50 protein-coding genes and 2 pseudogenes (2 of these 52 cut by a window edge) are annotated in these 57198 nt (G+C 58.8%); 25 read left to right on the forward strand and 27 right to left on the reverse strand.

Annotated features, from left to right (window positions below; all coding sequences use genetic code 11):
- A protein-coding gene (locus ACMYSN_RS02655) for an ABC-F family ATP-binding cassette domain-containing protein (RefSeq protein ID WP_462496909.1) crosses the window boundary here: on the forward strand, positions 1–219 show its 3' portion. It extends 1497 nt beyond the left edge of the window; only the last 219 of its 1716 coding nucleotides appear in the window; its start codon lies off the left edge, out of view; its stop codon occupies positions 217–219.
- Positions 220–242: 23 nt separating this feature from the next.
- Here ACMYSN_RS02655 and ACMYSN_RS02660 read toward each other — a convergent pair whose 3' ends face one another.
- Positions 243–1223 carry a bifunctional helix-turn-helix transcriptional regulator/GNAT family N-acetyltransferase gene (locus ACMYSN_RS02660; protein ID WP_462496910.1) on the reverse strand — a complete coding sequence of 327 codons (981 nt, stop codon included), beginning with the start codon at positions 1221–1223 and terminating at the stop codon, positions 243–245.
- Between the two features lie 201 nt (positions 1224–1424).
- Positions 1425–2024: an inorganic diphosphatase gene (locus ACMYSN_RS02665; protein WP_462496911.1), complete on the reverse strand. Its 600-nt coding sequence runs from the start codon at positions 2022–2024 to the stop codon at positions 1425–1427.
- Positions 2025–2280: 256 nt separating this feature from the next.
- On the opposite strand from ACMYSN_RS02665, the gene adhP reads away from it, so the two are divergent.
- From adhP to ACMYSN_RS02700, 7 genes are all read left to right on the forward strand, one after another.
- Positions 2281–3291 (forward strand): alcohol dehydrogenase, encoded by a 1011-nt coding sequence (gene adhP / locus ACMYSN_RS02670; protein ID WP_462496912.1) that lies wholly within the window; start codon positions 2281–2283, stop codon positions 3289–3291.
- A gap of 182 nt (positions 3292–3473) precedes the next feature.
- Positions 3474–5096, forward strand: a complete 1623-nt coding sequence (locus ACMYSN_RS02675; protein WP_462496913.1) for a TIGR04028 family ABC transporter substrate-binding protein — start codon at positions 3474–3476, stop codon at positions 5094–5096.
- Positions 5097–5106: 10 nt separating this feature from the next.
- Positions 5107–6051, forward strand: coding sequence for an ABC transporter permease (locus ACMYSN_RS02680; protein WP_462496914.1), 945 nt, complete (start codon positions 5107–5109; stop codon positions 6049–6051).
- Positions 6048–6899, forward strand: a complete 852-nt coding sequence (locus ACMYSN_RS02685; protein ID WP_462496915.1) for an ABC transporter permease — start codon at positions 6048–6050, stop codon at positions 6897–6899. The genes ACMYSN_RS02680 and ACMYSN_RS02685 overlap by 4 nt, the downstream gene beginning before the upstream one ends.
- Positions 6896–8500 (forward strand): ABC transporter ATP-binding protein, encoded by a 1605-nt coding sequence (locus tag ACMYSN_RS02690; RefSeq protein WP_462496916.1) that lies wholly within the window; start codon positions 6896–6898, stop codon positions 8498–8500. Before ACMYSN_RS02685 ends, ACMYSN_RS02690 begins: the two co-directional genes overlap by 4 nt.
- Positions 8497–9486: an LLM class flavin-dependent oxidoreductase gene (locus ACMYSN_RS02695; RefSeq protein ID WP_462496917.1), complete on the forward strand. Its 990-nt coding sequence runs from the start codon at positions 8497–8499 to the stop codon at positions 9484–9486. The genes ACMYSN_RS02690 and ACMYSN_RS02695 overlap by 4 nt, the downstream gene beginning before the upstream one ends.
- An 8-nt stretch (positions 9487–9494) precedes the next feature.
- Complete coding sequence (locus tag ACMYSN_RS02700) at positions 9495–10589, forward strand: alkylhydroperoxidase domain protein (RefSeq protein WP_462496918.1); 1095 nt, start codon at positions 9495–9497, stop codon at positions 10587–10589.
- Here ACMYSN_RS02700 and araJ read toward each other — a convergent pair.
- Positions 10586–11755, reverse strand: coding sequence for an MFS transporter AraJ (gene araJ, locus ACMYSN_RS02705; protein ID WP_462496919.1), 1170 nt, complete (start codon positions 11753–11755; stop codon positions 10586–10588). The two genes, ACMYSN_RS02700 and araJ, sit on opposite strands and share 4 nt — an antisense overlap.
- Positions 11756–12057: 302 nt before the next feature.
- On the opposite strand from araJ, the gene ppk2 reads away from it, so the two are divergent.
- Complete coding sequence (ppk2, locus tag ACMYSN_RS02710; RefSeq protein ID WP_462496920.1) at positions 12058–12876, forward strand: polyphosphate kinase 2 family protein; 819 nt, start codon at positions 12058–12060, stop codon at positions 12874–12876.
- A 76-nt stretch (positions 12877–12952) separates the two neighbouring features.
- Here the strand turns inward: ppk2 and fdnI are convergent, their stop codons facing one another.
- The 3 genes from fdnI to fdnG are packed head-to-tail and all read right to left on the reverse strand — an operon-like array spanning position 12953 to position 17557.
- On the reverse strand, positions 12953–13621 hold the full coding sequence (gene fdnI / locus ACMYSN_RS02715; protein WP_123754254.1) for a formate dehydrogenase-N subunit gamma: 669 nt from the start codon (positions 13619–13621) through the stop codon (positions 12953–12955).
- Positions 13614–14498, reverse strand: a complete 885-nt coding sequence (gene fdxH / locus ACMYSN_RS02720; protein WP_462496921.1) for a formate dehydrogenase subunit beta — start codon at positions 14496–14498, stop codon at positions 13614–13616. The genes fdnI and fdxH overlap by 8 nt, the downstream gene beginning before the upstream one ends.
- A gap of 11 nt (positions 14499–14509) precedes the next feature.
- Positions 14510–17557 carry a molybdopterin-binding domain-containing protein gene (gene fdnG, locus ACMYSN_RS02725; protein WP_462496922.1) on the reverse strand — a complete coding sequence of 1016 codons (3048 nt, stop codon included), beginning with the start codon at positions 17555–17557 and terminating at the stop codon, positions 14510–14512.
- Between the two features lie 223 nt (positions 17558–17780).
- Here fdnG and yddG point away from each other — a divergent pair, with 223 nt between their 5' ends.
- Positions 17781–18659, forward strand: a complete 879-nt coding sequence (gene yddG / locus ACMYSN_RS02730) for a drug/metabolite transporter permease (protein ID WP_462496923.1) — start codon at positions 17781–17783, stop codon at positions 18657–18659.
- Here yddG and ACMYSN_RS02735 read toward each other — a convergent pair.
- From ACMYSN_RS02735 to ACMYSN_RS02765, 7 genes are all read right to left on the reverse strand, one after another.
- A complete protein-coding gene (locus ACMYSN_RS02735) occupies positions 18656–19429 on the reverse strand; it encodes a 1,6-dihydroxycyclohexa-2,4-diene-1-carboxylate dehydrogenase (protein ID WP_462496924.1) in 774 nt (257 codons plus the stop codon). The two genes, yddG and ACMYSN_RS02735, sit on opposite strands and share 4 nt — an antisense overlap.
- A 9-nt stretch (positions 19430–19438) precedes the next feature.
- On the reverse strand, positions 19439–20452 hold the full coding sequence (gene benC / locus ACMYSN_RS02740; RefSeq protein ID WP_462496925.1) for a benzoate 1,2-dioxygenase electron transfer component BenC: 1014 nt from the start codon (positions 20450–20452) through the stop codon (positions 19439–19441).
- Positions 20453–20461: 9 nt separating this feature from the next.
- Positions 20462–20947, reverse strand: coding sequence for a benzoate 1,2-dioxygenase small subunit (benB, locus tag ACMYSN_RS02745; protein ID WP_434586982.1), 486 nt, complete (start codon positions 20945–20947; stop codon positions 20462–20464).
- Complete coding sequence (locus ACMYSN_RS02750; protein WP_462496926.1) at positions 20947–22329, reverse strand: Rieske 2Fe-2S domain-containing protein; 1383 nt, start codon at positions 22327–22329, stop codon at positions 20947–20949. Before ACMYSN_RS02750 ends, benB begins: the two co-directional genes overlap by 1 nt.
- A 143-nt stretch (positions 22330–22472) precedes the next feature.
- Positions 22473–23399 (reverse strand): peptidase associated/transthyretin-like domain-containing protein, encoded by a 927-nt coding sequence (catA, locus tag ACMYSN_RS02755; RefSeq protein WP_462496927.1) that lies wholly within the window; start codon positions 23397–23399, stop codon positions 22473–22475.
- A 78-nt stretch (positions 23400–23477) separates the two neighbouring features.
- Entirely contained in the window at positions 23478–23768 is a 291-nt protein-coding gene (gene catC / locus ACMYSN_RS02760; RefSeq protein WP_123754244.1) for a muconolactone Delta-isomerase, read from the reverse strand.
- Positions 23769–23788: 20 nt separating this feature from the next.
- On the reverse strand, positions 23789–24955 hold the full coding sequence (locus ACMYSN_RS02765; protein WP_462496928.1) for a muconate cycloisomerase family protein: 1167 nt from the start codon (positions 24953–24955) through the stop codon (positions 23789–23791).
- A gap of 121 nt (positions 24956–25076) precedes the next feature.
- On the opposite strand from ACMYSN_RS02765, the pseudogene ACMYSN_RS02770 reads away from it, so the two are divergent.
- Positions 25077–25965 (forward strand): annotated as a pseudogene (locus tag ACMYSN_RS02770) (IclR family transcriptional regulator domain-containing protein).
- 2 nt (positions 25966–25967) lie between these two features.
- On the opposite strand, the gene ACMYSN_RS02775 reads toward ACMYSN_RS02770, so the two are convergent.
- Entirely contained in the window at positions 25968–27458 is a 1491-nt protein-coding gene (locus ACMYSN_RS02775) for an MFS transporter (RefSeq protein WP_462496929.1), read from the reverse strand.
- 120 nt (positions 27459–27578) lie between these two features.
- On the opposite strand from ACMYSN_RS02775, the gene ACMYSN_RS02780 reads away from it, so the two are divergent.
- The 7 genes from ACMYSN_RS02780 (at position 27579) to ACMYSN_RS02810 (ending at position 39633) form a co-directional block, all read left to right on the forward strand.
- Positions 27579–28160 (forward strand): TetR/AcrR family transcriptional regulator, encoded by a 582-nt coding sequence (locus ACMYSN_RS02780; protein WP_462496930.1) that lies wholly within the window; start codon positions 27579–27581, stop codon positions 28158–28160.
- A gap of 285 nt (positions 28161–28445) precedes the next feature.
- The gene (locus ACMYSN_RS02785; RefSeq protein WP_462496931.1) at positions 28446–29834 is read left to right on the forward strand and encodes a NarK family nitrate/nitrite MFS transporter; all 1389 of its coding nucleotides are present in this window, start codon (positions 28446–28448) and stop codon (positions 29832–29834) included.
- 60 nt (positions 29835–29894) lie between these two features.
- Entirely contained in the window at positions 29895–33635 is a 3741-nt protein-coding gene (locus ACMYSN_RS02790) for a nitrate reductase subunit alpha (RefSeq protein ID WP_462496932.1), read from the forward strand.
- Positions 33632–35158 carry a nitrate reductase subunit beta gene (gene narH, locus ACMYSN_RS02795; RefSeq protein WP_462496933.1) on the forward strand — a complete coding sequence of 509 codons (1527 nt, stop codon included), beginning with the start codon at positions 33632–33634 and terminating at the stop codon, positions 35156–35158. Before ACMYSN_RS02790 ends, narH begins: the two co-directional genes overlap by 4 nt.
- Positions 35158–35853, forward strand: coding sequence for a nitrate reductase molybdenum cofactor assembly chaperone (narW, locus tag ACMYSN_RS02800; RefSeq protein ID WP_462496934.1), 696 nt, complete (start codon positions 35158–35160; stop codon positions 35851–35853). The genes narH and narW overlap by 1 nt, the downstream gene beginning before the upstream one ends.
- Positions 35850–36530, forward strand: a complete 681-nt coding sequence (narI, locus tag ACMYSN_RS02805; RefSeq protein ID WP_174508739.1) for a respiratory nitrate reductase subunit gamma — start codon at positions 35850–35852, stop codon at positions 36528–36530. Before narW ends, narI begins: the two co-directional genes overlap by 4 nt.
- 352 nt (positions 36531–36882) lie before the next feature.
- Positions 36883–39633, forward strand: coding sequence for a UvrD-helicase domain-containing protein (locus ACMYSN_RS02810; protein WP_462496935.1), 2751 nt, complete (start codon positions 36883–36885; stop codon positions 39631–39633).
- Here the strand turns inward: ACMYSN_RS02810 and ACMYSN_RS02815 are convergent.
- A complete protein-coding gene (locus tag ACMYSN_RS02815; protein WP_462496936.1) occupies positions 39593–40486 on the reverse strand; it encodes a LysR family transcription regulator in 894 nt (297 codons plus the stop codon). The genes ACMYSN_RS02810 and ACMYSN_RS02815 overlap by 41 nt on opposite strands.
- Before the next feature lie 116 nt (positions 40487–40602).
- Here ACMYSN_RS02815 and ACMYSN_RS02820 point away from each other — a divergent pair, with 116 nt between their 5' ends.
- Together ACMYSN_RS02820 and ACMYSN_RS02825 are read left to right on the forward strand one after the other, a co-directional pair.
- On the forward strand, positions 40603–40917 hold the full coding sequence (locus ACMYSN_RS02820) for a carboxymuconolactone decarboxylase family protein (RefSeq protein ID WP_462496937.1): 315 nt from the start codon (positions 40603–40605) through the stop codon (positions 40915–40917).
- A 10-nt stretch (positions 40918–40927) separates the two neighbouring features.
- Positions 40928–41338, forward strand: coding sequence for a tautomerase family protein (locus ACMYSN_RS02825; RefSeq protein ID WP_462496938.1), 411 nt, complete (start codon positions 40928–40930; stop codon positions 41336–41338).
- Between the two features lie 45 nt (positions 41339–41383).
- Here the strand turns inward: ACMYSN_RS02825 and nhoA are convergent, their stop codons facing one another.
- The 4 genes from nhoA to ACMYSN_RS02845 form a co-directional block, all read right to left on the reverse strand.
- The gene (gene nhoA, locus ACMYSN_RS02830) at positions 41384–42229 is read right to left on the reverse strand and encodes an arylamine N-acetyltransferase family protein (protein WP_462496939.1); all 846 of its coding nucleotides are present in this window, start codon (positions 42227–42229) and stop codon (positions 41384–41386) included.
- 76 nt (positions 42230–42305) lie between these two features.
- The gene (locus ACMYSN_RS02835; protein WP_462496940.1) at positions 42306–43961 is read right to left on the reverse strand and encodes an ABC transporter permease; all 1656 of its coding nucleotides are present in this window, start codon (positions 43959–43961) and stop codon (positions 42306–42308) included.
- A 127-nt stretch (positions 43962–44088) separates the two neighbouring features.
- Positions 44089–45057: an ABC transporter substrate-binding protein gene (locus tag ACMYSN_RS02840; protein WP_462496941.1), complete on the reverse strand. Its 969-nt coding sequence runs from the start codon at positions 45055–45057 to the stop codon at positions 44089–44091.
- Positions 45054–45755 carry an ABC transporter ATP-binding protein gene (locus tag ACMYSN_RS02845; protein ID WP_462496942.1) on the reverse strand — a complete coding sequence of 234 codons (702 nt, stop codon included), beginning with the start codon at positions 45753–45755 and terminating at the stop codon, positions 45054–45056. Before ACMYSN_RS02845 ends, ACMYSN_RS02840 begins: the two co-directional genes overlap by 4 nt.
- 214 nt (positions 45756–45969) lie before the next feature.
- On the opposite strand from ACMYSN_RS02845, the gene ACMYSN_RS02850 reads away from it, so the two are divergent.
- The 3 genes from ACMYSN_RS02850 (at position 45970) to ACMYSN_RS02860 (ending at position 47545) form a co-directional block, all read left to right on the forward strand.
- On the forward strand, positions 45970–46551 hold the full coding sequence (locus ACMYSN_RS02850) for a flavin reductase family protein (RefSeq protein WP_123754226.1): 582 nt from the start codon (positions 45970–45972) through the stop codon (positions 46549–46551).
- A gap of 123 nt (positions 46552–46674) precedes the next feature.
- On the forward strand, positions 46675–47184 hold the full coding sequence (locus ACMYSN_RS02855) for a MarR family winged helix-turn-helix transcriptional regulator (RefSeq protein ID WP_154143773.1): 510 nt from the start codon (positions 46675–46677) through the stop codon (positions 47182–47184).
- Positions 47185–47209: 25 nt separating this feature from the next.
- Entirely contained in the window at positions 47210–47545 is a 336-nt protein-coding gene (locus ACMYSN_RS02860; RefSeq protein WP_154143772.1) for a DUF6616 family protein, read from the forward strand.
- 189 nt (positions 47546–47734) lie between these two features.
- On the opposite strand, the gene pptA is transcribed toward ACMYSN_RS02860, so the two are convergent.
- From pptA to ACMYSN_RS02875, 3 genes are all read right to left on the reverse strand, one after another.
- Positions 47735–47962: a tautomerase PptA gene (gene pptA / locus ACMYSN_RS02865; protein ID WP_462496943.1), complete on the reverse strand. Its 228-nt coding sequence runs from the start codon at positions 47960–47962 to the stop codon at positions 47735–47737.
- A gap of 67 nt (positions 47963–48029) precedes the next feature.
- Entirely contained in the window at positions 48030–48647 is a 618-nt protein-coding gene (locus ACMYSN_RS02870) for a glutathione S-transferase family protein (RefSeq protein WP_462496944.1), read from the reverse strand.
- Positions 48648–48730: 83 nt separating this feature from the next.
- Positions 48731–49735 carry a LacI family DNA-binding transcriptional regulator gene (locus ACMYSN_RS02875; RefSeq protein WP_462496945.1) on the reverse strand — a complete coding sequence of 335 codons (1005 nt, stop codon included), beginning with the start codon at positions 49733–49735 and terminating at the stop codon, positions 48731–48733.
- 305 nt (positions 49736–50040) lie between these two features.
- Between ACMYSN_RS02875 and ACMYSN_RS02880 the strand changes: the two genes are divergently transcribed.
- A complete protein-coding gene (locus ACMYSN_RS02880) occupies positions 50041–51237 on the forward strand; it encodes a mandelate racemase/muconate lactonizing enzyme family protein (RefSeq protein ID WP_462496946.1) in 1197 nt (398 codons plus the stop codon).
- A gap of 96 nt (positions 51238–51333) precedes the next feature.
- Positions 51334–52644 (forward strand): MFS transporter, encoded by a 1311-nt coding sequence (locus ACMYSN_RS02885; protein ID WP_462496947.1) that lies wholly within the window; start codon positions 51334–51336, stop codon positions 52642–52644.
- Positions 52645–52710: 66 nt separating this feature from the next.
- On the opposite strand, the gene ACMYSN_RS02890 is transcribed toward ACMYSN_RS02885, so the two are convergent.
- The 5 genes and pseudogenes from ACMYSN_RS02890 to ACMYSN_RS02910 form a co-directional block, all read right to left on the reverse strand.
- Entirely contained in the window at positions 52711–53568 is an 858-nt protein-coding gene (locus ACMYSN_RS02890; RefSeq protein WP_462498187.1) for a type 2 periplasmic-binding domain-containing protein, read from the reverse strand.
- Positions 53569–53612: 44 nt separating this feature from the next.
- On the reverse strand, positions 53613–54389 hold the full coding sequence (locus tag ACMYSN_RS02895) for an amino acid ABC transporter ATP-binding protein (protein WP_123754216.1): 777 nt from the start codon (positions 54387–54389) through the stop codon (positions 53613–53615).
- Positions 54373–55305, reverse strand: coding sequence for an amino acid ABC transporter permease (locus ACMYSN_RS02900; protein WP_123754215.1), 933 nt, complete (start codon positions 55303–55305; stop codon positions 54373–54375). Before ACMYSN_RS02900 ends, ACMYSN_RS02895 begins: the two co-directional genes overlap by 17 nt.
- A 9-nt stretch (positions 55306–55314) precedes the next feature.
- Positions 55315–55824, reverse strand: coding sequence for a GNAT family N-acetyltransferase (locus tag ACMYSN_RS02905; protein ID WP_174508759.1), 510 nt, complete (start codon positions 55822–55824; stop codon positions 55315–55317).
- 11 nt (positions 55825–55835) lie between these two features.
- Positions 55836–57198: pseudogene (locus ACMYSN_RS02910) on the reverse strand (NtaA/DmoA family FMN-dependent monooxygenase) (it continues 901 nt past the right edge of the window).

Genomic DNA, 57198 nt, shown 5'->3' on the forward strand with positions numbered 1-57198 from the left:
GCGCGGCTACGCGAGACGACGCGCCCGCCCGCCATGCACGTTGATAGCGCGGCAGCACCCGCAGCGCCTGCTGAAGATGAGGACGTTCTGCTGGAACAGCTGATTGTGCTGGAGCAACGGCTGGCGGAAGATCTGTCCCGCAAGCCGAAGCACCAGAAACCTCAGCTTCAGGCGCAATGGCGAGAGGCTATCGCTGCGCTTCATGCCAGACTGCAATAATCCTGCACGACCGCCGGTTAAGGTCACCCCTTAACCGGCTTTTCATCACCAACGGCTGAGGGGATTATTCTGCTGAACTGCTGTTCGGTCATCATCATCCCCCACTGATCGCCCTGCCACTCTTTAGACAGCGTAAATCCGAAGGATTCATACAGCTTGCGCGCGGCGTTCAGACCGCTGAAGGTCCACAGTTGCACCCCCGCAAAGGCGTGGCGATCGCAGAAGGCCATTGCCTCCGCCAACAGGCGCCGTCCGATGCCGCTGCCCCGGCAGCTATCATCAAGGATAAACCAGCGCAGATGGGCCTGGTTATCGCCAAGGTCTTCACCATCGATGGCCACCGAGCCGACAATAGTGCCGTTGTGTATCGCCAGCCAGATTTGATTGCGCCCGGCGCTAAGCCGTGGGGAAAACTCCGCCACGCCGCTGGCGACTTTGCCCTCAAAAAAATGACCAAAATTATAGTTCCGGGCATAGTATTCGCCGTGCATCTGCGCGATACGGCCAATCATCCCAGGATGATAGCCGGTGACGATCTCAATGCGCTTTCCGGTCTCTTGCAGCGGCTGGTCGCGGCATTGTGCCAGCGCCTGCGCGTAGGCGTTAAGCCCCTGCGCCACGCTGATCTGCTGTTCGGCGTCGAGATGCGCCAACGCGTCAACCACCCGCATCGCGCCGTATTCGTTGATCCTTACCACCGTTGCCCGGCCCTTGTCCGTCAGCTCAAGCTGCTTAAAGCGGGCGTCGTTCTCGGCGGTTTTCTCCTCGATTTCCCCCGCCGCCAGCAGCCGCGACAGCATGCGGCTGACGCTCGATTTCTCAAGACCCAGAATCTGTACCAGCTGCGCGGCGGTTATCGCCCCGTGTCCGGCGATCTCCAGCAGTGTATGGACGGCGGAGGGTGAATACTCGGTTGCCGCAAGGGTGGAATTCATAAAGCCGAGTTCGCGAACCATCAGGCGGGAGGCGCGGCGGATATCATTGATCAGCGGTGTATTAGTCATTGGCGTAGTGGCAAGGTTATTTATAGTTGTACAATACAACCATTATTCATATTGCCCTGTCAACCGGCGTGGCTGGCGGCACCCGGCCCAGTACTGGTGGGATATTCTGGCTTATCGCCAACGAGTCAGAAGAAAAAATGGCAGGCGGTAGCCTTTGCAGATTGAGTGGTTAACAGGCGCCGTCAGACGCCTGTTTTTATCTTATTGCGGTTTTTTGGCTTTCCAGGCATCCCAGGCCTGTTTGATTTCCTGCTTCGCCGCGTCGGCATCATTAAAACCGTTCAGCTCCACTTTTTTGCGGCCATCCGGTAACTGCTTATAGACGCGGAAAAAGGCCTGCAGGCGTTCCTGCTCAATTTTCGGCAGGTCGCTGATGTTTTTGATGTCGTCATAGGTCGGGTCGATTTTGCTGGCCGGGACCGCAACTATCTTATCGTCCTTCTCCCCACCATCGATCATTTTCAGCACGCCGATGGCCCGCAGTTTGATCAGCGTCCCCGGTGCCATCGGTGCGCGGGTGTAGAACACCACGTCCAGCGGATCGCCATCCCCCGCCAGCGACTGGGTCAGTGAACCATAGTTGGCCGGATAGGCCACCGGCATTGACTGGAAACGGTCGGCAATAATAAAGCCGGTTTTGGCGTCGGTCTCATACTTGATAATCCCACCGGTCGGGATCTCGGTGACCGCGTAGAACTCTTCCGGATTGTTCTCCGGCTGTGGAAAATCAAGGATGTTGTCAGCCTGAACGGCAGCAGACAGGAAAAGTGCAGCGCTGAAGATGGTTTTTACCAGATGCATTGTTGTATCACTCTGTCGTTATAAGAAATTTGTCGCTGACAGCGTGCCGATAAGCCATGAAAGAATAATGACATTTGTGTTTCATCATTATTAACAGTCATGCGAGCGGGAGATAACCATCTTTTTCACTATCCGTGCTGACAAAACCCACACATTTGACTACTGCGCTTGCATTCCCTGCCATATGGGGTAATCCTTAATGAGTATTATTCCTAAGTAATACCACTATTTTTTCCTCAAATTTCAAGGAGTAGATATGAAGGCAGCCGTTGTCACCCAGGATCATCAGGTCAATGTAACGGAAAAAACACTGCGCCCTCTGCAACACGGAGAGGCTTTGCTGAAAATGGAGTGCTGTGGCGTGTGCCACACCGACCTGCACGTGAAAAACGGCGATTTTGGCGACACCACCGGGATCATTCTCGGCCATGAAGGTGTCGGTGTGGTTCAGCAGGTAGGCCCAGGCGTCACATCTCTGAAACCAGGCGACCGTGCCAGCGTGGCATGGTTCTTTGAAGGCTGTGGCCACTGCGATTATTGTAACAGCGGCAACGAAACGCTGTGTCGCTCGGTCAAAAATGCCGGTTATAGCGTTGATGGCGGGATGGCTGAAGAGTGCATCGTCACCGCCAACTACGCGGTAAAAGTACCGGACGGGCTGGACTCCGCTGCTGCCAGCAGCATCACCTGTGCCGGGGTTACCACCTATAAAGCGGTGAAAGTGTCGCATGTCAAACCGGGTCAATGGATTGCAATCTACGGCCTCGGCGGCCTCGGCAACCTGGCGCTGCAGTATGCGAAAAACGTCTTTAATGCCAAAGTCATCGCCATCGACGTCAACGATGCGCAACTGGCGCTGGCAAGCGAAATGGGCGCTGACCTGACCATTAACTCCCGCACCGAAGACGCGGCGAAAGTGATTCAGGAAAAAACCGGTGGCGCACAGGCAGCGGTGGTTACCGCCGTCGCCAAAGCGGCGTTTAACTCTGCCGTTGACGCGGTACGTGCCGGTGGCCGCGTGGTGGCCGTCGGCCTGCCGCCGGAAGCCATGAGCCTGAATATTCCGCGCCTGGTGCTGGATGGTATTGAAGTGGTTGGTTCGCTGGTCGGCACCCGTCAGGATCTGACCGAAGCCTTCCAGTTCGCCGCCGAAGGCAAAGTGGTACCGAAAGTGACCCTGCGCCCGCTGGGCGATATCAACGCTATCTTTAAAGAGATGGAACAGGGACAGATTCGCGGCCGTATGGTTATCGACTTCCGCCGCTAATCCTCGCGCCTCTCCCGCCCGGGAGAGGCCGTTTTACCCCACTGCGTTGTTCGCTGCCCGCAGCAGATATTCCCCCAACGCGGCAAATGCCTTTTCCGCAAATGCTTAGCGCAATTCCTTGGTTCCTTTGTTTTTAGCCGCACCCGATGATGGCAAGACAATAGATAACAAAGGAATTCACCATGCAAAGCCGTGTTCGCCTGCCCGCGTTGGCAGCCCTCATTTTTTCCGCTGCTTGTTCCGCCTGGGGCGCTGCCACGCCGGTCAAAGGGGGCACATTAGTCTATCTGGAGCAACAACCGCATACCAATCTCTATCCGCCAGCCGGGGGCTTCTACCCCAACGGCGGGATCCTTAACCAGATCACCGATAAGCTGACCTGGCAAAACCCGAAGACCCTGGATGTCGAACCGTGGATTGCACAAAGCTGGGTCACCAACGCCGACAAAACCGAATACACCTTTACCCTGCGTCCCGGCGTGACCTTCTCCGACGGCACGCCGCTGGATGCTAACGCGGTCGCCAAAAATTTCGATACCTACGGCCTCGGCAATAAGGCCCAGCGTCTGCCGGTCTCGGAAGTCATCAATAATTACGACCACAGCGAAGTTATCGATCCGCTGACGGTCAGGTTCTACTTTAAAAAACCATCTCCAGGCTTCCTGCAGGGCACCGCCACCATCGGCTCCGGGCTGGTTTCCCTCAGCACCCTGCAGCGTAATTTCGACGAGCTTGGCGATGCGCGCCATATTATCGGATCCGGGCCCTTCGTGGTCAAAGATGAAAAGCCGGGTCGCGAACTGACCCTGGTCGCCCGCAAGGATTACCAGTGGGGGCCGAAAAACCTGGCGCAACAGGGGCCGGCCAATCTCGACGGGATCACCATTATCGTCACGCCGGAAGATAGCGTCCGTATCGGCGCATTGCTGGCGGGTCAGGCCGGATTTATCCGTCAGGTTCAGGCCTATGATGAGAAACAGACCACCGATCAGGGCCTGCGGGTATATGCCGCGCCGACCCGTGGGGTCAACGACAGCCTGAGCTTCCGCCCCGATAACCCGCTGGTTGCTGACCTGCGCGTGCGTCAGGCGTTACTGCACGCCACCAACGCCAGACAGGTGGTCGAAACCCTGTTCTCCGCTAACTATCCGCAGGCCACGTCGGTGCTCGCCAGCACGGCGGCGGGCTACGTTAATCTCAGCGACAAGCTGACCTTCGATCAGACCAAATCCCGTCAGCTGCTCGATGAGGCCGGCTGGAAACCGGCCGCCGACGGCATCCGGGAGAAAGCCGGCCAGCGCCTGGCGCTGACGGTCTATGAATCTCTGCCGCAGCCGCAAAACAAAGAGGTGCTGCAGCTGATTGCCCAGCAGTGGCGCCAGGTCGGCGTCGCGCTGAGCGTGAAAGCCGGCGACGCCGGCAGTCGGGTTATCGATAATCTTGACCCGCTGAAGACCCCGCTGACGGTGTCGGAAGTCGGCCGTGCGGACCCGGACGTGGTGAAAAGCATGTTCTTCCCGGCCAACCGCGACGCCCTGCTGCAACGGGGTGGCTCCAGTGACAAGGTGCAGCAGTTCCGTGACGACAAGCTCAACGATCTGCTGACCGCCATTTCCGCCGAAGTCGATACGCCAAAGCGGCTGCAGCTGACCAGAGAGGCCCAACGCTATCTGCTGGATAACGCCTACGTGATCCCGATCTTTGAAGAGCCGCAGGTCTTTGCCGGCGCACCCTGGGTGCAAGGCGTCAGTTTCGAAGCCGTAGGCCGCCCGTCGTTCTACGGCGCGTGGCTGGAAAAGCACTAAGGAGCCTCGAATGAGCCACCACCTTCTGCGACGTCTCGGCTCCGGTTTACTGGTGCTGTGGGCGGCCTTCACCCTCTCCTTCGTGCTGCTGCAGGTGCTGCCGGGAGATGCGGTGTTGATCAAATTCCAGAATCCGGATCTCGGCCTCAGTCCGGCACAAATCGCCGAAATGCGCCTTGCCTACGGGGCCGATAGCCCGCTCTGGCGCCAGTATTTTCACACCTTAGCGGCGATGTTGCAGGGGGATTTCGGCTATTCGTTACAGGCGGGGATCGCGGTCAGCACCCTGCTTGCCAGCAACCTGCCGGATACGCTGAGCCTGGCGGTCCCGGCGTTTATCCTCGCCATCGCGCTGGCGTTCAGCCTGGCCTTTGCCGCCCGCCTGCCGGGCCTGCGCTGGCTGAGCAATGCCCTGCAATCCTTACCGGTGCTGTTTATTTCGTTGCCGACCTTCTGGTTAGGCATCGCGTTGATTCAGCTCTTCTCCTTCCAGCTACGCTGGATCCCGGTGATCAACCCGGGGCCGTTACAGGGGTTGATTCTGCCGGTTATTGCCGTCGCGGTGCCCATTTCCGCTCCGCTGGCGCAGATTCTGATGCGCAGTATGGACCAGGTAGCCGCCCAGCCGTTTGTCGCCGTCGCCCGCGCCAAAGGAATGAGCGAAACCGCCGTCCTGTGGCGACACGTCACCGGTAATGCCCTGCTGCCGGTGTTAAATATTGCCGGATTGCTGCTGGGAGAGCTGATTGCCGGCGCCTTAATCACCGAAACCGTGTTTGGCCGCGGCGGCCTGGGTCAACTGACCCAGCAGGCGGTCAACAATCAGGATATCGCGGTGTTACAGGCGGTGGTGATGATCTCCGCCCTCGCCTTTGTGTTGATTAACCTGTTGGTGGATCTGCTGATGCCGTTGCTCGATCCTCGGCTGAACACCGTCGCCGGAGGAGTAGTATGAGCCTTGTTGATTACGCCACTGCCGTCCGTCGACGGGCGCCGCTGCGCCAGCCGCTACGCTGGCGTCCGGGATTATGGCTGGCCTGGAGCGTGATGATCCTCGCGCTGTTGATGGCGCTGGCGCCACAGTGGTTCAGCGCCGGAGATCCGCTGGAGGGCATCGCTGGCGCCCAGCGTCTGCCACCGCAGGCGGCGCACTGGCTGGGCACTGACCAGCTCGGGCGCGACCTGTGGACACGGATCGTCTATGGCGCGGTACATTCCCTTTCCGCGGCGATGGCGGCGGTCGCCATTGGGCTGCTGGTCGGCACTACCCTCGGCACCCTGGCCGGTGCTGCTGCCGGACGCGTCGAATCGCTGGTGATGCGGCTGGTTGATGTACTACTGGCAATTCCGTCGCTGCTGCTGTCATTAACGGTGATCATTCTGCTCGGTTTCGGCACCGTCAACGCGGCGGTTGCCGTCGGGGCCGCCTCCGTGGCCAGTTTTGCCCGTCTGGCGCGTGCGGAAGTGGTCCGCGTGCGCCACAGCGACTACGTCGAGGCGGCCTTCGGCAGCGGCGGCACCTTCTTCGCCGTGTTCTGGCGGCATATTTTGCCCAACTCTCTGACCGCCGTGCTGGCCTTCGCCACGTTGCAGTTTGGTCAGGCGATCCTCGCCCTCTCCACCCTGAGCTTTCTCGGCTACGGCACCCCGCCGCCGGTGCCGGAATGGGGGCTGCTGATTGCCGAAGGACGGAACTATCTGTCGACCGCATGGTGGCTGACCACCTTCCCCGGCGTAGCGGTGATCGCCGTGGTGCTGGCGGCAAACCGCATCAGCCGTCAATTTACCGGAGAGCGCTCATGAACGTATTACGCGTGGAGAATCTGCGCATCAGCTACCGCTCGCATCAGCGCTGGCAGGAAGTGGTGCATAACGTCAGCTTCACCCTCAACCCCGGCGAAATGCTGGCCCTGGTCGGCGAATCCGGTTCCGGAAAAACCACCACCGCCCAGGCCATTATCGGCCTGCTGGCAGATAACGCCCGGCGCGACAGCGGATGCATTGAAATCAACGGCGAGGATATCAGCCGCTGGTCAGGTAAGCGGCTCGATAGCCTGCGCGGCTCGCGCATTAGCCTGATCCCGCAGGACCCCGGTAATGCCCTGAACCCGGTGCAAACCATCGGGACTCAGGTCGCAGAAATTCTCAGCCTGCATCAGAAAACCAGTGCCTCCGAGCGCAAACAGCAGGTGCTGACGCTGTTAACCAAAGTCGGTCTCAGCCACCCCGAACAGCGCTTCAATCAGTATCCGCACCAGCTCTCCGGCGGCATGAAACAGCGGGTATTAATCGCCATCGCCGTGGCCCTTAAACCGGATTTGATTATTGCCGACGAACCGACCAGCGCCCTGGATGTCACCGTGCAAAAGCGCATTCTCGACCTGCTTGATGCCCTACGCCAGGAGTCTGGAACGGCGGTGCTGTTTGTCACCCACGATCTGGCGCTGGCGGCCCAGCGTGCCGACCGACTGCTGGTCTTTCGCCACGGAGAAATTCAGGAACAGGGTCTGACGGCGGACGTAGTGCGCACCCCGCAGCACGCCTATACCCGCCAGCTGCTGAGCGATCTGCAAGGCGAGCGGCTGAACGCCGGCGTGAAGGGCCGGCATACGCTGAGCACCCCGGCGATCCGCGCCGTCGATATCAGTAAGCGTTTTGCCCTCGGGAACGGGCAGCTGCAGGCCCTGGACGCGGTCAGCTTTGAAGTCAGACGCGGCACGACTCACGCCCTGGTGGGCGAATCCGGTTCGGGCAAAACCACGCTGGCGCGGATCCTGTTGGGTTTTGAGCGCGCCGACGGCGGGCACATCGCCATTGACGGAATCGACGCTGGTCATTTAAGCCGCGAGGCACAGCGCCAGCTCCGGCGCAAAATTCAGTTCGTCTATCAGAATCCGTTCGCCTCCCTCGACCCGCGCCAGACGCTGTTTGCGATTATCGAAGAGCCGCTGAAGAATTTTGAGCCGCTGCCTCCGGCCCTTCGCCGCGCCCGGGTTGAGGCGGTTGCCGCCCGGGTCGCGCTGGCTCCAGAACTGCTGACGCGAACCGCCCGCGAGCTCTCCGGCGGCCAGCGTCAGCGGGTGGCTATTGCCCGGGCGCTGGTGCTCGAACCGACGATTCTGGTCCTCGATGAAGCCACCTCGGCGCTGGACGTTACGGTGCAGGCGCAGATCCTCGCTCTGCTTCAGCAGCTGCAACAGCAGTTGGGGCTGAGCTATCTGTTTATTACCCACGACCTGGCGACGGTACGCCGCATCGCCCAGAGCGTCACGGTGCTGCGCGCCGGTCAGGTGGTGGAGTCCGGCGAGGTCAGCCGCCTGTTCAGCCAGCCCCAGCACGACTATACCCGCGAGCTCATCGCCGCCATCCCTCACGTATCCACCCTCAGCAAGGAGATCGCATGACGCGTAAACGCCTGGGCTTTTTCACCCGCCTGCTGGACCATGCCACCCCGCAAGCGCGCTACCGGCTGGCAACCGAGCAGATTCGTCACGCCGAGCGCCTCGGCTTCGACAGCGCATGGGTGGCGCAACACCACTTCCACGAACAGGAAGGCGGCCTGCCTTCACCGCTGGTTTTTCTTGCCCATGTTGCAGCGCAGACCGAGCGGATCCGTCTCGGTACCGCCATTATTACGCTGCCGATGGAAAATGCGCTGCGGGTCGCCGAGGACGCAGCGGTGCTGGATTTATTAGCCGACGGGCGGCTTGAGATTGGTTTTGGTTCCGGCGGTACGCCAACCTCATTTCTGCCGTTTGGTTTAACCAGCGAGCAGCGCGGGGCGGCCTTCGCCGACAATCTGCATCTGATCCGCAGCGCCTGGCGCGGCGATTCCCTCGCCCATCCAGACAATCATCTTTATCCTCCCGCGCCGCAGCTGGCACAACGGATCTGGATCGCGACCTTTTCCATAGACGGCGCCGTTCGCGCCGGCCAGGCCGGTCACGGTTTAATGCTCTCCCGGACCCAGCCGCGCCCGCCCGGACAGCCGGACTTAACGCTGGATGCGATCCAGAATCCGCTGATCGATGCCTATCTCGCGGCGCTGCCCACCGGTATCGCCCCGCGGATCCTTGCCTCGCGCACCGCCTTTGTGGCCGACAGTCAGGCCTACGCCCTGCAGGTCGCCGAACCGGGGTTACGCCAACAGGCGGCGGCCCATCACGCTGCCGGCCATCAGGTGATCGGTGACACTGTCACAGAGCATCTGTCACAGTTCGACGCCCACGTCGGTGATATCGACCATGTCCAGGCATCGCTGGCGCAGGACAGCGTCCTCGCCCGCGTCACCGATATTTCGTTCCAGGTGCACTCCGTTGAGCCATTGCACCGCGACACCCTGCGTTCCATTGAGCTGATCGCTCAGCATATCGCCCCGCAACTAAGGTAGGAGTCACCATGACATTGAGTCAGGATATTTTGGCCGAACTGGCAGAGATCGCCCCGCATTCACCATTGGCCGAGGCGCGTGCCGTGCGCGAGGCAGCAACCCGCCATGCCCAGGGCAGCTATGAAGTGTTATTCAGCCAGCAGGACGAGGACTTTGCGCCGGATGAGCGTTTCGCCATTGCCGCCAAAGTGGCGAAGCTGCATCAGGCCGACGCGCTGGCCGCCCACTATGCCGGATTTGGCCTCGCCGATCCCACCTCGGCGCGGCTGACGCCGGCGCTGGCGTTTGCCCGCCTGCTCACCTTCACGCCGGTGGAAGCCACGCCTGCGGCGATACAGGCGTTGAGCCGCGCCGGCTGGACCTCGCGGGGCATCGTCACCCTCGCCCAGCTAATTGCGTTCGTCAGTTTCCAGAGCCGGCTGCTTAACGGCCTGCGCTTGCTAAACGGCAAAACCAGCGCCAGCGCCGCAACCCCGGTGGCCGCCGGTTTCTGGCACACCACGCCGCACACGCTCAGCGGCAAGCCAGCCCCGGTGCATTTCACCCGCGAGGAGCTGAACTGGGAACCCTGGCTGGATGCCAAACCGTTGGCGGAGTTCAGCGATACCGAACAGCAGACGCTGGCGAAATTTGGCCACACGGACTCCCCATATTTTCGTCTGCTGGCGCGCAATCAGCCGGTGCTGGAGCAGCGCACCCTGACCGACAAAGGCATCTTCTATACACCCGGCGGCCTGCCGCGCGCGGAGCGAGAGCTGGCCGCCACGGTCGCCAGTAAGGTGAACGGCTGTATTTATTGCGCGTCGGTGCATGCCCGTAAGGCGGCGCAGCTGGCAAAAGAGGAGACCGCTGTTGATACCCTGCTGGCAGTAACGCCGGGGGAACGGTTGAGCGACGGTCAGTCGCCGCGCTGGCAGCCGCAAATCGAGTTCGCCGCCGCCCTGTCCGTGACGCCGCCAGCCCTGAACGCCGCGCATCTTGCGGGGCTTGAGCAGCAGGGTCTGGATACCCTGGCTCAGTTGGATTTACTGCAATCGGCGGCGTTCTTCGCCTGGGCCAACCGGTTGATGCTGACCCTAGGCGAACCGTGGAAAATTGCTTAACTGACCACGCCCGCCGCGAGGCGTACCCGCTGGTAGCGGGCGTATATCAGCAACGAGGTCATCGCCAGGAAGGAGAGCAAGGCCGCCGGGAGCGTCACCGCGTTCCAGCCGTAGCCGTAGGTGATCATCATTCCACCGCAGAAGGCGCCGATGGCGCTACCGAGATTAAAAGCGATTTGTCCGCCGGCGGCGCCAAGCATTTCGCCGCCGCGCGCGTTTTGCAGCAGTAAGATTTGCAGCGGCGCGGCGAGCGCAAACAGCCCGGCGCAGCACAGGAAGGCCAGCAGCAGCGAGGCGGTTTTCACGCCGCCGAACAGGAAGATCAGCAACAGCAGTAACACAATGCCGCCGTCGGTGACGGTGGCAATCTGCAGCGGGCTGAAGCGGCCGGATATTTTACCGCTCAGCAGGTTGCCGATGACCATCCCCAGCCCCACCAGCATCATGATGGCGATCATCGCGTTTTCAGAGAACCCGGAGACGTTGATCATAAACGGCTTGATATAGCTGAACCACGCGAATACCCCGGCGTTGCCAAACATGGTTGCGGCAAAAATCAGCCACGGTGCCGGTGATTTAAGAAAGTGAAATTGTTCCCGCAGACGCGCCGTCGAGCGGTCGAAAAGGGTCGGAACCCACCAGAGGATCGACACCAGCACCGCCACGTTAAACAGGGCGATGGCCATAAAGGTATAGCGCCAGCTGAACTGATGCCCGAGCCAGGTCCCGGCGGGCACGCCAATAAGGTTGGCAACCGTCATCCCGGCAATCATCCCGGCGACCGCCGCGGTCACTTTTCCCGGCGGCGCGACCTTCGACAGAATAATCGCCCCGACGCCAAAAAAGGCCCCATGCGGGAAGCCGGACACCAGACGACCCAGCGCCAGCATCGGATAGCTGGAGGAGAAGGTAAACAGGGTATTCCCGAGAATACAGAGCGCGGCGAGGAACAGCATGACCGACTTTAAGGAGTAACGGCTGGAAAACAGCGCCATCACCGGGGCGCCAATAACCACGCCAAACGCATAATACGAAATCATATTCCCGGCGGCGGGAATCGAGATCCCGACATCATGGGCAATTTCCGGCAGCACGCCCATAATGCCAAATTCCGCCATCCCCAGGCCAAAGGTGCCCAGCGCCAGCGAAAAAATCGTCTTTTTCATTCAGGTCATCACATGTTTTTGGATTTGCGACCGGCATTATTGACCATCGCGTAGTGGCAGACCAGACAAAAACACGAGGTGACCCGATTGTCCATAAAATAGCCCAATACCTGCATGCCCGTAAGGGGCCAGCCCGCCGGCACCGGCGGCGGCGCCACCGGCCGTTTTGTCCATAGTGCTGCCGTTGACATCCGGCATTCGGGCTAAGCGGTGGAAATCTAATAAAGTCCGCGCAAACCGCCGTTGCTGCTTACACTTTACACAGTACCTGTCCCATTCCCTCACCTGATGGAGCGATAACCATGGGAAACAAAAAGAAGACCAAGGGCGTTGCCGGCGCCAGCAACATGAAGCCTCTCGACGACAAAACCTATGAAAAGGCGCTGCGAAAGCTTCACGTTGAACTGGTCAAATTACAGCAATGGGTGGTCAGCCAGGGCCTCAAGGTCTGCATCGTCTTTGAAGGCCGCGACGGCGCCGGTAAAGGCGGCACCATCAAGGCGATCACCGAGCGGGTCAGCCCGCGAGTGTTCCGGGTGGTGGCACTTCCGGCGCCAACCGACAAAGAAAAAACCCAGCTCTATTTCCAACGTTATATTCCGCACCTGCCGGCGGCCGGGGAAATCGTGATTTTCGACCGCAGTTGGTATAACCGGGCGGGCGTCGAGCGGGTGATGGGATTTTGTACCGATGATGAAGTGGAGAAGTTTCTGCAGGGCGCGCCGCTGGTAGAACGCTCGATGGTGGAATCGGGGATTATCCTGCTGAAGTACTGGCTGGAAGTGACCCCGGAAGAGCAGGAGCGCAGGCTACGGGATCGCATCAATGACGGGCGTAAAATCTGGAAACTGTCGCCGATGGATATCAAGTCGTTTAACCGCTGGGATGAGTACACCCTCGCCCGGGATGCGATGTTTGCCGCCACCGACACCGCCTGGGCGCCGTGGTTTGTCGCCCGCTCGGAAGATAAAAAGCGCGTCCGGCTGAATATCATTACCCATATGCTGTCGCACATTCCTTACAAGAGCCTGCATCCGGAACCGGTCAAATTACCGAAACGCAAAATCGGCAAAGTGAAAACCGCCGACTATCCGTTCCGTTTTATTCGCGAGGATTTTTGACGGCTCCCGCGACGGCGTCCCGCCTCAAGGTTAACGCCTGAGGCGGGACGCGCGGCGTGAAGGCCGTAAATAACGATCAGGAACGCCGGGAGGCGATCCCTTCACTGCTCTCTTTTTTCGCTTCCAGACGTTCGACGTCACGGTACCAGCGCGGATGGTGTTTCTGCGCCCAGCGACGGCTCACCTTCCCTTCGACCATCCCTTTAATCGACCCTTTGACCCAGAACGCCATATACATATGGATCAGGATGGCGTGAATCAAAATAATCGCCGAGGTCGCATGGATCAGCAGGCTGTAGCGGACCAGTTGGATCGGGAAGTAGGAGGCAAAATAAGGCCGCCAGATAATCACCCCGGTCACCAGCAACACAAAAATCATGCTCATAATGGTCCAGAACATCATCTTCTGCCCGGCGTTATATTTCCCGACGCGGGCTACCTTATGCTCATTGCCCTTCAGCACCTCGACGATACCTTTAAGCCACGGGATATCCTGCTTGTCCGGGATGTTATGCTTCACAAAGCGCACGAACATCAGCATCAGCGCCAGGAAGATCGCCACCCCGAAGAAGGGATGCAAAATGCGCCCCATCTGCGGCGTTCCAAAAGTTTCCGTCAGCCACTGAAGCGTCGGGAAGAAGAACGAAATCCCCGACAGCGCCACCAGAAAGAAGCAGATCACCACCGTCCAGTGACAGGCGCGGTCAATAAACCTGGTGCGCACTATCATTTTCGATTTATGCATCATGTTCCTCCTCGTCGTCATCCACTTCCTTGTTGGGGCCAATGCCGATGTAGTGATAAATAAGCCCGGCGAAGGTGGCAATAAAGCCCGCCGCCGACAGCGGTTTCAGCGCCCCTTTCCACAGGTTAATGCTGGTATCAATCTGCGGATCTTTCGGCAGGTTGTGATACAGCTCCGGCTGGTCGGCATGGTGCAGCACATACATCACGTGGGTACCGCCGACCCCTGGCGGGTTGTACAGCCCCGCCTGTAGATAGCCGCGTTTTTTTAGCTTGTCGACCCGCGCCTGGGCCACCTCCAGCATCTCTTTCTTGCTGCCGAAATGAATGGCACCGGTCGGGCAGGTTTTCACGCAGGCTGGCTCCTGGCCGACGCTGACGCGATCCACGCAGAGGGTGCATTTATAAACCCGGTTATCGGCCTTATTCAGGCGCGGCACGTTGAACGGACAGCCGGCAATGCAGTAGCCGCAGCCGATACAGTTGTCCTGCTGAAAGTCGACAATACCGTTGGCGTACTGCACGATTGCTCCGGCGGACGGACAGGCTTTCAGGCAGCCCGGATCCTCGCAGTGCATACAGCCGTCTTTGCGGATCAGCCACTCCAGCTTGCCGTTCTGCTCGGTTTCGCTAAAGCGCATCACCGTCCAGGATTTGGCGCTCAGATCGGCGGGGTTATCGTACACCCCGACGCAGTGCCCCACTTCGTCGCGGATATCGTTCCACTCGGAGCAGGCCACCTGGCAGGCTTTACAGCCCACGCAGGAGGTCACATCGATAAGCTTGGCCACTTCCGCTTTATCGTCCCGCGCACGAGGCGCGGGGGTTATCGGGTTGGTGGCGGAGCGTTTGAGAATGTCTTGTGTTTCCATCGCCATAAAGTCGCTCCTTACGCTTTCTCGATGTTGACCAGGAACGCCTTATACTCCGGCGTTTGCGAGTTGGCATCGCCGACGTTTGGCGTCAGGGTATTGGCGATATAGCCTTTTTGCGCCACCCCTTCATAACCCCAGTGCAGCGGGATACCGACGGTTTCGACCTCCTGACCGTGGACCTGCAGCGTACGCAGACGCCGGGTCACCACCGCCACCGCGCGGATAAAGCCACGCTGGCTGCTGACCGTCACGCGATCGCCATTGGCAATACCTTTCGCTTTCGCCAGGCCTTCGCTGATTTCCACGAACTGCTGCGGCTGGGCAATGGCGTTAAGCCGCGCATGCTTGGTCCAGGTGTGGAAGTGCTCGGTCAGGCGATAGGTGGTCCCGACATACGGGAAACGATCCTTCTTGCCTAAACGGCGGGCATCTTCCTCGTACAGTCGCACCACCGGACTGGAGACCACCTGCGGATGCAGCGGGTTGGTACCCAGCGGCGTTTCCATCGGCTCGTAGTGTTCCGGGAACGGCCCTTCCGCAAGTTTATCGAGGGCAAACAGACGCCCCAGCCCTTCCGGCTGCATGATAAACGGCCCGGTATTGCTGCCCGGCGCGGCGTTATTGAAGTCCGGAATGTCGTTGCCGCTCCAGCGGCTGCCGTCCCACTGGATCAGCATCCGTTTGGCGTCCCACGGCTTGCCGTGGATATCCGCCGAAGCGCGGTTGTAGAGCACCCGACGGTTGAGCGGCCAGGCCCAGGCCCAGCCCAGGGTGTTGCCCAGCCCCGATGGGTCGGCGTTATCGCGGTTCGCCATCTGGTTGCCTTGCGCCGTCCAGCTGCCGCTGTAAATCCAGCACGAAGACGCGGTGGTGCCGTCGTCACGCAGCAGCGCGAAGCTGTTCAGCAACTGGCCTTTTTTCGCCAGCAGCGTGCCGTTGCTGTCGTAGAGGTCTGCCAGCGCGTAGCCGTTGTTCTCTTTCGCCACCTCTTCCGATTGCGGATGATCCGGCTGATGATAGTCCCAGCTCATCTTCAGCAGCGGTTCGGCGCCCTTGCCACCTTCGCGGCGATACATCTCGCGCAGACGGTGGTAAATGCCGGCCAGAATCTCGCCGTCGTTGCGTGCTTCCCCCGGCGCGTCCTGACCTTTCCAGTGCCACTGCAACCAGCGCCCGGAGTTGGCAATCGAACCGTCCTCTTCGGCAAAACAGGTGGAAGGCAGACGGAACACTTCGGTCTGAATCGCCGCCGGATCCACATCGTTCATCTCACCGTGGTTGTGCCAGAAGGTGGAGGTTTCGGTGACCAGCGGGTCGATAACCACCATGTACTTCAGCTTGCTGAGGCTACGCACGACCTTGTTTTTATCCGGGAAGGAGGCCACCGGGTTAAATCCCTGACAGATATATCCCGAGACCTTGCCGTTATCCATCATGTTGAAATACTTGATAACGTCGTAGGCCTGGTCCCATTTTGGCAGCCAGTTAAAGCCCCAGTCGTTGTCTTTCTGCGCCGCGTCGCCGTAGAACGATTTCATCAGGCTGACCGCAAACTTCGGATAGTTGCTCCAGTAGTTGACCTGATCGGGCCGGGTTGCCGTCGGGGTATTGGCCGCCAGCCAGCTGTGCAGATCGGTCTGTTTTTCCGACGGCAGCGTCAGGTAGCCCGGCAGGCTGGTCGACAGCAGACCGAGGTCGGTTAAACCCTGGATATTGGAGTGTCCGCGCAGGGCATTGACGCCGCCCCCCGCCATCCCCATGTTGCCGAGCAGCAGCTGGATCATCGCCATGGTGCGGATGTTCTGCGCCCCGACGGTATGCTGGGTCCAGCCAAGGGCATACAGGAAGGTGGTCGTCCGGTCCGCCGCACTGGTGGAGGCCAGCACTTCACACACCTTAAGGAAGTCGGCTTTCGGCGTGCCGCAGATGTTTTCCACTACATCCGGCGTATAGCGGGAAACGTGCTGTTTCAGCAGGTTCCACACGCAGCGCGGGTGGTTCAGGGTGTCATCACGTCTGGCGTAGCCGTTCTCATCGAACTGGTAGTTCCACGAGGATTTATCGTACTGGCGTTTTTCCGCGTCATAACCGCTGAACAGGCCATCGTCGAAGGTAAAGTCATCGCGCACCAGCAGGCTGGCGTTGGTGTAGTGCCTGACGTATTCGGCATTGATGGCGTTATTTTCAATCAGGTACAGCAGCACCCCCGACAGGAACGTAATGTCGGTGCCGGAGCGAATCGGCGCATAGATATCGGCTACCGATGCGGTACGGGTGAAACGAGGGTCAACGACGATAAGCGTCGCATCGTTATTGTTTTTTGCCTCCATCGCCCAGCGGAATCCCACCGGATGGGCCTCAGCGGCGTTGCCGCCCATCACCATTACGACGTTAGCGTTTTTGATATCAACCCAGTGGTTGGTCATCGCACCGCGACCAAATGTTGGAGCAAGACTTGCTACCGTTGGTCCGTGTCAGACGCGCGCCTGGTTATCCACCGCCAGCATGCCGAGGGATCGCACAAACTTCTGCGTCAGCATGCCGGTTTCATTGCTGGCCGCCGAGGCGCACAGCATCCCGGTAGACAGCCAGCGGTTGACCGTCACGCCCTGCTCGTTGGTCTCGATAAAGTGGGCATCGCGGTCGGCTTTCATCAGTCTGGCGATGCGGCTGAAGGCCTCATCCCAGGAGAGGCGCTGCCATTTATCCGATCCTGGCGCGCGGTATTCCGGGTAACGCAGACGGTTTTCACTGTGCACATAATCGAGCAGCCCCGCGCCTTTCGGACAGAGCGCGCCCCGGCTCACCGGATGATCCGGGTCCCCTTCGATATGGTAAATTGCTTCTTTAGCGTTCTTCGCGCCGTCGCCCAGGCTATACATTAATAGCCCGCAGCCCACGGAGCAGTATGTGCAGGTGTTGCGGATCTCTTTGGCGCGCAATAATTTATAATTTCGCGCCTGAGCCAGTGCCATTTTGGGTGCAAATCCCAGCGCAGCAGCAGTGGTTCCGGCCATACCGCCTGCGCAGATTTTGAAAAACCTTCTGCGGCTGACGTCCATTGGTTTTCTCCCTTCAGGATGCATGTTTATCGCCAGGGAAATTAACAGCAATGTCGGCGTTTTTTTTGCGTCAAATCAATGTCGAAAAGCGACGCCCCCTTAATAGTCAGGGGCGCCGGAGTTGCTTACTCCCTAGGTATTACGCCGAATGGAAAATAGGGGCCACAGCGAATAAAAAAATGTTATAAATCGACTCTTGATAAATATTGCTGTCTGGTTGGACATGGAAAAGAAAAAAGCAACGCTGATCGGCCTGGCCGCCATTGTGCTATGGAGTACGATGGTTGGTTTAATTCGTGGGGTCAGCGAAGGGTTAGGCCCGGTGGGCGGCGCGGCAATGATTTATACGCTCAGCGGGTTATTGCTGCTGGTGACCGTCGGTTTTCCCCGGCTGCGGCAGATCCCGCGCCCCTATCTGCTGGCCGGCAGCGTACTGTTCGTCTGCTATGAGCTGTGTCTGGCGCTGTCTCTGGGCTTTGCCGGCAGCCGCCAGCAGGCCATTGAAGTCGGCATGGTGAATTATCTCTGGCCCAGCCTGACCATTTTATTTGCCATTTTGTTTAATCGCCAAAAAACAAACTGGCTGATTATTCCCGGCTTGCTGCTGGCGCTACTTGGGGTCGTCTGGGTATTAGGCGGTGAGCACGGTCTGAATGTTGATGAAATTTCCCGCAACGTCATTTCCAGCCCCCTGAGCTATATTCTGGCGTTTATTGGCGCCTTTATCTGGGCGACCTATTGCACGGTCACCGCCAAATATGCGAAAGGCCACAACGGCATTACCCTGTTTGTCTTATTAACCGCCCTGACCCTGTGGCTGAAATTCCTGTTCAGCGAGCAACCGCCGATGCTGTTCAGTTGGCCGGTGGTGATTAAGCTGGTGATGTGTGCGGTGGCGTTAGGTTTTGGCTATGCCGCCTGGAACGTCGGGATCCTTAATGGCAACGTCAGCCTGCTGGCCGCCGCCTCTTATTTTACCCCGGTTCTCTCGTCGGCGCTGGCGGCAGTGCTGCTCAGTGCGGCGTTATCCTGGTCATTCTGGCAGGGAGCCGGCATGGTCTGCGCCGGCTCCCTGCTCTGCTGGTCCGCCACCCGGCGCTAGCCGAGGTCGCCGCCGGCCACCGGTAGCGTCACCCCGGTGATATAGCTGGCCTCATCGCTGGCGAGAAACAGGATCGCGTTCGCCTGTTCCGCCAGCGTCCCGTAGCGATGCATCAGGCTGCTGTCGACGGTCTGATCGACCACCTGCTGATACCATGCCTGCTCCTGCGCCGTCGGCGTTTCGCTGTTGCGCGGCGTCACCCGCGCCGGAGCATCGGTACCGCCCGGCGCCACGGCGTTGATGCGGATCCCACTGTGGCTGTACTCCATGGCAATGGAGCGGGTCAGGGCATTGACCCCGCCTTTCGCCGCAGAGTACGGCACCCGGTTAACTCCCGCCGTGGCGACAGACGAGACGTTCACAATGCTGCCTTTCCCCTGTTTCAGCATCCACGGCAGCGCCGCCCGACAGCCCCACAGAGTCGGAAACAGTGAGCGACGGATCTCTTTTTCGATCTGGTCCGGCTGATACTCAGCAAACGGTCGCGCCCAAATCGTGCCGCCGATGTTATTGATCACCACATCGAGGCGACCGAAATGGGCAACGCCGGCGGCAAACGCCTGCTCGGTGCTATCCCACTGTTCAAGATCCGCCTCAAGTGCCAGCACTTCGCTGCCCTGCTGCACCAGCGTGGCCGCCAGCTCGTGAACATAGCTCGAGCGGTCAATCAGCAACAGCGTCGCCCCTTCGCGCGCGGCCTGCTCGGCGGTCTGGCGCCCAATGCCCTGCGCAGCGCCGGTGATCGCCACCACTTTATGTTGAAAACGCATACCCACTCCTTATGCCGCCGCACTCTGGCTGGCGTTAAATTTCTCATACCAGAAACCGGCAGGGTTAATTCCCCGTTCACGTAGCGCGGTGGATACCGCGTTAACCATCGGCGGCGGGCCGCACAGGTAAATGTCCACATCGCCGTCGTTGAGGATCGCCTCATCAAGATGCTCGGTAACGAAGCCGCGCTGCGGACAGGCGCTGTGCTCATCGGCCACCACCGGCAGCCAGCGATAGCCCGGCAGCTGGCCAACAAAGGCCTCCAGCGCCTCGGTTTTCACCAGGTCACAATCCCGGGTCACACCGTACAGCAGCGTCACCGGACGGGTATTGCCTTGCCGCACCAGGGTGTGCAGCATCGACAGCAGCGGCGCCAGGCCGGTACCGCCCGCCAGCAACAGCAGCGGACGTTCGCCGTTGCGCAGGTAGAAACTGCCCATCGGGCCGCTCAGGGTCAGGCGATCGCCCGGCTGCGCCTTTTGGATCAGCCACTGGCTCATCATGCCGCCGGGGACGTTGCGGATCAGGAAGCGCCCTTCACGCTCGCCGGCCAGCGAACTGAAGGAATAGGCGCGGCTGTGGGGGGTTCCCGGCACCTGAATCGACACGTATTGCCCCGGTAAAAAGGCCAGCGCCTCGTCCAGCTGCACCACCAGTTCAATGGCGGTATCCGACAGCAGAGTGACCTCCATGACCTCTGCGCCGATGCTGCTCAGGGCGGTTTTGCACTGCGCCGCCGCGACCGGGACATCAATGATGCAGTCGCTGGTGGGCACCATCTGGCAGGTCAGCACCTGACGGGCCTCGGCCTCGTCCTCGCTCAGCGCCTCCTCCAGATAGTCATCCCCCATGCCGTACTCGCCGCTGGCGCAGTGGCATTTACAGGTGCCGCAGACCCCGTCCGAGCAGTCCATCGGCAGATTAACCTTCTGGCGATAGGCGGCATCCAGCACCTTCTCCCCGGCATTGCAGTGAATAAACCGAGTGATGCCATCTTCAAAATTGAGCGCGATAGTAAACATAACCACCTCTTAAATATGGTAAACGTCAATCACCTGGCGGATGTAGTCGTTATTGAGACGCACCGTTTTGCGCAGGATTTGCGGTTTGCCGTCCACTTCCGTCAGGGTGCAGCAGGTCGAGCCAAAATAGGCATCGGTGTGCTGGTAGCGGTGGCTGTAGGTGACCCAGTTGTAGCGCACTTCGATGCCCTGCGGGTTCTCGCCGAGAAGCTCCACATTGCTGATCATATGGGTGGTCCGCGGTTCCGGCGTGCTGGCGCCGGAGCGCTCGGTTTTAATCCGGTATACGCGGTCTTCCAGCCCGTCACGGTTCGGGTAGTAGATCAGCGAGATTTCGCGCTGCGGGTCGCGGGTCAACTTGTCGTCGTCGCCCCAGGCCGGCATCCAGAACACCACTTTCGGGCTGTAGCAGGTCAGCCACTCGTCCCACTGACGGTCGTCCAGCAGGCGGGCTTCGTAATAGAGGAACTGGCGAACTTGTTCGAGGCTCAGCATCACACCACCTCCACGCGTTGGGTAATGGATTGCTCGTAGCGCTGCTGCTCTTTGTCCAGCGCCGCCAGCATCACGTTTTGCCAGTGGTGGTGATGAGCGATATACAGCGCTTCATCCTCCGACTTGACGCCGCTCAGCAGCGGGGTAAATCCGGCGTGCTGCGCGTGCTCATCCGGGCCATCGACCCAGTGCAGCGCCCCGCGGCTGAGGTCGCTCCATGCCAGATTCTCGCCAAGATAGCCGCGCTGGCAGGCGCTGAACTCTTCGAGGTCGTCCGGCGTCCCCATGCCGCTGACGTTGAAGAAATCTTCGTACTGGCGGATACGCAGCGCCCGCGCCTGGTCCGACTCCCCTTTGGGGGCGAAACACCAGATGGTGACTTCGGTTTTATCGACGGCAATCGGGCGGATCACGCGGATCTGCGTCGAGAACTGATCCATTAAATAGACGTTGGGATAGAGGCACAGGTTGCGGGTTTCGTTGACCATCTGGTCGGCACGAAGCTCGCCAAACTCGGCCTGCAGGCGGGCCTGATGAGCAAACACCGGGCGCACTTCCGGGTTCAGCGCCCGGGTCCACAGCAGCATATGGCCGTTTTCAAAACCGTAACCGCCGCCGAGGCTCTTCGACCAGCCGTTGGCATCGACGGAATGGGTGCCTTCGGCCTCGTAGTTGCGGCGCGACATGGTGGACGCGTAGTTCCAGTGCACCACGCTGACGTGGTAACCGTCGGCGCCGTTTTCCGCTCCCAGCTTCCAGTTACCCTCGTAGACATAGCTCGAGGAGCCTTTCAGGACCTCCAGCCCTTCTGCGGCCTGGTCGACCATCAGATCGATAATTTTGCAGGTTTCGCCGAGATACTGTTCCAGCGGCTGTACGTCATCGCTGAGACTACCGAATAAGAAACCACGATACGACTGGAAGCGCGGCAAAGCTTTAAGATCGTGCGATCCTTCATGTTTAAAGCTGTCGGGATAGCCGCCGGTATTTTCATCTTTGGCTTTCAGCAGTTTGCCGTTATTGCTGAAGGTCCAGCCGTGGAACGGACAGGTAAACGAGTTTTTATTGCCGGTTTTGCGCCGACATAACATCGCACCACGGTGGGCGCAGCTGTTAATTAAAGCATGCAGCTGATCTTTTTTATCGCGGGTAATAATCACCGGCTGACGCCCCAGCGTCAGAGTAAAATAATCGCCCGCTTCCGGGATCTGGCTTTCATGAGCGAGGAATACCCAGTTACCTTCAAATATATGCTTCATTTCAAAATCAAATAACTGCTCGTCGGTGAAGATCGAACGGTGGCAGCGATATATATGATTCTGGCGATCAACAATTAAGGCATTGCTGATTTTATCTTTTAACAGGGTGAATGTTTTTTGCATGAGCTTAGCCCTCCTGCAGAATTCAGGAATCAATGAGTTCAGAAAGAATAATTAATTCGGGAATATCCCCGGCCGCGCAATACGGGCCGGGCGATAACAAGATTCACCAGCCCGGACGCAGCGGTCCGGGGGTGTACCGGCAGTTACTCCTGCGCGCGCAGGCGGCTGATGCGCTGTTCCTGATCGGCGTTTTGCGCCTTGCACAGCGTAAAGTCGAAGCACACTTCGGTATGCTCGCCGTCAAGTTTACGCTGAGCAATCAGCTCGCGGTCGGTGATTTTCACCGGGTCGGCAATCAGGCCATCGCGGGTCGCAAAAGCGAAGTCGTCCCACAGGTACTTATCGCCGCTGAGGTTAATCTGACTGGTTAAATGCTTGTGGCCCGGTGCGGAGACGAAGAAATGAATATGTGCCGGACGGTTACCGTGGCGGCCCAACTGGTCGAGCAGTTTCTGAGTCGGGCCGTCCGGCGGGCAGCCGTAGCCGGAAGGCATAATGCTGCGCACGCTATAGCGGCCATCGGCGCCGGTGCGGATCCGCCGGCGCAGGTTATATTCGCCCTGGCTTTGGTCGAAGAACGAGTAGTTGCCGAGGGTGTTGGCGTGCCAGATATCGACGATCGCATTGGCGAGCGGACGACCCTGGGTATCACGTACCTGGCCGTGGAGCCACATCACTTCGCCAGCATCGGTGCCGTCATCCATTCGCGTGTGTCCGTCGGCCAGTGGCACATTGGCGACATACAGCGGGCCTTCGATGGTACGCGGCGTGCCGGTTTCCTGATGCGCGGCGGCGTCAATGGCATCCTGGCGCAGATCGAGGAAATGTTCGAGACCGAGACCCGCCGCCAGCAGTGCGGCCTCCTGACGTCCACCCAGTTCATGCAGATAATTCACCGCATGCCAGAACTCTTCCTGGGTCACATTATAATCGTCGATCAGGCTGCACATATCTTCCAGCACCCGATGCACAATGGCTTTAAAGCGCTCATTACCACCAGGCACATTTAACCCGGCACTTTCACGTAATAATTTCTGCACGGCGTCTTGTTGTACGAAAGAATTTTTCATTGTGATTCTCACTTATTGCTTGCAGGTTGCTTGTAGGGTGTACGCCGGAATAACCGGCGTGAGGTTTCTTATTATTTATTAGCTATCGTCTTCGCGTACTGAGGAGGGATGGCGACACAATGCCTCGACGCGTATTTCCATAAACGGGTATAACGGCAACCCCATTAAAATTTGATGTAATTCTTCGGCGTCACGCACATCGAATATACTGACGTTGGCGTACAACCCTGCCACCCGCCAGATATGGCGCCATTTGCCTTCGCGCTGTAATTGCTGCGAATAGGCTTTTTCACGTTGCTTAATGTCGTCAATTTCGTCCGCCGGATAGCCCAGCGGAATATTGACGGTCATATCCACTTTAAACAGCATCGGTTTTCTCCTGTGATGCGCTACGCTTTGCGAGCGTAGAACTGCAATTTATCTTCATCCAGCGTGACGCCCAGACCTGGGGTCTGCGGCAGCTCGACCTGCCCGTCCACAAAGGAGAGCGGTACGCTGACGATGTCGTCTTTCAGCAGCAGCGGGCCAAACATTTCGGTGCCCCACTGCAGCGGCAGCGTCGACCAGGCGTGAAGCGAGGCCACCGTGCCGATGGTCCCTTCCAGCATGGTGCCGCCGTACAGGCCGATACCCGCCGCTTGCGCCACGCGTGCCAGCGCTAATACGCTGGCCGGGCCGCCCGCTTTGGCGATTTTCAATGCATAGGCACCGCTAAAGCCCTGCTGAGCCAGCTGATAACCATCGTAATGGGTCGCCACCGCTTCATCCGCGAGGATCGCCGTTTCAATGTTGTGGCTGAGGCGCACCAGCGCGGCGTTGTCCTGGGCGCTGACCGGCTGCTCAATTAAATCGATACCCATGGCCGCCAGCTCACGACAGCCTTTCGCCGCCGCGGTGGCGTCCCAGGCCTGATTGACATCGACGCGGATGCTGGCACGGTCGCCCAGTGCTTCGACGATCGCCCGGGTATGACGCAGGTCAGTAGCTAACTCGCGGGCGCCAATCTTTAACTTAAATGCCTGGTGGCGGCGCTCGGCCAGCAGCCTTTCACCTTCGGCGATATCGTTATCGGTATTGCCGCTCGCCAGGGTCCACAGCACCGGCAGCGAGGTCTGCAGCGCACCGCCTAACAACGCCGACACCGGCAGCCCCAGCGCCTTACCCTGAGCATCCAGCAGCGCGGTCTCAATGGCTGATTTAGCGAAGGTGTTGCCTTTGATGGCGGCGTTCATGCGCTGGGTCAGGGCGTTGAGGTTATCCGCCGGTTGGCCCTTGAGCAGCGGCGTCAGGTAATGGGTGATGGCCGAAGCGATACCTTCGGGGCTTTCCACGCCGTAGCTCAGACCACCGATGGTGGTCGCTTCGCCGATCCCGCAAATGCCGTCCGAGCGCGTAATGCGGACAATCACCAGCGTCTGGCAGCCCATGGTCGTCATGGAGAGTTTGTGCGGACGAATAGTCGGCAGGTCAACCAGCCAGCTTTCAATGCGTTCTACAGTCGCGGTCATGTTCTGTTCCTGAAGGTTAAATACATAACTTTTTGTACCCCCATTCATAACGAGGGGTGACGATGCCTTTGACAATAGGGGCGAGCCGGGGAAATGGTCAACGGCGATAATCGAAATGTTGTGCGATTATCGACGCGCTTGTTAAATTGAGGTTAATAATGTGATCCGAGTGGTAAAACAGGCACATTCCATCACCGCCATTTTTACGCGCGGTATAGTGGTGCCCCGTGAGCTTTTGTCTTCGAATGGAGAGGAATTCAATGAGCGCAACACCGCCAACCACCCTCAGCGCCAGGCAGGCCGAACATGACCCCAATTTTATGCTGTCGCTGGCGCGCGGGCTGGAAGTTCTCAATGCCTTTACTCCCCAGCGGCAGCGGCTGACCATCTCGCAGCTCAGCCAGAAAACGCAAATTTCCCGTGCCGCCGTTCGCCGCTGTCTGTACACCCTGGCAGCCCTGGGAATGGTGCACAGCCCGGACGGGCGCAGCTATGAACTGCTGCCGCGAGTGCTGGCGGTGGGTCACGCCTATCTGGCCGGTACACCGCTGGCAAAGGTCGCGCAAACCGCGCTGGATAATCTCGGCAAATCGCTGGGAGAATCCTGCTCTGCGGCGACCCTCGACGGGGATAACGTGCTGTATATCGCCCGAGCAGCGGTCAACAATCTGCTCAGCGTCGACATCGGGCGCGGCAGTCGTCTTCCTGCGTGGGCCACCTCGATGGGGCGCGTGCTGCTCAGCGCCCTGCCGGAAGATCAACTGGAAGTGACATTGTCACGCGCGAATTTAATACGCTATACCCCGCATACCGTATGTGATCTACCGGGATTGCGCGAGGAGATAGCCAGGGTCAGGATGCAGGGCTATGCCCTCGCCGACCGGCAAATTGAGGTCGGGCTGTGTTCGCTGGCGGTCCCGTTGCTGTCGCGCAGCGGTCAGGTGGTGGCGGCGCTGAACGTTGGCGCCCCCGCCCCCGCGATGAGCGCCGCCGCTCTGCGGGAAAAAGCGCTGGCCCCGCTGCGGCGGGCGGCGATGGAGCTGTCACTCCAGCTGTAGACTTATTGCATCTCCGGCGCTTTTGCCAGGCTGCGCCAGATACCGGTCGCCAGCACAAGCAGCAGCACCCCGGCGGTCAGCAGCACCACGCTGTGGGCGCTGATAAAGGCGGTTTTGGCGGCGTCGATCAGCGAATGGGCCGGAATAGCGGGCAGCGATTGAGCCAGCGCAATGGCCTCGCTGATGGACGACGCGGCCTGGGTTGCCGCCTGGCCTTCCACACCGGCGGGCAGCACAATCGACGAGCTGTAGCTGCGGGTCAGGATCAGGCCGAACAACGCGATCCCCAGACCGGCCCCCAGTTCATATGCCATGGTTTCAATGGCCCCCGCCGCCGCCGCTTTCTCTTTCGGCGCTGCCGCCATAATCGCCGCTCCGGACGCCAGCAGCGCGCTGGCAACGCTAAAGCCCAGCAGGATCATCAGCCCCCACGCCTGCCACTGTTGGGTGCTGAAATCGGTCACCGACAGGCCCAGGAAACTGAAGGCGCTTAACAGCATGCCGCCGGTTGCCACCTGCCTAAGCCCAAGGCGCGACACCATCACCCCGGCAATTGGCCCGCTAAACCCGCTCGCCAGCATCAGCGGCAACATAAACAGCCCGGCTTCAAACGGCGTTTTACCGTGAACAAACTGCAGCTCCTGGGCCATCAACAGTTCAAAGCCCACCAGGGTGATCAGCGCGGTCATCGCCATCATTACGCCACTTAAGATAATGCGGTGGGTAAACAGCCGCATATCGACCATCGGGTTGCTGCTGGAGAGCTGCTGGCGCACGAACCAGGTCAGCAACGCCGCACCCGCCAGCGCCACCAGCCCGGTCATCCACAGCGCCATCTGGCCTTTCAGCGCCGATTTAGCACTGAAGATCAGCATCAGGATCGCCGCAATCAGCATTAACGCCTGGGTAATATTGAGCTTCTGTTCGCGCCGCGCGGGCTGCGATGGCACCATCCGGGCGCAGAAGGCGATCACCGCCAGCACGATAGGCACATTGATCAGGAACACCGACCCCCAGTAGAAATGCTCCAGCAGGATCCCCCCCACCAGCGGGCCAAAGGCGGCGCCGCCGGAACCAATAGCCGCCCACAGGCCGAGCGCCATATTACGATGACGCGCCTCAGAAAAGGTGTTACGGATACCGGCCAGGGTCGCCGGGACGATCATCGCCGCGCCGATCGCCAGCAGCGCCCTGGCGGCAATCAGCGCCGGGGCATTGGGTGCAAACGCCGCCGCCAGCGATGACACGCCAAAAATAGCGCTGCCGAGCAGCAACAGGCGTTTAAAGCCGATTTTGTCGCCAAGCGCCCCCATCGGCAGCACCATGCCGGCCATCACCAGCGAGTAAATATCAATGATCCACAGCAGCTCATTGCTGCTGGTGCCCAGCGACATGCTGAGCGTAGGCGCAGCGACATGCAGCACGGTGGCATCGATCGCCACCGGCAGATAAACCAACAGAATCGCCACGAGCGTTAACCATTGCCGGGACATCTCTTTATTCCTCACATTTATAAATTGAACAGGTGTTCAGGAATGCGATCCTGCCGGATTGTTGAACGACTGTCCAACTTTTTGTTACTATCCATCAACACCACGGTTCAGCGGGGAAATATGCATTATTTAAATCGGGAAGCACGCCGCGAAGTGATCATGCTGGCGGCCATGCGCGTGGCGCTGCAGGGCGGACTGGCGGCGATGACAGTGCGACAGATCGCCGCAGAAGCGCAGGTCTCCACCGGGCAACTGCACCACCATTTCAGCTCCACCGGCGAACTGAAAGCCCAGGTTTTTGTCCGGCTGATCCGCGAGATGATGGATATTCAGCTGGTATCCCCACAGAGCAGCTGCCAGGAGCGGTTGTTCGCGGTGCTCGGGAGCGAAGATCGCCGGCTGGAACCCTATATCCGCCTGTGGCGCGAGGGCCAACTGCTCGCCGGCAGCGATAGCGATATCAAAGCGGCCTACCTGCTGACCATGTCGATGTGGCACACGGAAACCGTGAATATTATTCGCGACGGCGTCAACAGCGGTGAATTTCACCCCGCCGATAGCCCTGAAGATATTGCCTGGCGCTTAATTTCGCTGGTCTGCGGTCTGGACGGGATCTATGTGTTGGGGATGGACGTTATTGACGATAGCACCTTCACACGTTATATAAATAATAATATAGCGATGGAGCTGTTACGCTCCTGACCAGGTCAGTGTCCCCGCGCGGCAGATCCCTGCTCAGGCCCCATCTGTCGGGCCCTGAGCTGTCATAGACCGCAGCGCATTGCTGGTGGTTTTCCCTGCTAAAATTTACATTTAGTAACAAATAATAAAACCCTATTCGCAGCGGGCATTCTGCCACGGTCTTTTTTTTATCTATTCTTCAATCACGACAATAATAAGATCTGCCATCCTGAATCACCTCTTCTGATTAATTTGCTGTTTTCTCAAATTTAATTTTCCTTTGGTTACTGGGTATTCGAGGGCAATATGTCGAGAGAAAATGAGAAAGATAATCATTACCTTTTAAAAGACTGGCGACCAGAAAATCCGGCATTCTGGGAAAATAAAGGAAAGGCAATTGCACGGAGGAATCTTTGTATTTCAGTCAGTTGCCTGCTACTGGCCTTCTGCGTCTGGATGTTATTCAGCGCCGTTGCGGTCAATCTGAATAAAGTCGGTTTTAATTTCACTACCGACCAGCTGTTTTTATTAACCGCGCTCCCTTCGCTGTCTGGCGCAATATTGCGGGTGCCCTATTCGTTTATGGTACCGATATTTGGCGGGCGCTACTGGACGGTAATCAGCACGGTGATATTAGTGGTCCCGTGCTTGTGGCTGGGGATTGCGGTACAGAATCCGGCAACGCCGTTCTGGATGTTTATCATCATCGCCCTGCTCTGCGGTTTTGCCGGGGCTAACTTCGCCTCCAGCATGGGCAACATCAGCTTTTTCTACCCCAAAGCGAAGCAAGGCAGCGCCCTGGGCGTCAACGGCGGCCTGGGTAACCTCGGCGTCAGCGTGATGCAGCTGCTGTCGCCGGTGGTGATCTTTTTGCCGATCTTCACCTTCCTCGGCGTGCGCGGCGTCGATCAAGGGGATGGTTCGACCCTGTGGTTAGGTAACTCGCCGCTGATCTGGGTGCCGCTGTTGCTGGCGGCCACCGTGGCCGCGTGGTTCGGCATGAACGATATCGCCGGCTCCAAAACGGCGATCCGCGATCAGCTGCCGGTCTTAAAACGCCCGCATATGTGGCTGCTGAGTCTGCTCTATCTTGCCACCTTCGGCTCTTTTATCGGTTTCTCCGCCGGCTTCGCAATGCTGGCGAAGACCCAGTTTCCCGACGTTAACATCCTCAAGCTAGCTTTCTTCGGGCCGTTTATCGGCGCCCTGGCACGCTCATTCGGCGGCATCATTTCCGACCGGCTGGGCGGCGTGAAGGTCACCCTGGTGAACTTTATCCTGATGGCGCTATTTACCGGCCTGCTGTTTCTGACCCTGCCGGGCTCCGGTTCCGGCAGCTTTCTCGCTTTCTACATCGTGTTTATGGGGCTGTTCCTCACCGCCGGTCTCGGCAGCGGCTCCACCTTCCAGATGATTGCCGTCATCTTCCGTCAGATAACCATCGACAGCGTCAAGAAACACGGCGGTAGCGATGAGCAGGCCCAGCATGAAGCGGTCACCGATACCGCCGCCGCGCTCGGGTTTATCTCCGCCATCGGCGCGGTCGGCGGCTTTTTCATCCCTAAAGCCTTCGGCACGTCACTCGCCATGACCGGCTCACCGGTCGGCGCCATGAAGGTGTTCTTCGTCTTTTATGTTGTCTGCGTACTGGTGACCTGGCTGGTCTACGGCCGTCGCAAGCCCGCCACAAAATAATCACAGCCATGCTGAGCACGGTAACCACGGAGGCGTCTGCCTCCGTCAGGAGATAATGTCATGAGCAAACTACTGGATCGCTTTCGCTACTTTAAGCAGAAACGCGAGACCTTTGCCAACGGCCACGGCCAGCTACTGGATACCAACCGTGACTGGGAAGATAGCTACCGGCAGCGCTGGCAGTTTGACAAGATCGTCCGCTCCACCCATGGGGTCAACTGCACCGGCTCCTGCAGCTGGAAAATTTACGTTAAAAACGGCCTGGTCACCTGGGAAACCCAGCAGACGGACTACCCGCGCACCCGCCCGGATCTGCCCAACCACGAACCGCGAGGCTGCCCGCGCGGCGCCAGCTACTCGTGGTATCTCTACAGCGCCAACCGCCTGAAATACCCGCTGGCGCGCAAGCGCTTAATTGAACTGTGGCGCGAAGCGCTGGCGCTGCATCCGGACCCGGTCGATGCCTGGGACAGCATCATGCAGGACCGCCAGAAGTGCCTCAGCTACAAACAGATGCGCGGCAAAGGCGGCTTTATTCGCTCGACCTGGAAAGAGCTGAACCAGCTGATTGCCGCCGCCAACGTCTGGACCATCAAACAGTATGGCCCGGACCGCATTGTGGGCTTCTCGCCGATCCCGGCGATGTCGATGGTCTCCTATGCTGCCGGCACCCGCTATCTGTCGCTGATTGGCGGCACCTGCCTGAGCTTCTACGACTGGTACTGCGACCTGCCGCCGGCCTCGCCGATGACCTGGGGCGAGCAGACCGATGTCCCGGAATCCGCCGACTGGTATAACTCAAGCTACATTATCGCCTGGGGGTCGAACGTGCCGCAGACCCGCACCCCGGACGCCCACTTTTTTACCGAGGTCCGTTACAAAGGCACCAAAACCATCGCCATTACGCCGGACTATTCGGAAGTGGCAAAATTGTGCGACCAGTGGCTGGCGCCGAAACAGGGCACCGACAGCGCGCTGGCTATGGCCATGGGCCACGTGATTTTAAAGCGTTTCCATCTCGACAGCCCGAGCGACTACTTCCTCAACTACTGCCGCCACTATACCGACATGCCGATGCTGGTGATGCTCGAAGAGCGCGCTGACGGCGGCCTGGTGCCGGGCCGGATGGTCCGCGCCTCCGACCTGCTGGACGGGCTGGGCGAAAGCAACAACCCGGAGTGGAAAACCGTGGCGTTCAGCAGCGCCGGCGAACTGGTGGCTCCCAACGGCTCCATTGGTTTTCGCTGGGGTGAAAAAGGCAAATGGAACCTCGAACCGCTGGCTGCCGGAAAAGAGACCGAACTGGCGCTCTCCCTGCTGCCCTTTAACGACGCCGTGGTCCCCGTGGGTTTCCCCTACTTTGGCGGCAACGAGAACCCCCACTTTCGCAGCGTGGCCCAGCAACCGGTGATCGTTCACCAGCTACCGGCAAAACGCCTGACGCTGGCTAACGGCGACAGTGCCCTGGTGGTCAGCGTCTATGACCTGGTGCTGGCCAACTACGGCCTCGACCGCGGTCTTGATGACAGCAATGCGGCCAGCGATTTTAGCGAAATCAAAGCCTATACCCCGGCCTGGGCCGAGCAGATCACCGGCGTCCCGCGCCAACACATTGAGCAAATTGCCTGGGAGTTTGCCGACACCGCGCATAAAACCCATGGCCGGTCGATGATCATCCTCGGCGCCGGGGTGAACCACTGGTATCACATGGACATGAACTACCGCGGGATGATCAATATGCTGGTCTTCTGCGGCTGCGTCGGCCAGAGCGGCGGCGGCTGGTCGCACTATGTCGGCCAGGAGAAGCTGCGCCCGCAGACCGGCTGGCTGCCGCTGGCCTTTGCCACCGACTGGAACCGCCCGCCGCGGCAGATGAACAGCACCTCCTATTTTTACAACCACTCCAGCCAGTGGCGTTACGAGAAGCTCACCGCCCAGGAACTGCTCTCACCGCTGGCGGATGCCAGCCGCTATACCGGCCACCTGATTGATTTTAACGTCCGGGCGGAACGGATGGGCTGGCTGCCTTCCGCGCCGCAGCTGAACCTCAACCCGCTGACCATCAAACAGCAGGCCGATGCCGCCGGGTTGTCACCAGCGGACTACACCGTCCAGGCGCTGAAATCCGGTGCGATCCGCTTTGCCTGCGAGCAGCCGGACAGCGGCACAAACCACCCGCGCAATATGTTTATCTGGCGTTCTAATCTGCTGGGTTCTTCCGGCAAAGGCCATGAGTACATGCTCAAATATCTGCTGGGTACCGACAGCGGCATTCAGGGCGATGAACTTGGAGCCACGGACGAGGTGAAACCCGAAGAGGTCGAGTGGCAGACCGCCGCCATCGAAGGCAAACTCGATCTGCTGGTCACTCTCGATTTCCGGATGTCGAGCACCTGTCTGTTCTCCGATATCGTCCTGCCGACCGCCACCTGGTATGAAAAAGACGATATGAACACCTCGGATATGCACCCGTTTATCCACCCGCTCTCCGCCGCGGTCGACCCGGCCTGGGAAGCCAAAAGCGACTGGGAAATCTATAAAGAGATTGCCCGGGTCTTTTCGACGGTCTGCGTGGGGCATCTCGATACTGAAACGGATGTGGTGCTTCTGCCGCTGCAGCACGATTCGGCGGGTGAGCTATCCCAGCCGTTTGAGGTGAAGGACTGGCATAAAGGCGAATGCGATCTGATCCCCGGAAAAACCGCGCCAACCATCGCGGTGGTGGAACGTGATTATCCGGCGACCTACGAGCGCTTTACCTCGCTGGGGCCGTTGCTGGATAAGCTCGGCAACGGGAGCAAGGGCATCACCTGGAAAACCCTGGATGAGGTCGAATTCCTCGGCAAACTCAATTACGTCAAGCTCGACGGCCCGGCCAAAGGCCGACCGCGCATCGACAGCGCCATCGACGCCACCGAGGTGATCCTCAGCCTGGCGCCGGAGACCAACGGTCAGGTCGCGGTCAAAGCCTGGCAAGCGCTCGGCGAGTTTACCGGGCGCGATCACACCCATCTGGCAATCAACAAAGAAGACGAGAAGATTCGTTTTCGCGATATCCAGGCGCAGCCGCGAAAAATCATCTCCAGCCCGACGTGGTCCGGCCTCGAAAGCGAGCATGTTTCTTACAACGCCGGCTACACCAACGTCCACGAGCTGATCCCATGGCGCACCCTCTCCGGCCGCCAGCAGCTGTATCAGGACCATCCGTGGATGCGCGACTTCGGCGAAAGCCTGGTGGTCTACCGTCCGCCGATTGATACCCGCAGCGTCAGCCACATGCGCGAGATCCCGCCCAACGGCTTCCCGGAAAAGGCGCTCAACTTCCTCACGCCGCATCAGAAATGGGGGATTCACTCCACCTACAGTGAAAACCTGCTGATGCTGACCCTGTCGCGCGGCGGGCCGATCGTCTGGCTTAGCGAAACCGACGCCAAAGAGTTAGGCATTGAAGATAACGACTGGATCGAAGCCTTCAACGCCAACGGCGCCCTTACCGCCCGCGCGGTGGTGAGCCAGCGCATCCCACCGGGGATGACCATGATGTACCACGCGCAGGAACGCATCATGAATATTCCCGGCTCCGAAGTGACCGGCCGTCGCGGCGGGATCCATAACTCCGTGACCCGTATTTGCCCCAAACCTACCCATATGATTGGCGGCTATGCGCAACTGGCCTATGGCTTTAACTATTACGGTACCGTCGGCTCCAACCGCGATGAATTCATCATGATTCGTAAAATGAAAAACATCAGCTGGCTGGATAACGAAGGTCGCGATCAGGTACAGGAGGCGAAAAAATGAAAATACGCTCACAGGTCGGGATGGTGCTGAATCTCGACAAATGCATTGGCTGCCACACCTGTTCGGTCACCTGTAAGAACGTCTGGACCGGGCGCGAAGGGATGGAATACGCCTGGTTTAATAACGTTGAAACCAAACCCGGCATCGGCTACCCGAAAAACTGGGAAGACCAGGAAGAGTGGCAAGGCGGCTGGATCCGGGGGATCACCGGCAAGCTGACCCCGCGCCTCGGCAACCGGGTGGGCGTGCTATCGAAAATCTTCGCCAACCCGCAGCTGCCGGGCATCGACGACTATTACGAACCCTTCACCTTCGATTATCAGCATCTGCATACCGCGCCGGAGAGTGAGCATCTGCCGACCGCCCGCCCACGCTCGCTGATCAGCGGTAAACGAATGGACAAAATCAGCTGGGGGCCAAACTGGGAGGAGCTGCTGGGCGGCGAGTTTGAAAAACGCGCCCATGACCGCAACTTCGAGGCGATGCAGAAAGAGATGTACGGCCAGTTTGAAAACACCTTCATGATGTATCTGCCGCGCCTGTGCGAACACTGCCTTAACCCGAGCTGCGTCGCCACCTGCCCGAGCGGCGCCATCTATAAGCGTGAAGAAGATGGCATTGTGCTGATCGATCAGGATAAATGCCGAGGCTGGCGCATGTGCATCAGCGGCTGTCCGTACAAGAAAATCTACTTTAACTGGAAAAGCGGCAAATCTGAGAAGTGCATCTTCTGCTATCCGCGTATCGAATCCGGCCAGCCGACGGTCTGCTCAGAAACCTGCGTCGGGCGCATTCGCTACCTCGGCGTCCTGTTGTATGACGCCGACCGGATTGAGGAAGCGGCCAGCACCGAGCATGAAACCGATCTCTATGAACGTCAGTGCGATGTGTTCCTCGACCCGCACGATCCGGCGGTGATTGAAGAAGCGCTGAAACAGGGCATTGCGCATAACGTGATCGAAGCGGCGCAGAAGTCTCCGGTGTATAAACTGGCGATGGACTGGAAGCTGGCGCTGCCGCTGCACCCGGAATACCGCACCCTGCCAATGGTCTGGTACGTGCCGCCGCTGTCGCCGATCCAGTCGGTCGCTGATGCCGGCGGTCTGCCGAATAAAGGCACGATTCTGCCGGCGGTGGAAAGCCTGCGTATTCCGGTGCAGTACCTGGCGAACCTGCTGAGCGCCGGCGACACCGGCCCGGTGCTGCGCGCCCTGAAACGCATGATGGCGATGCGCCACTATAAACGCTCCCAGACCGTCGAAGGGGTTACCGATACCAGGGCTATCGAAGAAGTGGGGTTAAGCGTCGAGCAGGTTGAAGATATGTACCGCTATCTGGCTATCGCCAACTATGAAGACCGGTTTGTGATCCCCACCAGCCACCGTGAAATGGCGGAAGATGCCTTCCCGGAACGTAACGGCTGCGGTTTTACCTTCGGTGACGGTTGCCACGGCTCGGATACCAAATTCAACCTGTTCAACAGCCAGCGTATTGATGCGATCAACATTGGGGAGAAAGACTAATGCGGATCCTCAACGTCATCGGGCTGCTGCTGGAGTACCCGGACGCCCTGCTGTGGGACAACCGCGAGGAGGCGCTGGCGTTGGTCGGCGCCGATGCGCCGGCGCTGCTGCCGTTTGCCGCCCCGTTGCTGGCCGCTCCGCTGCTCGACCGCCAGGCCGAATGGTGCGAGGTGTTCGAGCGCGGGCGCGCCACCTCACTGCTGCTGTTCGAACATGTGCATGCGGAATCCCGCGATCGCGGCCAGGCGATGGTCAATCTGATGAACCAGTACGAGCAGGCCGGACTGCAGCTCGACTGCCGGGAGCTGCCGGACCATCTGCCGCTCTATCTCGAGTATCTCAGCACGCTCGAGGCGGACCCGGCCAGAGAGGGACTGCAAAACGTCGCGCCGATCCTTGCCCTGCTGGGCGGCCGTCTGAAACAACGACAATGCGATTACTATCAACTGTTTGACACGCTGCTGGCACTTGCCGGCAGCCCCCTCGATAGTGACAGTGTCACGAAACAGGTGGCAGGCGAGCAACGCGATGACACCCGCCAGGCGCTGGATGCCGTGTGGGAAGAGGAGCAGGTGAAGTTTATCGAAGATAACGCCACCGCCTGCGACAGCTCGCCGATGCAACATTATCAACGACGCTTTAGCCAGGACGTCGCGCCGCAGTACGTTGACGTCCGTGCCGGAGGCCCGAAATGATACAGTACCTGAACCTCTTCTTTTACGACATCTACCCCTACGTGTGCGGGACGGTGTTTCTCATCGGCAGCTGGCTGCGCTATGACTACGGGCAGTACAGCTGGCGCGCCTCCTCCAGCCAGATGCTCGACAAGCGCGGGATGGTGCTGTGGTCGAATCTGTTCCATATCGGCATTCTGGGGATATTCTTCGGTCATCTCTTTGGCATGCTGACCCCGCACTGGGTCTATTCGTGGTTCCTGCCGATGTCGCAGAAACAGCTGATGGCGATGATCCTCGGCGGCGTCTGCGGCGTGCTGACGCTGGTGGGCGGCGCGGGGCTGTTGATTCGTCGGCTGACCAACCCGCGCATTCGCGCCACTTCATCGACGGCGGACATTGTGATCCTCAGCATTTTGCTGATTCAGTGCATTCTGGGGTTAACCACCATTCCCTTCTCGGCCCAGCACCCTGACGGCAGCGAGATGTTAAAGCTGGTGGACTGGGCCCAGGCGGTAGTGACCTTCCACGGCGGCGCCTCGGCGCATCTTGATGGCGTGGCGTTTATCTACCGCATTCACCTGGTGCTCGGGATGACCATTTTCCTGATCTTCCCGTTCACCCGCCTGGTGCACGTCTGGAGCGCACCGATCGAATATTTAACCCGCCGCTATCAGCTGGTGCGATCCCGGCGCTGAGGGGGGAAATACCCAAGGCCTGTCGTCGGCAGGCCCTGGCAGTTCCCATGGAAAACTGCAGCACCACGCCGTAGTAAGCCCATAGTTATAATAACTAAGAGATTTGAGCGGAACCGGGTTATCAATATCCGTTCTGCACGACCGTCACTGCTATCTGTACACAAGTTACAACAGAAATTACATGGTTATTGTGACCTCACATCTTTATCCTGACCGTATAAACTCCCTGATAGAAACCGCTGGCAACCTGGCTGTTGTGGTTCGCACGTAGTCTGAGAATAGTATGGTAAATCAATGGACCCCCTCATTCTGGGGTCGTCAATTCACGCGGTCGTCTAAGTGGTGCCTCAACTTGCAGGGTTTCATCCTGTCGCTTTCTATTGATGGTTTGATTCATCATATTGATATCAAAGAGCAAAAAAATTGTTCTGTCCATAAAGGGCTGTTCTGGACTGATATCATTCTCAACGACAAAAATTCACAAATAATTACCATCGATGGACTACCTAACGCACAGGCGACGATATTTCTGCAGGTACTCAATGAAATATATGTGACGGCTCGACTGCAGGGCGAGATCACCTTCATCAACCAGACCGTTGATACCATCAATGACTGGCTGGCGTACAAAACACAGCAAGAAGATAAAGCGAGGCAACAACGGCGTTGGATCACCCATGAAATGCAGTTGAGTATTGAAGCTATCAGACCGGATATCGACAATCGCCGCATGGTAATACTTCTTAGACATCCACAGATTATTGCCTTATTAGCGTCTAATGCTCAGGCTGTGATTCATACTCTCGAGCAATGGGGGATGGATCATCGCTTGCACTGGGACACCATGAATGCCGAACATACTGCACGGGAGCTTATAGCAAGTAAGGCCATATTTGACGGAGTAGAACGACAACCGCTTACCGTTGAGCAAGCAAAAGCGGTTATCTGTTTCGACAATCGGGTGCAGGTGATTGCCTCTGCCGGTTCCGGAAAGACATCCACAATGGTTGCCAAAGCTGTCTATGCCATTGAGCGAAATATAGCCAAAGCAGAAGGCATTGTTTTACTCGCGTTCAATAAACAGGCAGCTGAAGAACTTAGTAACCGCTGCTGCGAATCCTTTGGCCGCCTGGGATTTCAGGGCGTCAATGTAGAAGCGACGACTTTTCATGCGTTGGGTTTACGCATTGTTGCTAAGGTAACCGGCAAAAAACCAAATGTCCCTGTCTGGGCAATCGACCAAATGGCAGGCATTCACAAACTACGAAATATTGCAGAACGATTAACGACAGAATCAATCCAGTTCTTCGTTCAATGGCACCTGTTTCGTTTCGTTTTTGGCGGTGATTTACCTGAATTTGGAGCAAGTGATGATGCAAATACGTGGGATGCTCAAGGAAATGGTTTCATCCTCACTATAGACAGTCACCGTGTACGCAGTCAGGAAGAAGCCACTCTCTGCAATTGGCTCTTTCTGAATGGCGTTAATTATTGCTACGAACCCGCCTATGAACACGATACTGCTGATGAGCACCATCACCAGTACCATCCTGATTTTTACTATCCCGATATTGGCCTTTATCACGAGCACTTCGCTCTTGATGCTGAAGGGAATCCACCTGAACATTTCACGGATTATCTGGCTGGTGTTGAGTGGAAACGACACTTACACAAAACATACGGAACCGAGATGATGGAAACAACGTCGGATCAGTTACGTTCCGGCGATGCATTCCGACATTTGGCACATGAACTGACCTCACGTGGCATCGAACTCAAACCCGACCCTAATCGCAAAGCACCCGCGAACGGTGAAGTGCCGATGAAACAAGATGAACTACTCAACTTAATGAGGATCTTTATCAATCATGCCAAGAGCAACAATCTGAGTATTGAGGCTATTCGCCAGCGTTTCAGTCCAGGTAAGGTCTTCACATTTCCCTATCGCTATCAGCTATTCCTGAACCTGATCGAACCGGTTCTACGTGAATGGGATACCGAACTGGCTCAGGAGAACGGTATTGATTTTGAAGACATGCTGAATGTCGCAGCAGAATATCTGGAGACAGGACGGTATACCTCTCCTTACAGGTTGGTCATGGCTGATGAATTTCAGGATGCTTCACGCGCCAGAGCACGTCTATGTCGTGCATTAACGCAAAAACCAGGTCATTTTTTATTTACTGTCGGCGACGACTGGCAGTCGATAAATCGCTTTGCCGGTGCCGATCAGTCAGTCATGACTGCCTTTCGCGAATGGTTTGGTCAAGGACAAGTCCTCAAGCTGGAACAAACCTTTCGCTGTCCACAATCCTTATGTGATATCTCAAGTCGGTTTATCTCGCAAAACCCCAATCAGATTAGTAAAAACGTGCACTCAGCGACACCGACGCTCGGTGCCGCAGTGCAAGCCTTTCAGGTCACGAAAAGAGACCATCTTGCCAGCGCCATTGATAACTTCATTATAAAGCTCGCTAATGATGCCAAAAACGGTGATATCCCTGAGGGCCGAAAGGGAAAAATCTCGGTATTTGTGCTGGGCCGCTATAACAGTGACAGGCAGTATCTGCCTGACCGTGTATCACGCTTTAATGAATGGCTTGATGTTTCTTTTTTAACTATTCATCGCTCCAAGGGCAGCGAAGCTGATTACGTTATCCTACCTGAGATGGTGACGACTCACAGAGGTCGCAGCTTCCCAAATTCACGTAGCGACGACCCACTGCTTTCACTGGCTATGCCAGAAAGTGACAATTTCCCCCACAGTGAGGAACGTCGGCTATTTTATGTCGCATTGACACGAGCGCGGCGCAGCGTGGCAATGTTTACGGTGAAAGGTCAATGTTCAGTTTTCGTGGAGGAATTACGACGTGCGGGTGCTCTGTCCATTACCGATACAGCAGGAAATGACATCGAAGAAGCCCTCTGTCCTGCCTGTCAACAGGGTGTGATTATATTGCGACATGGCCCCTACGGAAACTTTCATGCGTGTTCAAATTACCCGGACTGTTGTTATAAACCGCCAAAATGGGCATCGACACAAAACGGCACGGCGACCAGAATTATTCCCCAGGCGGCAGATGCAGCGCAAAGCAGTCAATAATGGTATCAAGCAGCAGCTTTGCCGGTGCAGTAAGGCGACGTTCATCGCCATATAGCCCGACGCCAATATCTCCCGCGTCGGGCAGCGTTGTGGCCTGGATGACCTGCAGCGTCGCCGGTATGCCGATGGTGGTACGTAGCGCGACCCCTAACCCGGCAGAGGCGGCGGCCCAGATACCGTTCAGGCTGCGGCTGGTAAACGCAATACGCCACGGAATACCGGCGTTGTCTAATGCCGTCGTGGCGGCGGTACGCATCAAACAGGGCGCTTCAAACGCCAGCAGCGGCAGCGGCTGGTTTTTGGCGAGATACGTGGCGATTTCGAACTCTGGCGCCGCGATCCAGCGCAGCGGCACCCTTCCCAGAACCCGGTCAAAAGCCGGTTGCTCGCGCCCTTCCCAGCTCAGCGCCAGGTCAAGCTCCTGATGCAGCATCGCCACTCGCAGCGGCGCGTTGCGGGTCACGGTCACGGCAATTTCAACCTCCGGGCAGGCCCGGGCAAACTGCCCGAGGATCGCCGGCAGGAGCACCTCGCCAAAATCCTCCTGCAGCCCGAGGCGCACCTCGCCGCTCACCCCTCTGGCCTGCAACGCGGCACAGGCTTCGTCATTCAGACTAAGCATGCGTCGCGCGTAACCCAGCATGATTTCACCTTCAGGCGTCAATGCCAGATGACGGCCCGCCTTCTGCACCAGCGCCATGCCGGTCTGCTGCTCCAGTTTTTTCAGCTGCGCGCTGACTGCCGAGGTTGAACGTCCGAGGCGCTCCGCCGCCAGGGCAAAGTTCCCCAGCTCCATCCCGGTGACAAAAGCACGCAGCGCATCGGCATCCAGGGTCAGTGGTCTTCTGGTCATTATCAATCATCCCGCTTTTCAGGACTGTTGGTCATGAATTATATGATTATCGAAACAATCATAACCGGATATCGTCTCTGTGACACCCCACTGGATTTCACAATAAGGGCAAAAACATGAGTAACGGTCATCTGACACGGGAAAACCTGGCGCAACTGGCGCCAAAACTGGCCTCGCTGAGCGAAGAGGTGTTGTTTAACGATATCTGGCAGCGTCCGGCGCTCTCTGCGCGCGACAGAAGTTTGATCACCCTTAGCGCGCTGGTTTCCTTGTATCGCCCGGAACAGCTCGGCTGGCACCTGCAGTTCGCTGAAAAAAACGGCGTCACCCAAAGCGAAATCACCGAGCTGATGACCCACCTGGCGTTTTATGCCGGCTGGCCTGCTGCGGTGTCGGCGTTAAACGTATTGCACCAGCTCAACGCGGAATAAGGGGACGACGATGCCCGTGACCCGCATTGCGATTTCTGAGCAACATTTCGCCCCCTGGCACGCCGCGATTAGCACCGCGTTACAGCAGGCGCTGGAAGACCATTTTTCGGTCCCGGCCGGTGACTGCTTTCAGCTTTTCGATTGCTACAGCCCAGGGCAGCGGATAGTTAACCCGCACTACCTCTGTACGGCTGAAGCCGGGCGCAGCGATGATTTCCTGCTGTTTCAGATAACCGCCGGTAAGCCGCGCAGCCATCTGCAAAAGCAGCGTTTTTATCAGGATTTAGTGACGCGACTTGTGCAGTCGCTGGGCATCAGCCCGCACGAGGTGATGGTGGTGATCGGCTTTACCGAGCCGGAAGACTGGTCATTCAGCGGCGGCAAGATGTTCTGTTTAACGGATATCCCGGTTACGCAGTGACGGCGGATACGGGCCGGAGAACGTCGTTTCCGGCCCTTTAGCGCCCTACTTACCGGCTTCCGGATGGGTATCAAACGCCGCCATCACCGCCGCCAGCTCCGCTTCACTGAAGCCATATTTGGCATCATCGACGCCGAGGCCGAAACGGGACTGCAGCGCGGCATACAGCGCCGGGACGTCCGGGAAATCAACCTTCTCGACCACATGGTGCTTATCCCAGTGGGTGAAGTGGAAGTTGGTTAAAGTCATTTTGCCGCCGTCCGGCAGATGGCGGCACATCAGCAGATGGTGGCGGAAATGCGACTGCGGCCAGTGGGCCGACCAGAAATTGCCCATCACATAGTCGGAGGCGTACTGGTGACCGAGGTCAAAGTGGTACATCGACTGCCAGTGGCCGTGGTGGCTGAACTGCAGCGTCCAGATCTCTCCCTCACACAGCAGACGATACTCACCGTGCGGGGTAGCTTGCTCAACATCCGCCAGCAGCCGGATCGGCGCGGTCAGCGTCTGCCCGCCGAAACCGACATCGGCAATCCAGCGTTCGCCTTCCACTTCTACCAGCAGCAAACGGTGGGTGCGCGGCGGCATCTGCGGCGGATTCGCCAGCACCACTCTTCCCAACAGGCTGCGGACTTTAAAGCCCAGCTCGCGCAGCGCTCTTTCCAGCAGACCGTTTTGCTCGAAGCAGTAACCGCCACGCCTACCGTTCACCAGCTTCTCTTCCAGCGTGCGATCGTCAAGGTGGATCTCCCGGGGCAACAGCACATCCAGATTTTCAAACGGGATGGCGCTGTTGTGGTGAATATGCAGGTCGCGCAAGGTGTCGATCGAAACATCAGGGGTTCCCGTCCAACCCAGACGGGAAAAATAGGCGCTTAAAAATGGACTCATCAATGCCTCCAGCAATCGGTGTCCGACATTTATAGCCTATTTTTGCCGTTTGGCCGTCTATTTTGTGCGGTCGTTTTTATTCGCGTGTGCTCCGCTGCATTAACGCCAGCGCGCTGAGCATCACTAGCAGCCCGGTCAACAGCGTCAGTGAGGCCATTGCCATTCCCTGCCCGACCGAGCCCTGCTCAAACTGGCGCCAGATAAACACCGCTACGGTCTGGGTACCGGCCGGTGCCAGCAGCAGCGAGGTCACCAGCTCGCGCGAGGCCACAGCAAACACCATCAGCATGGCGGCCAGCAGCGCCGGAAACACCAGCGGCAGGACGATTAAACGCAGCGCCTGCAGAGGCGTGGCGCCGTGTACCCGCGCCGCCGGTTCGAGGTTGGTGCCGAGCTGGCGCAGCGCGCTGCCGACATAGCGCACCGGCCACGGCATCAGCAGGCAACAATAGGAGAGCAGCAGCATAAACCAACTGTTATAGGGCGAAACCGGCCAGAACGGCTGGTTCCACAGCAGAATCAACCCCACGCCCACCACCACACCCGGGAGCGCCGCCGGCATCAACGATAAGGCATCGACCAGCGCGCTGCCCTTGATTTTCTGCACCAGCACCAGCCAGGCCGCCAGCAGTCCGATTAGCCCGACAATCAATGCTGACGCCAGCGCCAGCGACAGGCTGGTCCCCAGCGCCGACAGCGCATCGCCCTGCTGGGCGAACAGCGCGGTAAAATGACGCAAGGTCAAATTATCGCTGTGAATACCGCCGGATAATGTGCCCATCAGGCTGGTCAGCACCATCGAGGCCCCCGGTAGTACCACCGCCAGTCCACCGACACCGGTCATCAGCAGCACCGCAGGCGCCGCCAGCCAGCCGAGGCTGGCACCGCTGTTCTCTCCCGGCTTGCCGGTCACGCTGGTGACCTCTGTATCGCCAGTGAGCCGCTTTTGCAGCCACCAGGCCAGCAGCGCCACCGCGATCAGCAGCAGCGACAGCAGTGAAGCGCCGGGTAAATCAATCGGCCAGTCGGCGAGTTTTTTCTCGATACCGACGGTGAGCATCGTCAGCCCGGCCCGCGAGCCCAGCGCCGCCGGAACACCGTACTCTTCAATTGCCAGAGTAAACGCCAGCAGCATCCCCGCCGCCAGCGCCGGCGAGAGCATCGGCAGCGTGATATGCCAGAAGGCCCGCCACGCGCTGGCGCCGTGCACACGCGCCACCATCGCCAGCCGCTGACCGCTCGCCAGCAGGCTGCGGGAAACGGCGAAATAGACCACCGGGAAGATGTTAAAGGTCATCACCAGCACGATCCCGCTGCGGCTGAACAGCAGATCGTTAAGATCCCAGCCCGTGAGCTGTTGCAGATAGCCGTTGCTTTGCAGCACCAGCATCCACGACAGGGCCGAAATATAGGGCGGCGTCAGAAACGGGATCAGGAACAACAGATCCCACAAGCGCGGCATCGGCAGCGTAAACAGACCACGCAATACCCCCAGCGGCAGGCCAATCAGCACGCTCATCAGCGCCACGCCAGCGGCGATCCACAGGGTGCCGCCGAGCATCGACAGCAGCTGCGGTTCTTTGACCAGCGTCGAGACGCCGCTCAATGCCCCGTCCAGCGAACCGGCGCTTAAGTGCGGAAATATCGCCTGCAGAACAATAAATAACAACGGTAACGCCACCAGCACCAGCAGCGCGGTCAGCGTAAACCCGGATATCAGCGTTTGTTTCACGGCATATACCTGGAAAAATAATCGCCCGCAATCTACCGGCGGTCCTGTATCCCGGACAGGCGCATCAGCGCCACCTCCGGGAAAAGTGCCAGGCCTGATCCCCCGGATACGTTGGGGAAACATCGGGTTACTGCGCGAACAGCGTATTGAAGCGGAACAGCACCGCGCTACGTTCACTGCTGCCATCGTTGGTGGTCGGCAGGATCTTCAGCTCATTGAGCAGCGGGCGCCTGGCCTGGACATCGCTGCGCGCCGGCATCAGCCAGGCATCGGCAACCAGCGCCTGGCCTTCCGGTGACAGGACATAATCAACGAAGGCTTTGGCATCGTCAGCATGCTGGCTGGTTTTGAGGATCATCATCGGACGCGGCGCAATCACCGTGCCGCTGGCGGGGAAAATCACCTTCAGGGATTCGCCCTGATGGATGTTGCCATAGGAGACATAATCCACCGCGCCGAATACCGCCGCTTTCGCCCCCTGCATCACCGGGGTAACCGCCTGCGCGTTCGGCCCGCTGACCACCATGCCGTTGCGCTTCAGATCGTCAAACAGCCCCCAGGCTTTATCGCCCATGCCATTTTGTAACCCGATCAGCAAATCCAACGATGCACCAGAAAGCGCCGGGTCCGGCGTGGTCACTTTGTCTTTGAACGCCGCTTCGGTCAGGTCTCGCCACTCTTTCGGCTCCGGGGTTCCGCTTTTGGTATTCCAGACGATGCCCAGCGCCGAGATCCCCTGCGCGACATAATCCGCCGTTTTCAGGTTCGCCGGCACCTTATCGGCGTTGGCGCTCTGGTACGGCAGCAGCCAGCCGCGGTGATGTAAATCCTCGGCGGTGTCCCAGGAGGCAGAGATAAGCACATCCGCCTGCGGGTTGGCCTGCTCGGCTTCCAGACGGGCCATTACCTTGCCGGTGGTAGCCTGGAAAATATTGACCTTCACTCCGGTTTTCTTCTCATAGCCGCTGGCAAGGCTCTTCGCCAGCGAGCCGGGACCGGCGGTATATACGGTCAGCGCATGGGCGCTGGACATCATAGTGGCGGACAACAGCATCGCGAGCGCAGCTCCTTTCTTAATGGTCATAACGGTTTTCATGCAAGTTCCCCTGAGGATGAAGTAACGGTGCGAACGGCGGCGATGGCGCCCGCCGAGAGATGAACAATTCTGTCGGCCAGCAGCTCGGCTTCGCGGCGATCGTGAGTGACGTACACGGCGGTGATCCCCAGCTGTCGCAGGAGACGGCTCATCTCCACGCACAGTGATTCCCGCAGTTCGCTATCGAGATTGGAGAGCGGCTCATCAAACAGCAGGACCCGAGGTTCAGCGACGATGGCGCGAGCCAGGGCCACGCGCTGCTGCTGCCCGCCGGACAGCCCGGAAGGTTTACGCCCGGCGAAACCGCTGAGGCCCACCAGCGCCAGCGCTTCAGCGACCCGTTTTTGTCGGTCATGGCACGATACGCCGCGCATCCGCAGCGGAAAGGCAACGTTCTGCGCCGCCGTCATATGCGGCCACAGGGCGTAATCCTGAAACACCATGCCGATGTCGCGCTGCTCCGGCGGCATTGCCCAATTGCGTTTTGCTACCAGCCGGTCGCCGAAACGAATTTCGCCGCTGGCGGGCACGGTAAGTCCCGCCAGCAGACGCAGCAAGGTGCTTTTGCCGCAGCCCGACGGCCCTAAAAGCGCCACGATACTGCCCGCGTCGATCTGCAGGTCGATTTGATGAAGAACGGTCTGGGGGCCGAAGGCGAATGAGACGCCATCGAGTGTGATGCTGGTCAGCGCGCGCATTCTCGCCCTCCCCGTTGGGAAAGCGATGCTCTGCCCGCGGTTAACACCTGACGGGCCGCGCTCACCTGTGATAAAGACAGGAGAGCTTCCATGTTGTGATCCTCTTTGGGATTTAGTGGTGCCGACTATAGGGAGCCTGTATGACGTATTGATTACGTTTTCATTGCGGATTAACGTGTTGTCTGGCATCAGACCCATTTACCAAGGAACGCTTATGAGCCGTTTTCGCCACGTGGAACTCCAGTACGCCAGTCGCCTGCTTAATCATGGCCCGACCATTCTGATCACCAGTTATGACGCCCAAACGCAACGCCGCAATGTGATGGCCGCCGCATGGTCAATGCCCGTCGAATTCGCGCCGCCCCGGCTGGCGATCGTGGTGGACAAAAGCGCCTGGACGCGGGAAATTATCGAGCGCAACGGCACCTTCGGTATCGTGGTTCCCGGGGTGGCAGCGGCCAGCTGGACCTATGCCGTCGGCAGCATCAGCGGGCGGGACGAGGATAAATTCAACGCCTACGGTATTCCGGTGGTCAACGGCCCGGTTCTGGGACTGCCGTTAATCGAAGAGAAGTGTCTGGCGTGGATGGAGTGCCGCCTGCTCCCGTCAGGCTCAGCCCAGGAGCAGTACGATACCCTGTTTGGCGAGGTGGTTTCCGCTGCCGCCGATGAGCGGGCGTTTGCTACCGGTCGCTGGCAGTTCGACGACGATAAGCTCAATACCCTGCACCATCTCGGCACCGGTAATTTTGTCGCCAGCGGCCGCCACGTGCAGGCCAATATGCCGGAAGAGTAACCTTTCTTTACCGAGGCAGGCTCTGAGCCTGCCTTCTCCCCGCGACACTCTCTTTTTTAGCAGGTTGATCGTTCATTGATTCAGACATATAGTTAGGCACCATACTATCTGACGGAGGCCACTATGGAGCTCGAACAAAAATACCTATCGCTACTGCAGGAAGCCGAACGTCATCAGCTTGCCGATGTGGACAATATCCGCCTCTGTTTTCAGACCCTGTCGTTAGCTGCCGCCATCGACCGCGATTGCGCGACGCTGCTGGCACCCTGGGGGCTATCCGAGGGGCGCTTCGTGCTGCTGTTTTTGCTTGATGCCGCGCCTGAGGGCCTCGCCCCCAACGTGCTGGCAGAAAGAGCCGGCGTCACCCGGGCGACGATCACCGGTCTGCTGAACGGTCTTGAGCGCGACCAGTTGATTGAACGTCATGCCGACCCTCTTGATGGCCGGGCGATGCGTATTGCATTAACCCCTGAAGGCAAGCAGCTGATCGGCAAGGTTTTTGCCCAACACAGCCGCTGGATTGCCGGTTTGTTCAGCCATCTCTCGGCGCCGGAGCGCAGCCAGCTGGCTGGCCTGCTGGCGAAAGTCGCCGCCGGAACGCTGGCGGGAAAAGCCGCATCTGATTCGTGTTAAAACACAACGTAAAGGAGCAGCAAACATGTCTCATTATTTGGTTGAACTCTACACTCCCAACGCCGCCTGGCACGCGCTGTCAGAGGCGCAACGTAGCGCGTTTATTCAGGGCATTCAGTCCGGGATGAGCGGTCTTGCACAATGGGGGGTTGAACTGCTGACGCTAGCGGAAACCGATACAGCCATCGACAACGCGGCTCCGCACCGCTTTTTGGGGATCTGGCGTTTTCCTGACGCCCAGGCCCGCGATGCCCTGCTGGCCGGTATCGCTGCCAGCGGCTGGTATGGCTATTTTGATCACATCAATGCCGCCGCGGTGACCGGTAATATGCAGCAGCACCTGCAGGCGCTGGCGGGATAATATCCTGCGGCCAACTCCCCGGTGGCGCTGCGCTGACCGGGCTACACACCGCACCATACCGTAGCCCGGATTAGGCGCGTCGCGCCGCCATCCGGGATTCCCGGTGGCGCTACGCTGACCGGGCTACACACCGCACCATATCGTAGCCCGGATTAGGCGCATCGCGCCGCCATCCGGGGTCCTCGATGATTACATGCTGTAGCCGGGCTTTTTAATCAGCTGCTCCATCTGCGGGGCAATTTCGCTGTCCCAGACCTGCTGCCAGTCGCCGGGTTCAACCTGGTTCAGGGCAACGCTCACCGCGCTGTCCTTGCTGCTGAGGTGGCGAATCAGCACGTCGGTGATGTCGTTCGCCAGCGCGGTTTTTTGTTCGTCGGACAGTTCACGGGGAAAACATTTAATATCAACATGTGGCATAGCAGGCTCCTTAGTGTCAGTGCGATAAATTAGCATAGCCCCGAGGTATCGGTTCGCTATTTGTGCCTTAAATCAACCCGTTGTCACGCAGCACCGGCTGAAGCTCAGGCCGTTGATAGACCTTTTCCGCCACCGCAGCCAACTTCGGCGTATGCCCGTCAAACCACGCCTGCCGCGGCCCCCATGAATACATCGCCGCGATATAGCAATCCAGCAGGGTTATCTCCGCCCCTAGCGCGTACGGTGCGGCGGCCAGCTGCTGCTCCAGCCACAGATAGAGTGATTGTCGATACTGAATACAGTTTTCCCGCAGCTGCTCGGGCGCATCTGCGGCCCAGCGCTGCGGATAGTCCGCATAGGTAAACGTGGGATAGACGTTGGCCACCAGCCAGATAAGCAGGCGATGAAACTGATGACGCTGGGGCGTACCCGGGTCGGGCGCCAGATCCGGACGCTGGTCGAGGATCATCAGGGCGATCGCTGCGGACTCGGTCATCACGCTACCGTCATCCAGCGTCAGGGTCGGCACCTGACACAGCGGGTTTAGCTGTTTGAGGCGTTCGCGCTGCGGACCAGGTTGGTCAAAGCCCGCGACGTTAACAAAGTGGTAAGGCATCCCGGCCAGCGTCAGCATCAGCTCGCTAATCGCCGAGCCCCAGCCGGGTGCGCCATAAACGGTGATCATATTCGGCCTCCACGTTAAACGCTAAGTGTAGGCAGAAACCGGCGGTTCTGGCGTAATTCCCCGGTGGCGCTACGCTGATCCGTCTACGCCGACTCGCGCGCCACCAGCTGAAAACCGATATCAATAATCACCTCGCCTTCCCCGCGGCCTTCGATGCGGTCGGCAAGCAGCGTTGCCGCCTGTTCGCCAATGGCGTGGCGGTCGACGCTGACGGTGGTGATCGCCGGGCGATTGCTGGCGGCAAAATCCAGATCGCCAAAGCCAATCACCGCCAGGTCTTGCGGCACGCGCAGGCCACGGCTTTCGGCTTCCATGATCGCCCCCTGCGCCAGAGTGTCCGAGCTGCAGACGATGACATCAAACGAGGCGGAATCCAGCAGCTGCACCAGGCCCTGGCGTCCCAACGCCAGTGACGCCGGCAGCGGGACTTCAATCTGCGGTGCGGCGGATATGCCGTTTTTGCTGAGCGCGGCGCGCAGCCCCTGCTTACGCAGCGCCGCGCGCGCGTCTGGGGCCCACAGCAGTCCCGGACGACGGTAGCCCTTGTGCAGTAGAAACTCGCCGATGGTTTCGCCGACTTTCTCATGCGAAAAACCCACCAGCATATCCAGCGGCGTAGGGGTCAGGTCCCAGATTTCCACCACCGGAATGGCGGCGTTAAGAATGGTTTTTTTCAGCGCTGCAGCGTGCTGAATACCGGTCAACACCACGCCATCCGGGCGGCGTGAGAGTAAGGTCGCCACCAGCTCGGCTTCGGTCTGCCGACTGTAGCCAGCCACGCACAACAGCATATGATAACCGCGCGCCGCCAGGGTATCGCTGAGCGTCTGGATGGTATCGACAAACATATTGTTGTTGATCTGCGGCACCACCACCGCGATCAGTTTGCTTCGCCGCGACGCCAGTCCGCCCGCCAGCGCATTGGGGATATAGCCGGTAGCCTGCACCGCCTGCATCACTTTCTCCACCGTTTTCGGGCGCACCAGCTGCGGGGTATTTAGCGCCCGGCTGACCGTCATCGATGACAACCCGGCGCTACGAGCGACATCATCCAGCGTCGGCGCCCGCGACGGTTTTCTGCTTTTCACGACAAAGCCCCTGTGTTGAGTCGTTTTCCTGTGGGCATTATTGATGATGCCCCACGCAATTGCCAGCCTCTGCCGGTCTCAGCCCGATACTATCAGCGTTGTGGCCCATTAAATGTTATCGCTATCATTTATGATTGTGACTTTTCACAAATCTGTTTAGATCGTGATGTCGCCTGCATAATTTCACCCTAAATTATCGCCAGTTGTGATCGTTTGTACAATTTAAAGCCAATGCAATGGCGCATGACGGCGTTCAGGATTAGAAATGTTAGCGCAAACATTTTATAACCTGAAAGGAACCTACCATGACCTTTAGCGCAAATTCCGAGTCCGTGAGCTACGCCAAAACCCTCGGAGCCAGAACCGCGGCTGAAACCGGCGACCGCATTGCTCACGTCAAACTGTCGCTGGCCTTTTTACCACTGGCAACGCCGGTCAGCGATGCCAAGGTGCTCACTGGTCGGCAAAAACCGCTGACCGAAGTGGCGATTATCGTTGCCGAAATCCGCTCCCGAGATGGTTATGAAGGCGTCGGCTTTAGCTACTCGAAACGGGCCGGCGGCCAGGGGATCTACGCCCACGCCAAAGAGATTGCCGATAACCTGCTCGGCGAAGATCCGAATGATATCGATAAGATCTACACCAAACTGCTGTGGGCCGGGGCTTCCGTGGGCCGCAGCGGCATGGCGGTACAGGCTATCTCCCCTATCGATATCGCGCTGTGGGATATGAAAGCCAAACGCGCCGGGCTGCCGTTAGCCAAACTCCTCGGCGCCCACCGCGATTCCGTGCAGTGCTACAACACCTCGGGCGGGTTCCTGCATACCCCGCTGGATCAGGTGCTGAAGAACGTGGCTATCTCGCGGGAAAACGGCATCGGCGGGATCAAACTCAAAGTCGGCCAGCCCAACACCGCCGAAGACATTCGTCGCCTGACGGCGGTGCGGGAAGTTCTTGGGGATGATTTCCCGCTGATGGTCGACGCCAATCAGCAGTGGGATCGTGAAACCGCCATCCGCATGGGGCGCAAAATGGAAGGGTTTAATCTGGTGTGGATTGAAGAGCCGCTGGACGCCTACGATGTCGAAGGCCACGCCCAGCTTGCCGCCGCGCTGGACACCCCTATCGCCACCGGTGAAATGCTGACCAGCTTCCGTGAACATGAACAGCTGATCCTCGGCAACGCCAGCGACGTGGTTCAGCCTGACGCCCCGCGCGTGGGCGGCATCTCGCCGTTCCTCAAAATTATGGATCTCGCCGCGAAACATGGCCGCAAGCTGGCACCGCATTTTGCCATGGAAGTCCACCTGCATCTGGCCGCCGCCTACCCGCTGGAGCCGTGGCTGGAACATTTCGAGTGGCTGAACCCGCTGTTTAACGAACAGCTGGAGCTGCGCGACGGGCGGATGTGGGTGTCTGAACGCCATGGTCTGGGCTTCACCCTCAGCGAACAGGCCCGCCGCTGGACCCAGCACAGCTGCGAGTTTGGTCAGCGCCCTTAATCGATTTCCCCGGAAACGGCTGAAAACCCGTAGTCCGGGGGAAGTTCCTCTTACCCGCTGTCCCCACAACACAACCCTGCAAAGGAGTTGAATAACATGACAACGTCAATAAAACCCAGCAATGTCCGTTATGGTATTTTGATATTTCTGTTTCTCGCCACCGTGTTTAATTATGCCGATCGGGCAACTTTGTCCGTCGTTGCCCCGATGATGAGCAAAGAGTTAGGTTTCGATCCCGAAGTCATGGGGCTGGCTTTTTCGGTATTCGGGATTTCGTATGTGGTGATGCAGATCCCCGGCGGCTGGCTGCTGGATAAATATGGCTCCCGCCTGGTCTACGGCTTTGCATTAATTGGCTGGTCGGTCGTCACCATGTTTCAGGGCACCATCTATCTGTACGCCAGCCCGCTGATCGTGTTGATTATTCTGCGCCTGATGATGGGGGCTATAGAAGCGCCGGCGTTTCCCGCCAATAGCCGCCTCAGCGTCCAGTGGTTCCCGAATAAAGAACGAGGATTCGTCACCTCGGTTTACCAGGCGGCACAATATATCTCTCTGGGGATTATTACGCCGTTGATGACCATTATTTTGCATAACTTAAGCTGGCATTACGTCTTTTATTATATTGGCGCCATCGGGGTGCTCCTGGGGATATTCTGGCTAATTAAAGTCAGAGATCCGCTACAGCACCCAGGCATCAATCAACAGGAAATTGATTATATCCGCGACGGCGGCGGTGAGCCGGAGTTGGGTAGTCGTAAAATGCAGCAGAAACTCACCCTCGCGCAGGTCAAAAGCGTCTGCGTCAACCGGATGATGATCGGCGTTTATATCGGCCAGTTCTGCGTGACGTCAATTACCTGGTTCTTCCTGACCTGGTTTCCCACCTATCTGTATCAGGCCAAGGGAATGTCTATCCTGAAGGTGGGCTTCGTCGCCAGTATCCCGGCGATCGCCGGATTTATCGGCGGACTGTTGGGAGGCGTCTTTTCCGACTGGCTGCTGAAACAGGGCTACTGCCTGACCACCGCCCGTAAACTGCCGGTGATCTGCGGCATGCTGCTCTCCTGCGTGATTATCGTGGCTAACTATACCAGTTCGGAAGTGGTCGTCATCGCCGCCATGAGCCTGGCCTTCTTCGCCAAAGGTTTTGGCAACCTTGGCTGGTGCATTCTCAGCGATACCTCGCCGAAGGAGATGCTCGGCATTGCCGGCGGCGTGTTTAACATGTGCGGTAACCTGGCGAGCATCATCACCCCGCTGGTGATTGGGGTGATCCTCGCTAACACCCAGTCGTTTGATTACGCCATTTTGTATGTCGGCTCCATGGGCGTACTGGGCCTGTTCTCCTACCTGTTTGTGGTCGGCCCGCTGGACCGGATAACCCTCACCCCACGCCTTGCCTGAAGTTAAATCCCTGGCGAATATCGCCCCCGCTGTTTCGCAACACACTCCTGCGAAACAGCGTTTTTTTTAGTAGGTAATACCAGGCGGATTCACCGTCGATTGCGCCACCGCCTCGCCCTGCTCTCCCCAACGCGCCAGCACCTGCTGATACTCCCCGCGCGCGATGGCGCCGTCCAGCGCCGCCTGCAGCGCATACACCAGGCCGTTGCCCTTTTTGGTGGTGGTCGCCACCCACGCTTTCTTCGGCCCCAGCCCCACCACTTTGGTGGTGCCGCTCAGCGCCGCTTTGTAAGCCGCCGTTGACTGCGGGCCAAAGAAGACGTCGGCGCGCCCGGACTGGATGTACAGGTTGCCGGAAGCGTCATCGGTCAGATAGACCGGTAGCGCCGGCGGACGTCCTGCCGTTTTATTTTCCTCGTTCCAGCCCAGTAAAATACGCTCCTGATTGGTGCCGGAACCGACGATCACCTTGCGCCCCGACAGGTCCGCCGGTCCGCTGATTTGCGCAATGTTGCTGGTCGATTTCACGGAAAACGCCAGCGAATCGACGCGGTAGGTGGCGAAGTCGAACTTTGTTTTACGCTGCTCGGTGACGGCGATATTGACCAGCGCCACGTCATAGCGCCCGGAGGTGATCCCCAGCGGCCAGTCTTCCCACGCCGTGGGCACCAGCTTAAGCTTGAGCCCTAAACTTCCCGCCAGCAGACGGGCGATATCCGGATCGCTGCCGATGCGCGTGCGGTTGTCGCTTGCCAGCAGCGCCAGCGGCGGCGAGTTCAGCGCCGAAATGGCCACCGTCAACGTGCCGGGCTCAACAAAACGGTAGTTGGCCGGGATCCTGGCGATTGCCGCGTGATCCGCCGTCACCGAGAGCGGCGTTTCGTTAGCCTTCAGGTCGATGTCCGCCTGCACGTCGGTTGCCATCACCGTTGAAATGGCGGCAAGCGCAACCACACTTATCCTTGTTTTCATGCCAGCACCTTCGATAAAAATTGCCGCGTTCGCGGATGTTGCGGATGGTTGAGCACCTCGTCGCTGCTGCCCTGCTCGATGATTTTGCCCTCCACCATAAACACCACTTTGTCGGCCACTTCGCGGGCGAAGCCGATTTCGTGGGTTACCACCACCAGCGTGGTGCCGGATCGCGCCAGCTTTTTAATCACGTCGAGCACTTCGCCCACCAGCTCAGGATCGAGCGCCGAGGTCGGTTCATCAAACAGGATCACCCTCGGCTTAAGGGCCAGCGCCCGGGCAATGGCGATGCGCTGCTGCTGCCCACCGGAGAGATGCCGCGACCAGGCATCGGCCTTGTGGCGCAGGCCCACCACATCGAGCAGGTCATAGGCGCGGGCTATCGCCTCTTTGCGGGTCGCCTGCTTGTGAGCAATCGGCGCTTCAATCAGGTTTTCAAGCACCGTCAGGTGCGGGAACAGGTTGAAGTTCTGGAAGACATAGCCGACGTTGACGCGCTGACGCAGAATCGCTTTCTCTTTCAGTTCATACAGCTTGTCGCCCTCGCGACGGTAGCCAATATAGTCCCCGTCAATCTGGATAAACCCTTCATCTACCCGCTCCAGATGGTTAATGGTGCGCAGCAGCGTGGACTTGCCCGACCCGGACGGACCGAGGATCACCGTGACGGTGCCGGGAGGGATCTCCAGCGACACATCGTCCAGCGCCTTGTGGCGACCGAAGTACTTGCTGACCCCGGTAATCGAAATATGGCCGTTAAGAGAGTTGGGCATGAATGGCCTCCTGCGGTTTCTGCTGCGGCTGCGGGGCGGTTTCCTGAAGCTGACGACGACGCGGCGAGTTTACCGCCGAGCGGCGTTCGCTACGGGCCAGAGCGCGTTCCACCAGATACTGAATAACTGACAGCACGCTGGTGATCACCAGGTACCAGACGGCGCCGACCATCAACAGCGGGATCACCTCCTGGGTTCGGTTGTAGATCATCTGAATGGTGTAAAACAGCTCCGGCATCGCCAGCACGTAGACCATCGCCGTGCCTTTGGCGAGGCTGATAATTTCGTTAAAGCCGGCGGGTAAAATTGTCCGTAGCGCCTGCGGCAGAATAATCCGCAACGTGCGGCGCCATGCCGGCAGCCCCAGCGCCGCAGCGGCTTCATACTGCCCGTGATCAACCCCGAGGAAACCGCCGCGAATAATCTCAGCGGTGTAGGCGCTCTGCACCAGGGTCAGCCCGACCACTGCCGTCGAAAATTGCCCCAGCACGTTGATGGTCTGGTAGCTCCCCCAGCTAAAGGCGGTAAACGGGATGCCAATCGACAGCGTGTCGTACAGATAGGAAAAGTTGTAGAGAATGATCAGCACCACAATCAGCGGCAGCGAACGGAACAGCCAGATATAGCCCCAGGCAAGGCTGCTCAACAACCAGGAGGAAGAGAGCCGGGCCAGCGCCAGCACGCCGCCGAACAGCACGCTGAGGACAGTGCCGATCAGCGTCAACAGCAGGGTCTGCCCCAGCCCTTCAAGGATCACCGGGTCGAAGAACCAGCGGGCGAACACCGCCCACTCCCATCGCGGGTTAAAGGCCACCGACTGCACCACGCCCGCCAGCACCAGTAGCGCCAGCAGCGCCCCGACGGCGCGCAGCGGGTAGCGCGCCGGAACCACTTTTATCGTTTCCGAATGCGTCATGTGGCCTCCTCAGGCACTTTGGCTCAGGGCGCTGACCGCCAGCGCTTTGCTGAAGCGCAGCCGTCCGTCAAACGGCGGCTGGCTGTACTCTTCCGGGTTGCGCGTCAGGTCAAACTGCGCGTCGTATCCCTGGCTCAGATAGAGTTTCACCGCTTCCGGCTGGCGAAAGCCGGTTGTCAGATAAATGTGGCTGTAACCCGCCAGCACGGCCCGCCGCTCCAGCTCCTGCACGACTTTTGCCGCCAGCCCCTGCTGGCGCAGGCGGTGGTGGGTCCAGATACGTTTGATCTCCGCGGTGTGGGCATCTTTCGGTTTATAGGCCCCGGTGGCGATGATCTCGCCGTCGCGTTCAAGGACGATGAACAGCCCCTGCGGCGCCAGATACCATTCGGTCAGCTCAACCTCCGCGTCACGGGAAAAGTAATCGCCATAGCGCGCGGCATATTCAGCGAACAGGCCGTTAATAATCGGCTGAAGTTCCGGTGCTTCGGGGGAGATATCGCGGAATGCGTCGCTCATGTTGCCTCCTGTTAGTCGCCCAAACCGGCCGGGTTAATTTCTGATTGCGGGATGCTCTCGACCCCTTCGCCCCAGCGGTTCAGCACTTTGGCATAGTCGCCGTTGCTAATGACGCCGTTTAACGCCGTCTGCACCGGTTCCACCAGGCCGCCGCCCTTTTTCAGGGTGACCGCGATATGCGCCGCTTTCGGCCAGCCGCCATCCACGCTACCCACCAGCTTAGTTTTGCCGGTCAGCGCCGCTTTCCATGCGCCAATCACGTTGGGGCCAAAGAAAGCGTCAGCGCGGCCGGACTGGATCGCCAGCGTCTGGGCGGCATCGTCTTTGGTGTAGACCGGGGTAAAGGGTTTCAGCCCTTTCTTCAGGTTTTCAGCGTTCCACGCCAGCAGTATGGCCTCCTGGTTAGTCCCGGAGCCGACGATAATGCGCAGCCCGGCAATATCTTCCGCTTTGTCGATATGCTGCAGCGGGCTGGTGCTTTTGACATAAAAGCCCAACGAGTCCTTACGGTAGGTGGCAAAATCGAACTTCTCTTTGCGCTCTTTGGTGACGGTGATATTGCTGATCGCGGCATCATATTTGCCGGAGGCCACCCCCAGCGGCCAGTCTTCCCAGGAGGTCGGGACGACGTTCAGCTCCAGCCCCAGGCTGTCGGCCACCAGGCGGGCGATATCCACCTCGCTGCCTAGCAGGGTTTTGTTATCGTCGGAAAACACCGTCAGCGGCGGAGAGTTCAGCGCCGCCACCGCCACGGTCAGTTTCCCCGGCACCGCGAAGTGATAATTCGCCGGCAGCTGCGCAATGGCCTGCGGGTTTTTCGCCGTGTTGATCGGCGCTTTATTGGCGGCCAGGCTCACGCCGGTGCCGTTGATGTTCACGTCCTGTGCCCATGACGGGGCGCTAAAGGCCAGCGCAAGCGCCAGTAAAAGTGACTTTTTCTGCATAGCGGTGTTCTCTGTTTTTATTGTTGGAATTGGTTCACGGGCTGCGCCAGCCCCAGACTGTCGCGCAGGGTCGTGCCGGGATATTCATCACGGAACAGCCCACGTGCCTGCAGCACTGGCACCACCCGGTCAACAAACCGCGGGAAGGTGTCCGGCGTGCCGCCCTGGATGATAAAACCGTCCGCCGCATGCTGTTCAAACCACTGCTGCAGACCGTCGGCGACCTCTTCTGGCGTACCAGAAAACAGCGGGCGCGGGCTGGCGGCCTCCAGCGCCACCTGGCGCAGGGTCAAATGCCGTTCACGGGCGTTACGTTTGATCTCATCGGTGGTGCTGCGGAAGCTGTTTTTGCCCAGTTCGCCAATATCCGGGAACGCTTCATCCAACGGATACTGACTAAAGTCATGGTGTTCGAAATAGCGCCCGAGGT

The organism is Klebsiella sp. R445, assembly GCF_051131755.1.
GTDB lineage: Bacteria > Pseudomonadota > Gammaproteobacteria > Enterobacterales > Enterobacteriaceae > Klebsiella > Klebsiella lignicola.

Excerpts from the sequence above, each read along its gene's own strand:
- ACMYSN_RS02660 (WP_462496910.1), bottom strand. The coding sequence starts at position 1,223 with ATGACTAATACACCGCTGATCAATGATATCCGCCGCGCCTCCCGCCTG.
- ACMYSN_RS02665 (WP_462496911.1), bottom strand. The coding sequence starts at position 2,024 with ATGCATCTGGTAAAAACCATCTTCAGCGCTGCACTTTTCCTGTCTGCT.
- adhP (WP_462496912.1), top strand. The coding sequence starts at position 2,281 with ATGAAGGCAGCCGTTGTCACCCAGGATCATCAGGTCAATGTAACGGAA.
- ACMYSN_RS02675 (WP_462496913.1), top strand. The coding sequence starts at position 3,474 with ATGCAAAGCCGTGTTCGCCTGCCCGCGTTGGCAGCCCTCATTTTTTCC.
- ACMYSN_RS02680 (WP_462496914.1), top strand. The coding sequence starts at position 5,107 with ATGAGCCACCACCTTCTGCGACGTCTCGGCTCCGGTTTACTGGTGCTG.
- ACMYSN_RS02685 (WP_462496915.1), top strand. The coding sequence starts at position 6,048 with ATGAGCCTTGTTGATTACGCCACTGCCGTCCGTCGACGGGCGCCGCTG.
- ACMYSN_RS02690 (WP_462496916.1), top strand. The coding sequence starts at position 6,896 with ATGAACGTATTACGCGTGGAGAATCTGCGCATCAGCTACCGCTCGCAT.
- ACMYSN_RS02695 (WP_462496917.1), top strand. The coding sequence starts at position 8,497 with ATGACGCGTAAACGCCTGGGCTTTTTCACCCGCCTGCTGGACCATGCC.
- ACMYSN_RS02700 (WP_462496918.1), top strand. The coding sequence starts at position 9,495 with ATGACATTGAGTCAGGATATTTTGGCCGAACTGGCAGAGATCGCCCCG.
- araJ (WP_462496919.1), bottom strand. The coding sequence starts at position 11,755 with ATGAAAAAGACGATTTTTTCGCTGGCGCTGGGCACCTTTGGCCTGGGG.
- ppk2 (WP_462496920.1), top strand. The coding sequence starts at position 12,058 with ATGGGAAACAAAAAGAAGACCAAGGGCGTTGCCGGCGCCAGCAACATG.
- fdnI (WP_123754254.1), bottom strand. The coding sequence starts at position 13,621 with ATGCATAAATCGAAAATGATAGTGCGCACCAGGTTTATTGACCGCGCC.
- fdxH (WP_462496921.1), bottom strand. The coding sequence starts at position 14,498 with ATGGCGATGGAAACACAAGACATTCTCAAACGCTCCGCCACCAACCCG.
- yddG (WP_462496923.1), top strand. The coding sequence starts at position 17,781 with ATGGAAAAGAAAAAAGCAACGCTGATCGGCCTGGCCGCCATTGTGCTA.
- ACMYSN_RS02735 (WP_462496924.1), bottom strand. The coding sequence starts at position 19,429 with ATGCGTTTTCAACATAAAGTGGTGGCGATCACCGGCGCTGCGCAGGGC.
- benC (WP_462496925.1), bottom strand. The coding sequence starts at position 20,452 with ATGTTTACTATCGCGCTCAATTTTGAAGATGGCATCACTCGGTTTATT.
- benB (WP_434586982.1), bottom strand. The coding sequence starts at position 20,947 with ATGCTGAGCCTCGAACAAGTTCGCCAGTTCCTCTATTACGAAGCCCGC.
- ACMYSN_RS02750 (WP_462496926.1), bottom strand. The coding sequence starts at position 22,329 with ATGCAAAAAACATTCACCCTGTTAAAAGATAAAATCAGCAATGCCTTA.
- catA (WP_462496927.1), bottom strand. The coding sequence starts at position 23,399 with ATGAAAAATTCTTTCGTACAACAAGACGCCGTGCAGAAATTATTACGT.
- catC (WP_123754244.1), bottom strand. The coding sequence starts at position 23,768 with ATGCTGTTTAAAGTGGATATGACCGTCAATATTCCGCTGGGCTATCCG.
- ACMYSN_RS02765 (WP_462496928.1), bottom strand. The coding sequence starts at position 24,955 with ATGAATGGGGGTACAAAAAGTTATGTATTTAACCTTCAGGAACAGAAC.
- ACMYSN_RS02775 (WP_462496929.1), bottom strand. The coding sequence starts at position 27,458 with ATGTCCCGGCAATGGTTAACGCTCGTGGCGATTCTGTTGGTTTATCTG.
- ACMYSN_RS02780 (WP_462496930.1), top strand. The coding sequence starts at position 27,579 with ATGCATTATTTAAATCGGGAAGCACGCCGCGAAGTGATCATGCTGGCG.
- ACMYSN_RS02785 (WP_462496931.1), top strand. The coding sequence starts at position 28,446 with ATGTCGAGAGAAAATGAGAAAGATAATCATTACCTTTTAAAAGACTGG.
- ACMYSN_RS02790 (WP_462496932.1), top strand. The coding sequence starts at position 29,895 with ATGAGCAAACTACTGGATCGCTTTCGCTACTTTAAGCAGAAACGCGAG.
- narH (WP_462496933.1), top strand. The coding sequence starts at position 33,632 with ATGAAAATACGCTCACAGGTCGGGATGGTGCTGAATCTCGACAAATGC.
- narW (WP_462496934.1), top strand. The coding sequence starts at position 35,158 with ATGCGGATCCTCAACGTCATCGGGCTGCTGCTGGAGTACCCGGACGCC.
- narI (WP_174508739.1), top strand. The coding sequence starts at position 35,850 with ATGATACAGTACCTGAACCTCTTCTTTTACGACATCTACCCCTACGTG.
- ACMYSN_RS02815 (WP_462496936.1), bottom strand. The coding sequence starts at position 40,486 with ATGACCAGAAGACCACTGACCCTGGATGCCGATGCGCTGCGTGCTTTT.
- ACMYSN_RS02820 (WP_462496937.1), top strand. The coding sequence starts at position 40,603 with ATGAGTAACGGTCATCTGACACGGGAAAACCTGGCGCAACTGGCGCCA.
- ACMYSN_RS02825 (WP_462496938.1), top strand. The coding sequence starts at position 40,928 with ATGCCCGTGACCCGCATTGCGATTTCTGAGCAACATTTCGCCCCCTGG.
- nhoA (WP_462496939.1), bottom strand. The coding sequence starts at position 42,229 with ATGAGTCCATTTTTAAGCGCCTATTTTTCCCGTCTGGGTTGGACGGGA.
- ACMYSN_RS02840 (WP_462496941.1), bottom strand. The coding sequence starts at position 45,057 with ATGAAAACCGTTATGACCATTAAGAAAGGAGCTGCGCTCGCGATGCTG.
- ACMYSN_RS02845 (WP_462496942.1), bottom strand. The coding sequence starts at position 45,755 with ATGCGCGCGCTGACCAGCATCACACTCGATGGCGTCTCATTCGCCTTC.
- ACMYSN_RS02850 (WP_123754226.1), top strand. The coding sequence starts at position 45,970 with ATGAGCCGTTTTCGCCACGTGGAACTCCAGTACGCCAGTCGCCTGCTT.
- ACMYSN_RS02855 (WP_154143773.1), top strand. The coding sequence starts at position 46,675 with ATGGAGCTCGAACAAAAATACCTATCGCTACTGCAGGAAGCCGAACGT.
- ACMYSN_RS02860 (WP_154143772.1), top strand. The coding sequence starts at position 47,210 with ATGTCTCATTATTTGGTTGAACTCTACACTCCCAACGCCGCCTGGCAC.
- pptA (WP_462496943.1), bottom strand. The coding sequence starts at position 47,962 with ATGCCACATGTTGATATTAAATGTTTTCCCCGTGAACTGTCCGACGAA.
- ACMYSN_RS02870 (WP_462496944.1), bottom strand. The coding sequence starts at position 48,647 with ATGATCACCGTTTATGGCGCACCCGGCTGGGGCTCGGCGATTAGCGAG.
- ACMYSN_RS02880 (WP_462496946.1), top strand. The coding sequence starts at position 50,041 with ATGACCTTTAGCGCAAATTCCGAGTCCGTGAGCTACGCCAAAACCCTC.
- ACMYSN_RS02885 (WP_462496947.1), top strand. The coding sequence starts at position 51,334 with ATGACAACGTCAATAAAACCCAGCAATGTCCGTTATGGTATTTTGATA.
- ACMYSN_RS02890 (WP_462498187.1), bottom strand. The coding sequence starts at position 53,568 with ATGGCAACCGACGTGCAGGCGGACATCGACCTGAAGGCTAACGAAACG.
- ACMYSN_RS02895 (WP_123754216.1), bottom strand. The coding sequence starts at position 54,389 with ATGCCCAACTCTCTTAACGGCCATATTTCGATTACCGGGGTCAGCAAG.
- ACMYSN_RS02900 (WP_123754215.1), bottom strand. The coding sequence starts at position 55,305 with ATGACGCATTCGGAAACGATAAAAGTGGTTCCGGCGCGCTACCCGCTG.
- ACMYSN_RS02905 (WP_174508759.1), bottom strand. The coding sequence starts at position 55,824 with ATGAGCGACGCATTCCGCGATATCTCCCCCGAAGCACCGGAACTTCAG.